The 41,720-nt window shown below is 68.4% G+C and carries 34 protein-coding genes and 7 pseudogenes; 25 read left to right on the top strand and 16 right to left on the bottom strand.

Annotated elements, in window-relative coordinates; genetic code table 11:
- The 5 genes from BN4348_RS33855 to BN4348_RS33875 all read right to left on the bottom strand — a co-directional run.
- Positions 1-1,019, bottom strand: a 1,019-nt coding sequence (locus BN4348_RS33855) for a CaiB/BaiF CoA transferase family protein (RefSeq protein WP_066909166.1), incomplete at its 3' end; no start/stop codon positions are given.
- The gene (locus tag BN4348_RS33860; RefSeq protein ID WP_066909076.1) at positions 1,016-1,792 is read right to left on the bottom strand and encodes an enoyl-CoA hydratase/isomerase family protein; all 777 of its coding nucleotides are present in this window, start codon (positions 1,790-1,792) and stop codon (positions 1,016-1,018) included. The genes BN4348_RS33855 and BN4348_RS33860, both read right to left, overlap by 4 nt.
- A 234-nt stretch (positions 1,793-2,026) precedes the next feature.
- Positions 2,027-2,854: an oxidoreductase gene (locus BN4348_RS33865; protein ID WP_066909080.1), complete on the bottom strand. Its 828-nt coding sequence runs from the start codon at positions 2,852-2,854 to the stop codon at positions 2,027-2,029.
- 26 nt (positions 2,855-2,880) lie between these two features.
- On the bottom strand, positions 2,881-4,410 hold the full coding sequence (locus BN4348_RS33870) for an Hsp70 family protein (protein WP_066909083.1): 1,530 nt from the start codon (positions 4,408-4,410) through the stop codon (positions 2,881-2,883).
- 203 nt (positions 4,411-4,613) lie between these two features.
- Positions 4,614-4,910: a hypothetical protein gene (locus BN4348_RS33875; protein ID WP_142308625.1), complete on the bottom strand. Its 297-nt coding sequence runs from the start codon at positions 4,908-4,910 to the stop codon at positions 4,614-4,616.
- 226 nt (positions 4,911-5,136) lie between these two features.
- Here BN4348_RS33875 and BN4348_RS33880 point away from each other — a divergent pair, with 226 nt between their 5' ends.
- Positions 5,137-5,526: a SpoIIAA family protein gene (locus BN4348_RS33880; protein WP_066909089.1), complete on the top strand. Its 390-nt coding sequence runs from the start codon at positions 5,137-5,139 to the stop codon at positions 5,524-5,526.
- On the opposite strand, the gene BN4348_RS33885 is transcribed toward BN4348_RS33880, so the two are convergent.
- Complete coding sequence (locus BN4348_RS33885; protein WP_066909092.1) at positions 5,523-7,766, bottom strand: carbon starvation CstA family protein; 2,244 nt, start codon at positions 7,764-7,766, stop codon at positions 5,523-5,525. The genes BN4348_RS33880 and BN4348_RS33885 overlap by 4 nt on opposite strands.
- A 50-nt stretch (positions 7,767-7,816) precedes the next feature.
- The gene (locus BN4348_RS33890; RefSeq protein WP_066909095.1) at positions 7,817-9,361 is read right to left on the bottom strand and encodes an ATP-dependent DNA ligase; all 1,545 of its coding nucleotides are present in this window, start codon (positions 9,359-9,361) and stop codon (positions 7,817-7,819) included.
- Positions 9,362-9,473: 112 nt separating this feature from the next.
- On the opposite strand from BN4348_RS33890, the gene BN4348_RS33895 reads away from it, so the two are divergent.
- A complete protein-coding gene (locus BN4348_RS33895) occupies positions 9,474-10,232 on the top strand; it encodes an SDR family NAD(P)-dependent oxidoreductase (RefSeq protein WP_066909098.1) in 759 nt (252 codons plus the stop codon).
- Between the two features lie 112 nt (positions 10,233-10,344).
- The gene (locus tag BN4348_RS33900) at positions 10,345-12,510 is read left to right on the top strand and encodes an acyl-CoA dehydrogenase (protein ID WP_066909101.1); all 2,166 of its coding nucleotides are present in this window, start codon (positions 10,345-10,347) and stop codon (positions 12,508-12,510) included.
- Positions 12,511-12,592: 82 nt separating this feature from the next.
- Here BN4348_RS33900 and BN4348_RS33905 read toward each other — a convergent pair whose 3' ends face one another.
- The gene (locus BN4348_RS33905) at positions 12,593-12,925 is read right to left on the bottom strand and encodes a Zn-ribbon domain-containing OB-fold protein (RefSeq protein WP_096866066.1); all 333 of its coding nucleotides are present in this window, start codon (positions 12,923-12,925) and stop codon (positions 12,593-12,595) included.
- 51 nt (positions 12,926-12,976) lie between these two features.
- Here BN4348_RS33905 and BN4348_RS33910 point away from each other — a divergent pair, with 51 nt between their 5' ends.
- The 3 genes and pseudogenes from BN4348_RS33910 to BN4348_RS33920 all read left to right on the top strand — a co-directional run bounded on the left by BN4348_RS33910 (position 12,977) and on the right by BN4348_RS33920 (position 16,657).
- Positions 12,977-14,170 (top strand): thiolase family protein, encoded by a 1,194-nt coding sequence (locus BN4348_RS33910; RefSeq protein WP_066909107.1) that lies wholly within the window; start codon positions 12,977-12,979, stop codon positions 14,168-14,170.
- A gap of 66 nt (positions 14,171-14,236) precedes the next feature.
- Positions 14,237-15,458, top strand: a pseudogene (locus BN4348_RS33915) (FadR/GntR family transcriptional regulator).
- A gap of 104 nt (positions 15,459-15,562) precedes the next feature.
- Positions 15,563-16,657 (top strand): anti-sigma factor RsbA family regulatory protein, encoded by a 1,095-nt coding sequence (locus BN4348_RS33920; protein ID WP_066909110.1) that lies wholly within the window; start codon positions 15,563-15,565, stop codon positions 16,655-16,657.
- A 302-nt stretch (positions 16,658-16,959) separates the two neighbouring features.
- Here BN4348_RS33920 and BN4348_RS59885 read toward each other — a convergent pair whose 3' ends face one another.
- Positions 16,960-17,115 carry a hypothetical protein gene (locus BN4348_RS59885; protein ID WP_160040290.1) on the bottom strand — a complete coding sequence of 52 codons (156 nt, stop codon included), beginning with the start codon at positions 17,113-17,115 and terminating at the stop codon, positions 16,960-16,962.
- A gap of 346 nt (positions 17,116-17,461) precedes the next feature.
- Here BN4348_RS59885 and BN4348_RS33925 point away from each other — a divergent pair, with 346 nt between their 5' ends.
- Positions 17,462-17,983, top strand: a complete 522-nt coding sequence (locus tag BN4348_RS33925; RefSeq protein ID WP_066909169.1) for a 2-isopropylmalate synthase — start codon at positions 17,462-17,464, stop codon at positions 17,981-17,983.
- Here the strand turns inward: BN4348_RS33925 and BN4348_RS33930 are convergent.
- Positions 17,980-19,461 (bottom strand): cytochrome P450, encoded by a 1,482-nt coding sequence (locus BN4348_RS33930; RefSeq protein ID WP_066909113.1) that lies wholly within the window; start codon positions 19,459-19,461, stop codon positions 17,980-17,982. The two genes, BN4348_RS33925 and BN4348_RS33930, sit on opposite strands and share 4 nt — an antisense overlap.
- Positions 19,462-19,663: 202 nt before the next feature.
- Between BN4348_RS33930 and BN4348_RS33935 the strand changes: the two genes are divergently transcribed.
- Complete coding sequence (locus BN4348_RS33935; protein ID WP_084453958.1) at positions 19,664-20,233, top strand: TetR/AcrR family transcriptional regulator; 570 nt, start codon at positions 19,664-19,666, stop codon at positions 20,231-20,233.
- A gap of 18 nt (positions 20,234-20,251) precedes the next feature.
- A complete protein-coding gene (locus BN4348_RS33940; protein WP_066909119.1) occupies positions 20,252-21,157 on the top strand; it encodes an SDR family oxidoreductase in 906 nt (301 codons plus the stop codon).
- On the opposite strand, the pseudogene BN4348_RS33945 reads toward BN4348_RS33940, so the two are convergent.
- Positions 21,119-22,060, bottom strand: a pseudogene (locus BN4348_RS33945) (DNA polymerase IV); the annotation flags it as partial. The gene BN4348_RS33940 and the pseudogene BN4348_RS33945 overlap by 39 nt on opposite strands.
- Between BN4348_RS33945 and BN4348_RS33950 the strand changes: the two are divergent.
- From BN4348_RS33950 to BN4348_RS33980, 7 genes and pseudogenes are all read left to right on the top strand, one after another.
- A pseudogene (locus tag BN4348_RS33950) lies at positions 22,056-22,208 on the top strand (FMN reductase); the annotation flags it as partial. The pseudogenes BN4348_RS33945 and BN4348_RS33950 overlap by 5 nt on opposite strands.
- A gap of 529 nt (positions 22,209-22,737) precedes the next feature.
- Positions 22,738-22,977 (top strand): redoxin NrdH, encoded by a 240-nt coding sequence (locus BN4348_RS33955; protein ID WP_066909125.1) that lies wholly within the window; start codon positions 22,738-22,740, stop codon positions 22,975-22,977.
- A gap of 26 nt (positions 22,978-23,003) precedes the next feature.
- Entirely contained in the window at positions 23,004-23,459 is a 456-nt protein-coding gene (gene nrdI, locus BN4348_RS33960; protein WP_066909128.1) for a class Ib ribonucleoside-diphosphate reductase assembly flavoprotein NrdI, read from the top strand.
- On the top strand, positions 23,429-25,594 hold the full coding sequence (gene nrdE / locus BN4348_RS33965) for a class 1b ribonucleoside-diphosphate reductase subunit alpha (RefSeq protein WP_084453956.1): 2,166 nt from the start codon (positions 23,429-23,431) through the stop codon (positions 25,592-25,594). The genes nrdI and nrdE overlap by 31 nt, the downstream gene beginning before the upstream one ends.
- A gap of 88 nt (positions 25,595-25,682) precedes the next feature.
- Positions 25,683-26,414 (top strand): TetR/AcrR family transcriptional regulator, encoded by a 732-nt coding sequence (locus tag BN4348_RS33970; RefSeq protein WP_096866100.1) that lies wholly within the window; start codon positions 25,683-25,685, stop codon positions 26,412-26,414.
- Between the two features lie 117 nt (positions 26,415-26,531).
- Positions 26,532-28,070 (top strand): flavin-containing monooxygenase, encoded by a 1,539-nt coding sequence (locus BN4348_RS33975; protein ID WP_096866068.1) that lies wholly within the window; start codon positions 26,532-26,534, stop codon positions 28,068-28,070.
- Positions 28,071-28,122: 52 nt separating this feature from the next.
- Positions 28,123-28,581 carry a universal stress protein gene (locus BN4348_RS33980; RefSeq protein WP_066909137.1) on the top strand — a complete coding sequence of 153 codons (459 nt, stop codon included), beginning with the start codon at positions 28,123-28,125 and terminating at the stop codon, positions 28,579-28,581.
- Between the two features lie 4 nt (positions 28,582-28,585).
- Here the strand turns inward: BN4348_RS33980 and BN4348_RS33985 are convergent, their stop codons facing one another.
- The 3 genes from BN4348_RS33985 to BN4348_RS33995 are packed head-to-tail and all read right to left on the bottom strand — an operon-like array spanning position 28,586 to position 31,188.
- Positions 28,586-29,143: a TetR/AcrR family transcriptional regulator gene (locus BN4348_RS33985; RefSeq protein WP_066909140.1), complete on the bottom strand. Its 558-nt coding sequence runs from the start codon at positions 29,141-29,143 to the stop codon at positions 28,586-28,588.
- Entirely contained in the window at positions 29,127-29,573 is a 447-nt protein-coding gene (locus BN4348_RS33990) for an SRPBCC family protein (RefSeq protein WP_066909143.1), read from the bottom strand. The genes BN4348_RS33985 and BN4348_RS33990 overlap by 17 nt, the downstream gene beginning before the upstream one ends.
- A gap of 40 nt (positions 29,574-29,613) precedes the next feature.
- Positions 29,614-31,188, bottom strand: a complete 1,575-nt coding sequence (locus tag BN4348_RS33995; RefSeq protein ID WP_066909146.1) for a phytoene desaturase family protein — start codon at positions 31,186-31,188, stop codon at positions 29,614-29,616.
- Positions 31,189-31,293: 105 nt separating this feature from the next.
- Here BN4348_RS33995 and BN4348_RS34000 point away from each other — a divergent pair, with 105 nt between their 5' ends.
- From BN4348_RS34000 to BN4348_RS34010, 3 genes are all read left to right on the top strand, one after another.
- Positions 31,294-31,896, top strand: a complete 603-nt coding sequence (locus BN4348_RS34000; RefSeq protein WP_160040293.1) for a TetR/AcrR family transcriptional regulator — start codon at positions 31,294-31,296, stop codon at positions 31,894-31,896.
- A 200-nt stretch (positions 31,897-32,096) separates the two neighbouring features.
- Entirely contained in the window at positions 32,097-33,071 is a 975-nt protein-coding gene (gene nrdF, locus BN4348_RS34005; protein WP_211145652.1) for a class 1b ribonucleoside-diphosphate reductase subunit beta, read from the top strand.
- Between the two features lie 74 nt (positions 33,072-33,145).
- On the top strand, positions 33,146-33,559 hold the full coding sequence (locus tag BN4348_RS34010; RefSeq protein WP_066909152.1) for a DUF3349 domain-containing protein: 414 nt from the start codon (positions 33,146-33,148) through the stop codon (positions 33,557-33,559).
- Here BN4348_RS34010 and BN4348_RS34015 read toward each other — a convergent pair.
- Positions 33,554-34,594 (bottom strand): NAD(P)-dependent alcohol dehydrogenase, encoded by a 1,041-nt coding sequence (locus BN4348_RS34015; protein WP_066909155.1) that lies wholly within the window; start codon positions 34,592-34,594, stop codon positions 33,554-33,556. The genes BN4348_RS34010 and BN4348_RS34015 overlap by 6 nt on opposite strands.
- Positions 34,595-34,676: 82 nt before the next feature.
- Positions 34,677-35,510, bottom strand: a pseudogene (locus tag BN4348_RS34020) (iron-siderophore ABC transporter substrate-binding protein); the annotation flags it as partial.
- 156 nt (positions 35,511-35,666) lie between these two features.
- Here BN4348_RS34020 and ctaD point away from each other — a divergent pair.
- The 6 genes and pseudogenes from ctaD to BN4348_RS34050 all read left to right on the top strand — a co-directional run.
- The gene (gene ctaD / locus BN4348_RS34025) at positions 35,667-37,427 is read left to right on the top strand and encodes an aa3-type cytochrome oxidase subunit I (protein WP_066909178.1); all 1,761 of its coding nucleotides are present in this window, start codon (positions 35,667-35,669) and stop codon (positions 37,425-37,427) included.
- Between the two features lie 15 nt (positions 37,428-37,442).
- Positions 37,443-38,678 (top strand): phosphoserine phosphatase SerB, encoded by a 1,236-nt coding sequence (serB, locus tag BN4348_RS34030; protein WP_066909161.1) that lies wholly within the window; start codon positions 37,443-37,445, stop codon positions 38,676-38,678.
- 59 nt (positions 38,679-38,737) lie between these two features.
- Positions 38,738-39,580 (top strand): annotated as a pseudogene (locus tag BN4348_RS34035) (ABC transporter ATP-binding protein); the annotation flags it as partial.
- Positions 39,581-39,607: 27 nt separating this feature from the next.
- Positions 39,608-40,375: pseudogene (locus tag BN4348_RS34040) on the top strand (NUDIX hydrolase); the annotation flags it as partial.
- A pseudogene (locus BN4348_RS34045) lies at positions 40,372-41,043 on the top strand (enoyl-CoA hydratase); the annotation flags it as partial. The pseudogenes BN4348_RS34040 and BN4348_RS34045, both read left to right, overlap by 4 nt.
- 22 nt (positions 41,044-41,065) lie before the next feature.
- On the top strand, positions 41,066-41,720 hold a 655-nt coding region (locus BN4348_RS34050), incomplete at its 3' end, for a class I SAM-dependent methyltransferase (RefSeq protein WP_066909164.1).

A 41,720-nucleotide genomic window follows, 5' to 3' on the forward strand; every position in this document is an offset into this window, starting at 1 on the left:
GCCGCGGGCCGGCTGCGCGAGAAGCGGGGCGCGGGTGCGGGTTGCGTGACACCGTCGACCTCGATGAAGGCCCGCCGCGCGGCGGCGTGGGGATGCCGGGGCGCCTCGTTCAGTGAAAGCACCGGCGTCGCACAGCATCCCGGCGAATCGAGGATGCGCTCCCACTCGTCGCGGGTCCTCTCGGCGAAGCGCGCGGCCAACTCGGCCCGGTGGGTGGCCCACGTCGCCGGCCGGTCGTCATCCTGGGGCACGTCGACGCCGAGGTGATCGCACAGTTCGGCGTAGAACTTTCGTTCCATCGCGCCGACGGCGACGTGGCCGCCGTCGGCCGTGGCGTAGGTGCCGTAGAAGTGGGCCGCGCCGTCGAGCAGATTGTCCTCGCGGCGGTCGCGCCAGGTGCCAGCGGCGACCATCCCGAAGTACGGCGCCATCAGCGTCGCGGCGCCGTCGACCATCGCCACGTCGAGCACCTGACCCGCCCCCGACTGGCGGGCCTCGAGGATCGCGCTGAGCAACCCCACCGCCAGCAGCATCCCGCCGCCGCCGTAGTCCCCGACCAGATTCAGTGGCGGCACCGGCGATTCGGCGGTGCCGATGCCGTGCAGGGCTCCGGCCAGGGCGATGTAGTTGATGTCGTGGCCGGCGTGCCCGGCCAGGGGTCCGTCCTGCCCGTAGCCCGTCATGCGGGCATACACCAGGCGGGGATTGCGCTCCCGCAACGCGTCCGGCCCGATGCCCAACCGTTCGGCGACGCCGGGCCGGAACACGTCGACGAACCCGTCCGCGTCCGCGGCCAACCGGTGCACCAGTTCCGTGCCGCGGGGATCCTTGACGTCGGCGGCCAGCGACCGCTGGCTGCGCCGGACCGTGTAGTCGATGGGCAGCGCGCCGTCCACACCCGCGGGGGCGTCGACGCGAACCACGTCGGCGCCCAAGTCTCCCAACAGCATTCCGCAAAACGGGGCCGGACCCAGGCCGCCCATCATCACGATGCGCACGCCGTTCAGCGGGCCGCTCACCGGGCCCACTTCGCGCGGCGTTCGGCCGCCTCCTCGGTCGCATGCGCGATCACCTGGTTGCGGTTCTCCAGCTCCAGCGCCGCCGACAGGCTCGCCGCGTCGGTGTTGACCTGCAGCGCGCGCTTGGTCAGCTGCGCGCCGAGCGGCGCGAGGCCCGCGATCAGCCCCGCCAACTCGACGGCGCGGTCGATCAACCGATCGGGGTCGACGACCTCGCTGACCAGCCCCCGCCGATCGGCTTCGCCGGCCGATACCGTGCGTCCGGTCAGCATCCAGTCGGCCGCGACGCTGGTGCCCACGATGCGGGGGAGGTGGTAACTCATGCCCATCTCGGCTCCCGACAGCCCCAGCAGGATGGCCCCGTTGCCGAACGAGGCTCCCGCCGAGCAGATTCGGATGTCGGCGGCCAGGCACAGCGCGAACCCGGCGCCGACGCACGGGCCGTTGACCGCGGCGATGACCGGCTGCGGCACCTCCCGGATGCGTTCGGCGAGCGCGGCCATGCCCTCCTGGAACCGCATCCGATCCAGCGCCGGGGCGGTCGCCTCCGGCGCGCTGGGCCCGAAGTCGCGCACGTCGATCCCGGCGCAAAAGCCGCGACCGGCGCCGGTGAGCACGACCGCACGCACCGAGGAATCGTTCGCCAAATCGTCTAGGGCGCAGCCTAATTCGGTTTGCATGGCCTCGTTGATGGCGTTGAGCCGCTCCGGTCGGCTCAGCCGCACGACGACGACGCCGTCGCGGGGCCGGTCGAGTTCCAGCGTGTGTGGCACCCACCGATCGTAAAGCGTCTCTCGGCCTAGGAGAATAACCTTCTCCAAAATGGGGAAGGGATTCTCGCTCTCGTGCGCGCTGGGCTGCGCCGACGGCGCGGCCGGCCGCACCGTCGACGCCGCGCGGAAGGTGGCGCACCGGTTGTGAGGCAACGAGGCGGTGCCGGGGCAGACCTCGCAGATCTTGCCGCGGCGTGGGAAAGCGACGTGCTGCCCGCGGTGCGCGGCTGAGGCTCAGCCGTAATTGGTGCCGCTGGTCAGCCCTTCCCATTTCGCGATCTCCGCGGCGCGGGCGTCCGCGACGTAGCGGTAGATGGCCAGGGCGTCGGGGCCGAGCAGCAGGAAACCCGGCGGCTCGCTTGACTCGACGGCCGCGATGATCGCCGTGGCCGCCTTGGCCGGGTCGCCGGCCTGGTTGCCGTGCATGGTGTCGTTCTCCTTGCGCCGCTGCCCGGCGGTGGCGGCGTAGTCGTCGATGACCGCGGCCGACTGGGCAAGCGAGCGACCGGCGAAGTCGGTGCGGAAGGCGCCGGGTTCGACGACCGTCACCGAGATGCCCAGCGGCGCGAGCTCACCGCGCAGGGCCCCGCTGACGCCTTCGATGGCGGCCTTGGCCGCCGCGTAGTAGCCGGATCCCACCGGGGTTACCGTCGCGCCGATCGAGGAGATGTTGACGATCGCGCCGCTGCGCCGCGCCCGCATGCCGGGCAGCACCGCCTTGATCATCGCGACCGCGCCGAAGAAGTGCGTCTCGAACAACTCCCGGACCTCGGCGTCGTCGCCCTCTTCGACGGCGGCGCGGTAGCCGTAGCCGGCGTTGTTGACCAGGACATCGAGGCCGCCGAACCGCTCGTGGCCCCGCCGCACGGCGGAGGTGACCTGCGCGGGCTTGGTGACGTCGAGGGCGACGGCCAGCACCCGCTCCGGCGTGGTCTCGGCCAACTCGGCGACCTTCGCGACGTCGCGCGCGGTGACGACGGCGTTGTGGCCGGCGGCGATGACCGCCTCGGCGAGCGCGCGGCCCAGTCCCGTCGAGCAGCCGGTGATCAGCCAGGTGGACATTCGGTGTCTCCCTTCAGCCGTTCGGCCTACGAGGCCGCTGCCGCGCAGCGCTCCAGCCGGAAGGTGCGCTTGAAGCCGGCCGGGTGCGTCGTCAGCGTCACTTCGACGGCGCCGCTGGGGGCGACGACGTAGCGCTCCTCGACATCGGGTCCGTCGCTGCAGCGGCCGACCGGTTGCCGCCCGAGGTCCTCCCGGTCGTACAGGGCCGGGTCGAAGGGGAACAGGACGGGATCGTAGGGCGTCACGTCGCCGTCGGGCCGCCCGTTGACCAGGCGGCTGCACTCGACGAAGCGGAAGTGTCCGATGTTGTGCGCCGCCCGGTAGGCCCGCCGCACGACCAGTGGGGTGCGGCCATCCACCGGAAGGGAGGCGTCCTTCGGCACGATCGGGTCGAACACCACGTCGGTGCCTGCTTGCGCCTCGCGAAAGACCCCGAAGTGCCGCGAAAAGCGTTCGGACAACGCGAAACCCGCCTCCTTGTCGAGGAAGACCGCCAAGCCGATGGCCGTCGCGGCGAACGGGTGCGGGGAGCGCTTCACCCGCTTCTCGCCGAATGCCGTGCGCAGCATCCGAGAAACCAGCGGGAAGCCCCCGGCCCCGCCCACCACGTAGATGCCCGCCACCTCCGACCAGGCCACGTCCCTGCCGCCGGGAGCGGGAGCGTGCAGGACGCGGTCCAGCAGTTCGGTGGTCTTGTCGACGAGCGGCGCGCAGACGGAGTAGACGTCGTCGATGCCACAGGAGAACGGGGGCCGGTCGACCGCGTCGACGCCCGTCAGGTCCACCAGGAAACGCCGCGTCTGTGGCCCGACGGCCTCCTTGCGGGCGGCGCACTCCTGCATGAGCAACTCGCGGGCGGCGGGATCCACCCCCGGCAGGTTCAGCCGGTCCAGGACGAGGTCCACGATCGCCGTGTCGAAGTCGTCGCCGCCGAGGCGTTGGATGCCCTCGCTGATGACGACCTCGTTCTCGTGCCCGGTCATCTTCAGCAGCGACGCGTCGAACGTGCCGCCGCCGAGGTCGTAGACCAGGACGTACTCGCGTCTGGCGGTGATGGTGGAGCGGTACCGATGCGCGTACTCGAGGCTGGCGGCCGACGGCTCGTTCAGCAGCGCGGCGACGTGGAAACCCGCCGCGACGAACGCGTCCAGCGTCAGCAGCCGCTGGGCGCTGGAGGCGTTGGCGGGCACGCTGATCGCGGCCTCGATGGTCTCGCCCGGCGCCAGGATGGCGTTCGAGCGACGCTGCAGGTCGCGTTTCAGCTGGGCCAGAAAGCCGGTGAGGAGGTCGGCCAGCCGGTGGTTGCGGCCGGCCAGGTTGACCTCGGTCTGCGGTCCGGCCTCGTTGAGGAGGCGTTTGAACGACCGCAGCACCGACCAGCCCGGCTCGTGGCGCACGGCGGCCGCGTCCACCCCGAATCGCAGCTCCCCGTCGGTGTTGGCGGCGATGATCGAGGGCCAGGCGTCCAGCCCGTCGAACGAGATGACCGGATAGTTACCCCGGTCGACGGCCGCAACGACGGTGTGGGTGGTGCCAAAGTCGATGCCGACCCTCATTCCGCACAATTCTAGGAGGCTGCAGGGCATTTCGGCACGAACTTTTTCCTCCGGCGTGCCGCCGCGGGCACGCCGTCCGGTGCGGGGCGGTCAATCCTCGAAATGACGGATGTAGTCGCTACGCTCGAGCCACCACTGCAGGCTGTAGATCCCCTTGGCGATCACCACCATCAGCATCGCGGACGCGAGCGTGAGGACAACGTTCATAATCTTTCCATTTCGCGTGCCATGAGGGCGTTCTCGAGGAATCCGTAGCGCTTCGGGTAGTGCCTTCGCTGCGGGGCCGATGCATCGGTCGGGGTGGTGAGGATTCGTCGGGCGATGGCGACCAGCCGGCCGCCGATGCTTTTGCGGTGCACCGCCCCCAAGGCGGTTGCGGTGCTGAAAACCACCTGCTGGGTGCTGATCAGAACCTCGGCGGAGGTCACCTCCACCGGCGGCGCAGCCGAGGGCTGTTGACCGATGGGCGGCGCGTCGAGGCCCGTTGGTGATACCAACATCGTCTACCTCTTTTCCGATGTGGCGCCTTGACCGGGCTATACGGTCCTTGGCGCCACTACCGTACGGTCGACGATCACCCCCTGGCATGCGTAGTTGACTACCTCAACCGCAATTGGCGAAAACGTGGCCAACGGTGGCGATGACGATGACTTTGGCCCCTAGGCCGCCGCGCCCGGCGCAGAGACGATGGCGTCACTGGGGGAATGCGCTTGTGCAGGAGGCGCCGTGATCGAGCTGCTCACGGATTTCCCCGACGACGTCGCCGCGTTCAGGTTCCACGGGCACGTGACCAAGGCGGATTACGACGGGGTGCTCGTGCCCGGCTTCGAAGACAAGCTGCGCCGGCACGAACGGGTGGGGATCTACCTCGAGATCGCCCCCGACTTCGCCGGTTTCGGCCCGGGCGCAATCTGGGCCGATTCCAAGTTCGGTATCGGCCACTACTTCGACTGGGATCGCTGCGCGGTCGTCAGTGACGCGGAATGGGTGAAGCAGATGGCCAGATTCAGCGAGCTCTTTGGGTTCCTCTGGCCCGGGCGCTACCGCACGTTTGACGGGGCGAAAGCCGATGATGCGCGCCACTGGATTGCGCAGCCCGACGGCAAGCGCGATTAACGGCCGGGGGCCGGGACCGCGTCCCATTGTCTTTGCAACTCCCGCTCGGCCGGCGTGGGGATCAGACCGGACGGCGCGAAGCGCTTCGACGGCACCGGCTCTTCCTCGGTCAGCGGCCGGCCGCCGCCGCGAATTGCCTTGACGGCGGCGACAACTCCGGCCACGAACACGATCACGACGACCAGGGCGAACAGGATCGACAGGGCGCCCTGGATGAAGGTGTTCCGGATGACCTCGTCGAGTTGGTGGGCGTTCTTCGCCGCACCGAATGCCGTCTTCCCCGCGCTTCGTGCCGCCAGATACCGGGAATGTTGCGTCCAGTAGCCGATGGCTGGATCCGCGGAAAAGATCTTTTGCCACGACGCCGTCAGCGTGACGGCCAGATCCCACAGCAACGGAATCCCCGGAATCCACGCCCACTTCAGCAGGCCCTTTTTGATGACCACAGCGGTGATGACGGTCAAAGACATCCCCGCGAGCAGCTGGTTGGCGATGCCGAACAGGGGGAACAGCGTGTTGATGCCGCCCAGCGGGTCGGTCACGCCCATCAGCAGGGTGCTGCCCCACGTGGCGACCACGGCCAGGCTGCACAGCCAGACGCCGGGGCGCCAGCTCGGGTTCCGCAGTTTGGCCAGCGGGCCGCCGAAGTTGCCCAGCGCGTCGGAGAGCATGAAGCGGTTGACCCGGGTGCCCGCGTCGAGGGTGGTCAAAATGAACAGCGCCTCGAACATGATCGCGAAGTGGTACCAGAAGGATTTGAGCGCGGCGCCGCCGAAAACGCGCTGCAGCACGTCGGACATGCCCAACGCCAGCGTCGGCGCCCCGCCGGTGCGCGACACGATCGATTTCTCGCCCACGTCGGCGGCGGCCTGGCTGATCTGGCCGGCGGTGGCCGGGGCGCCGGACAGGCCGAGTGAGTTGACGTAGTTCGCGGCGGTGGTCGCGGTGCCGCCGGTCTGCGCGGCCGGGGCGTTGAGGGTGAAGTACAGGTGCTGGTTGATGATCGACGCGGTGATCAGCGCCATGACGGCGACGAACGACTCGGTGATCATGCCGCCGTAGCCGATCACCCGCATCTGCCCCTCTTTTTCCAGCAGCTTCGGCGTCGTCCCCGACGAGATCAGCGCATGGAATCCGGACAGCGCCCCGCACGCGATCGTGATGAACAGGAAGGGGAACAGCGAGCCGGCGAACACGGGACCGTTGCCCTTGGTGGCGAAGTGCGACATCGCGGGCGCCTGCATGACCGGCCGGGCGATGCAGATGCCGATCGCCAGCAAGGCGACGGCGCCGACCTTCATGAAAGTCGACAGGTAGTCGCGCGGCGCGAGCAGCAACCACACCGGCAGCACCGACGCGGCGAAACCGTAGACGATGAGGCACCAGCACAGGGTGACCGGGGACAGGGTGAACCAGGCTGCGCCCCAGGATGTTTCGGCCACCCAGTTGCCGGACGCGACGGCGATCAGCAGCAGCGCGAAGCCGATCACCGAAACCTCCGTCACCCGCCCGGGCCGGATGAACCGCAGGTAGCAGCCCATGAACAGGGCGATGGGGATGGTCATGGCGATGGAGAACACTCCCCAGGGGCTCTCGGCCAGCGCCTTGACCACGATCAGCGCCAGCACCGCGATCAGGATCACCATGATGGCGAGGACCCCCACCAGGGCGGCGGCTCCGCCGGTCGCGCCCAGCTCGTCGCGGGCCATCTGGCCCAGGGAGCGGCCGCGGCGCCGGGTGGAGATCCACAAGACCAGGTAGTCCTGGACGCAGCCGCCGAACACCGCGCCGATGACGATCCAGATCGCGCCCGGCAGGTAGCCCATCTGGGTGGCCAGCACGGGACCCACCAGCGGCCCGGCCCCGGCGATGGCGGCGAAGTGATGGCCGAACAGCACGCGCCGGTCGGTCGGCACGTAGTCGGTGCCGTCGTCGAGAACCTCGGCGGGCGTGGCGTGTTCGTCGCGCGGCCGGACGATCTTCATCTCGACCAGTCGCGCGTAGAACCGGTAGCCGATGATGTAGGTGCAGCTCGCCGCGACGACGAACCAGACGGCGTTCACCGTCTCGCCGCGAACGAACGCGATGATCGCCCAGGCGACGGCGCCGACGACCGCGATCACCCCGAAGACGAGCTTGTGCCGCAGCGTGATGGGGGACCGGTCGATGATCGCGACGGGCGGCAGGTCTTGATCTGTGCGGATGAAGCTGACGTCTTTGTGATGGTCTTCGACTGTCACGGCGGAAACCCTACGCGCGCAAAACCGACAATGCCTGTTGCAGGCGTGTTTTAGTACAGCGCGCGCACGGCGTCGATGGTGTCGGCCTCGGCCGGGCCCTTGTCGTCGCGGTAGCGCACCACCCGGGCGAACCGCAGCGCCAGGCCACCCGGATACCGCGACGACTTCTGCACGCCGTCCAGGGCGATCTCGACGACCTGCTCGGGGCGCACGTTGACCACGTATCCGTCGGTGGCTTCTCCTGTTTGGGAGACCGCGAGCTCGCTGAACCGGGCGGTCTGCCAGTCCAGCATGGCGTCGGTCATTCCCTTGAAAGTCTTTCCCACCATGACGAATTCGCCGGTGGCGGGATCCCGCGCGCCCAGGTGGATGTTGGAGAGCTTGCCGCGACGGCGCCCCGACCCCCACTCCACGGCGAGCACCACCAGGTCCAGCGTGTGCACCGGCTTGACCTTGAGCCAGCCCGCCCCGCGCCGGCCCGCGAGGTACGGCGCGCCGGGCGCCTTGGCCATCACCCCCTCGTGGCCGGCGGCGAGCGTGGCGTCCAGGAAGCGGGCGGCGGCCGCGGGATCGGACGTCAGCAACCGGTCGACCCGCTGCGCGGGCGGGACCAGCGCGTCCAGGGCGGCCAGCCGGTCGGTGGTCGGCGCGTCCAGCAGGTCGGCGCCGTCGCGGTGCAGAACGTCGAAGAAGAACACCGAAAGCCGCTGCGCGGCAACCGCGGCCGCGACATCGACGGACCGGCCGAAGCGCGAGGCCGTGACCTGGAAGCGGTGCGGTGAGTTGTCGGGCCGCAGGGCGATCGCCTCGGCGTCGGCGATCAGGTCGGTGACCGGCAGCGCCAGCGTCGCCTCGACGACCTCCGGGAGCCGGGCGGTGACGTCGTCGAGGCTGCGGGTGTACACCGTGACCTCATCGCCGGCCCGGTGAATCTGCACGCGCGCGCCGTCCAGCTTCGCCTCGAAAATCGTTGTGCCGCTGTGGCGTTCGATCGCATTGGTCACACCGGTCGCGGTCTGGGCCAGCATCGGGCTGACCGGCCGGCCCACCCGCAGGGTGAATGCGTCCAGGGCCGCGGCCGAGCCGGACAGGGCGGCCGCGGCCACCGCCGGCAAATCCCCGCCCAGCATCGCGGCGCGTTGCACCGACGCGACCGGGATTCCGGCGGCCTTGGCGACGGCGTCGGCCATGATGCCGGCCAGCGCCCCCTGGCGCAGCTCGCCGCCGAGCAGCCGCACCAGGAACGCCTGCTCGGTTTGGGTCGCCGCGGCGAACAATGCGTTGAGGAGTTCGGCCCGCCGCGCCTGTGACCCCGTGCCCGACACCGCCCCGATTTCGGAGAAGGCGGCGTCGACCCCGGCGACGGTCAGCGTCGGGGGCCCGGCCCCCGGCGGCGGCCGGGAGCGCAACGACGCCCAGCCGACACCGATCTGGCGTTGGCGTAGCTCACCCGAGAGCCACGCGACGATGATCGCCACCGCCTGAGGGTCGGCGGCGGCGCGGCGCAGCAGGTCGGCGATGTGGGCGACCTTGGTCAGCCGCGATGACGTGCCGCCGACATTAAGCGATGTGCTTGCGACGTCGTGGAGGAGCACGCCGCCCAGCTTGGCATGGCTCGCCGACGGCCCTGCCGGACGGACACGCTAGCGTGCGTAGCTAACGTTACAAATTTCACGGATTCTGACAAGCCTGGAAAAGGAGGCCCGGATGGAGATCAACGGGAAGAAGGTCGTCGTCATCGGCGGCGCGTCGGGGATGGGTCGCGCCAGCGCCGAACTGCTGCACGACCGGGGCGCGGACGTCGCCATCCTCGACCGCGAGGGCTCCGACGGCAAGACCGTCGCCGAGGGCGTCGGCGGTTCGTTCTACCCGGTCGACGTCACCGACTTCGCCGGTACCGAGGAGACGCTGCAGACCGCGGTCGACAAGCTCGGCGGCCTGCACGTCGTCATCACCACCGCCGGCGGCGGCATCGCCAAGCGGACGATGACCAAGAACGGCCCGCACGACCTGGAGTCCTTCCAGTCCGTCATCGACCTCAACCTCATCGCCACCTTCAACATCAGCCGGCTGGCCGCCGCCCACATGGCCAAGAACGAACCCGAGGACGAAGAGCGCGGCGTCATCATCAACACGGCGTCGATCGCGGCGTTCGAGGGCCAGATCGGGCAGGTCGCCTACACCGCCGCGAAGGCGGGCATCGCGGGCATGTGCCTGACCATGGCGCGTGACCTGGGTTCGCTGGGGATCCGCGTGCTGGCGATCGCGCCGAGCCTGTTCGCCACGGGGCTGACCCAGGGCATTCCGGATGAATTCGCGGCGGCGCTCACCAAGGACGCGGCCTTCCCGAAACGCCTGGGCCGGCCCGAGGAGTACGCGAAGCTGGCGGCGGCCATCGTGGACAACCCCATGCTCAACGGCCAGTGCCTGCGGCTGGACGCCGGGCAGCGGTTCGCGCCGAAGTAGGCACCCCCGCCCGGGCGCTCTCGGGGAATAAGTACACTCTTTAGGCAGCCGCCCCGCTCCCCCTCGGAGCGGGGCAGGCAGTCACCCCCGGCAGCGGCGCGAGGAGGCCCTCATGGGTATCGCACTGACCGACGACCACCGCGAACTCGCCGAGGTAGCCCGCGCGTTCCTGACCGCGCAGAAGGCGCGCTGGGCGGCCCGCTCCCTGCTCGACGCGGCCGACGAATCCCGGCCCCCGTTCTGGCACAACCTGGTGGAGCTCGGCTGGCTCGGGTTGCACGTCGACGAAGAACACGGTGGGTCGGGCTATGGGTTGCCCGAGCTCGTCGTGGTCGTCGAGGAACTCGGCCGCGCGGTGGCGCCGGGGCCGTTCGTGCCGACCGTGATCGCGTCGGCGGTGCTCGCCAAAGACGGCACGCCCGAGCAGAAGTCGCGGTTGCTGCCCGGGCTGATCGACGGCACCGTCACCGCGGGGATCGGCCTGGGTGGCGAGGCCCGGGCCTCCGACGGCGTAGCCAACGGCGACGCCGGGATCGTGCTGGGTGCCGGGCTGGCCGACCTGCTGGTGATCGCCGCCGGTGACGACCTGCTGCTGCTGGAACGCGGCCGGCCCGGCGTCTCGGTGGACGTACCCGACAACCTCGATCCGACCCGGCGCTCCGGACGCGTCAGCCTGGACAACGTCAGCGTCGGCTCCGACGACATCGTGTTCGGGGCGCGGGAATCGGCGCTGGCCCGCGCGCGCACCCTGCTGGCCGCCGAGGCCGTCGGCGGGGCGTCCGACTGTGTGGAGGCCGCCGTCGACTACGCCAAGGTGCGCCAGCAATTCGGCCGCACCATCGCGACTTTCCAAGCCGTCAAGCATCATTGCGCCAACATGCTGGTGGCCTCCGAGTCGGCGACCGCCGCGGTGTGGGATGCCTCGCGCGCGGCGGCGGAGGATGAGGATCAGTTCCGCCTGGTCGCCGCCGTGGCCGCCGCGCTGGCCTTCCCGGCGTATGCGCGCAATGCCGAACTCAACATTCAGGTGCACGGCGGCATCGGCTTCACCTGGGAGCACGACGCCCACCTGCACCTGCGCCGGTCGCTGGTGACCGCGGCGCTGTTCGGCGGGGACGCCCCGGCGGCCGACGTGTTCGAACGCACCGCGGCCGGCGCCGTACGCGAGAACAGCCTGGACCTGCCGCCCGAGGCCGAAGAGCTGCGCACCCGCATCCACGCCGACGCCGCCGAACTCGCCGCCCTGGACAAGCAGGCGCAGCGCGACAAGCTGATCGAGACCGGCTACGTGATGCCGCACTGGCCCCAACCCTGGGGGCGCGGGGCCGACGCGGTGGAGCAGCTGGTGATCGAGGAAGAGTTCCGCACCGCGGGCGTCAAGCGACCCGACTACGGGATCACCGGCTGGGTGATCCTGACCCTGATCCAGCACGGAACGCCTTGGCAGATCGAAAGATTCGTGGAGAAGGCGCTGCGCAAAGACGAGATCTGGTGTCAGCTGTTCTCCGAGCCGGATGCCGGATCGGACGCGGCGTCCATCAAGACCCGCGCCACCCGCGTCGACGGTGGCTGGAAGATCAACGGGCAAAAGGTGTGGACCAGCGGGGCGCACTACTGCGCGCGGGGGCTGGCCACCGTGCGCACCGACCCGGAGGCGCCGAAGCACGCCGGCATCACCACGGTGATCGTCGACATGAAGGCGCCCGAGGTCGAGGTGCGGCCGCTGCGGCAGATCACCGGCGGCTCGGATTTCAACGAGGTGTTCTTCAACGACCTGTTCGTGCCCGACGAAGACGTCGTCGGCGAGCCCAACACCGGGTGGACGGTCGCTCGTGCCACGCTCGGCAACGAGCGCGTCAGCATCGGCGGCAGCGGGTCGTTCTACGAGGGCCTGGCGGACATGCTGATCGAGCTCGCCCGGCAGCGGCCGGATCAGTTGGCGGGGGCCAACATCCGCGTGGGAAACTACCTGGCCGATGACCACGCGCTGCGGCTGCTGAACCTGCGCCGCGTCGCCCGCAGCGTCGAAGGGGCGGGCCCGGGACCGGAAGGCAACGTCACCAAACTCAAGCTGGCCGAACACATGGTGGACGGCGCCGCGATCTCGGCGGCGTTGCTGGGGCCCGAGGTCGCGCTGGGCGACGGGCAGGGCGCGTTGGCGAGCCGCATGATCATGGGGGCGCGCGGCATGTCGATCGCCGGCGGCACCTCGGAGGTCACCCGCAACCAGATCGCCGAGCGGATCCTCGGCATGCCGCGCGACCCGCTGATCAACTAGCCCTTTTTCCGGCGAGCGTGCGTGTTTGCACAACGACACGCCGCGCGGGCCGGCATTTTGCGCACGCTCGGCGCCCGGCAGGCTAGGCCGGCGCGAATTGGGGCGCGCCGCCGCTGCCCTTGTCGGGCTGGATGTCGACGGGCATCCCGCACGTCACCGAATCGGGCTCACAGCCAACGATATTGGCCGCCACCCGCAGCCCGCTCTGTTCGGCGAGCTCGACGATGGCGATCACATAGGGGGTCGCAATGTCGGGGTTGTACGGGTGGTGATTGACCGTGTAGGTGAACACCGTGCCGCGCCCGGATACGGCTCGCGCCACCAGCGGGGCGCCGCAGTCGCGGCATTCGCCGGCCGCCGGATGAACCCAGCGCGCGCACGTGTCGCAGTGTTCGATCAGCAGCTGGCCTGACACGCCCAATACAGTACACTCTATTGATTCGACTCGGGTGGACGGGCGGTGCGTATGACCTATTTCGAAAAGGACGCGATCTTGTCCGGCGTCGGCATCTCGCGAATAGGCCGTCGCACCGGCATTCCCGGCCTGGAGCTGACCATGGAGGCGGTGCGGGCGGCCATCGAGGATGCCGGCCTGGCTCCGGCGGACATCGACGGAATCGCCACCCTGGGCGACACGCCCGCCGCGGACGTCAACGCCGAACTGCGCATCGAGGCCGCCGACTGCGGCGCCGGCTTCGGCACCGGCGGCCTGCTGAGCCCGGTGATGTCGGCGTGCCGCGCGGTCGCCGAGCGGCGCGCCCGGCATGTGGTCGTGTACCGGACGATCCAGATGCTCGGCGGCACGGTGCCCGTCAAACCGCAGGAGGACGCGCCCGCGCAGCCGCTGGCGCGCATGTTCGCCACGCCCGAAGGGGCGCCGCGCCCGGCCGTCGGCGCGATGGACGACGTCAACGATCTGGTTGCGGCGCATGCCTATTCGGCGGCGAACTGGCTGGCGCTGAACTGCCGCCGGCACATGGAGCTGTACGGGACCACCAAGGAACAGCTGGGCTGGCTGGCGCTCAACGGCAGACGCAACGCGGCGCTGAATCCGCTTGCGGTCTACCGCGAACCGATGACCATGGCCGACTACCTGGGAGCGCGCCCGGTGTCCACGCCGTTCGGGCTGCTGGATTGCGACGTTCCGATCGACGGCTCGGTCGCGGTGGTGGTGTCGAACGCGGAGTATGGCCGCGACTGCCCGCACCGCGCGGTGGCGGTCGAGGCGATCGGCGGATCCGACGGTGCCGGTGGCTGGTTCCACCGGGCCGACTACCCCAAGATGGCGATGTCGGACGCCACCGCGCAGATGTGGTCACGCACGCAGTTGACGCCGGCCGACCTCGACGTCGCCGAATTGTACGACGGTTTCACCTATCTCACCCTTGCCTGGTTGGAAGCCCTCGGGGTGTGCGGCGACGGCGAGGGCGGGCCGTTCGTCGAGGGCGGCGGGCGAATCGCCCGCGACGGCCAGCTGCCGCTGAACACCTACGGTGGCCAGCTCTCGGCCGGGCGCATGCACGGCTACTGGGCCCTGCACGAAGGGTGCCTACAGCTGCGCGGCGAGGCGGGGGACCGCCAGGTCTCGAAACGCCCCGAGGTCGGCGTGGTCTCGGTGGGCGGTGGGCCCGTCGCCGGGTGCATGCTGCTGACGTGTTGAGAGAGCCTGTGGGAGAGCGCGATTGAGCCTGTAAGCCGCGAGCCCGATGCCGGCCGGGCGAACAAGATGGCTTCGAAGGTTGCCCGCCACATCGAAGCCGACGTCGTTCGCCGCGGCTGGACCGTCGGCGAATCGCTGGGCTCCGAACAGGCCCTGCAACAGCGCTACGGCGTCAGCCGATCGGTGCTGCGGGAGGCCGTTCGCCTCGTCGAACACCATCAGGTCGCCCGAATGCGCCGCGGACCGGGCGGCGGGTTGCTGATCTGCGAGCCGGACGCCGGCCCCGCGACCCGCGCCGTCGTCATCTACCTCCAGTACGTGGGCACCACCCTCGTCGACCTGCTCAACGCGCGCCTGGTGCTGGAGCCGTTGGCGGCCTCGCTGGCCGCGGAGCGGATCGACGAAGTCGGCATCGACCGCCTGCGCTCGGTGCTGCGCGCGGAGCAGCACTGGCGGCCGGGCATGCCGGCGCCGCGCGACGAGTTCCACATCGCGCTGGCGGGGCAATCCAAGAGCCCGGTGCTGCAACTGTTCATCGACATCCTGATCAGGCTCACCACCCGGTACGCCCTTCGGTCGCGGACCGACTCGGCGACCGAGGCCATCGAGGCGGTCGACCACGTGCACAAGCACCACGCCCAGATCGTCGCCGCCGTCACCGCCGGCGACGCGGCGCGGGCCAGGTCGCTCTCCGAGCGGCACGTCGAGGCGGTGACCGCCTGGCTGCAGCGGCATCACNCGGGAAGCGGTGCGGCTGCTCGAATACCACTCCGTGGCGCAGATGCGCCGCGGGCCGGGCGGCGGGCTGATCGTCACCCGCCCGAGGGCCGAGGCGAGCATCGACACCATGGCCCTGTACCTGCAGTACCGCAAGCCCACCGGCGAGGACCTGCAAAGCGTCCGCGATGCCATCGAGATCGACAACGTCGCCAGGGTCGTCAAGCGCCGCAACGATTCCGAGGTGGCGGCCTTCTTGGATGCGCATCGGGGCGCCCCTGGGGGCGGCGTGCGCGAGGCCCCCGAGGCCATGGTCGACGAGGTCCGGTTCCACCTCGGCCTGGCGCAGCTGGCCGGCAATGCGCTGCTCGACTTGTTTCTTCGGATCATCATCGAGGTGTTTCGCCGGCACTGGTCCAGCTCCGGGCAGGCCCCTCCGACGTGGGACGACGTGGCTGCCGTCGAGCACGCCCATGTGCGGATCCTGCAGGCGATCAAGGCCGGCGATGACAGCCTCGCGCGCTACCGCATCCGTCGTCATCTGGACGCCGCGGCCTCCTGGTGGCTGTAGGAGCCGCCCCGCGCGGTTGTGATCCGCTGGTTTGCTTACCGAGGGTCCTTATCGGGTATGGGGAGGGGGAATGTAGACGGCCGGTCCAGCAGGGGGTTGGCGTAGTGATCGACAGCGGTAGCGCTGGAATGTGGGGGGGATTGAAGGGCACGGAAGCCGGCCGCTCGGCTTTCGTCCATTCCGCGCTCCTATTCCGTTCGCAGCAGGACTATCTCGAATCCGTGGTTCGCTTCGTGCTCGACGGTCTGGCCGCCGACGAGGCGGTTCTGGTGGCGGTGCCCGACGACGCGCTGGCCCTCGTGCACGACGCCTTGTCGGGCTCGGTCGGCGGATTCACGGCCGAATTGCGCATGGCCGACATCGCCGAGGTCGGCCGCAACCCGAGCCGGTTCATGGCCACGGAGGGTTGCTTCGTCGACGAACATCCCGACCGGCGGGTGCGGATCGTGAGCCAGCTGGCCTGGCCGGGGCGCAGCGACGACGAGTTCGTCGCCTGCGTAGAGCACGAGGCGCTGGTCAACGACGCGCTCGACGGCTACCCGGTGACGAAGTTGTGCCTCTACGACGCGAGCCGGCTCGATGACCAGCTGCTGGCGGACGCCGGTGCGACACACCCCTTCCTGTGGCGCCGCGGTGCGCTGCAGCGCAGCCCCGAGTACGCGCCCGATGACGCCCTGCGGCGCTGCAACCGGCCGCTAGCCGCCCACCCGGGGGCCGTCACGTATACCGTCACGAAGTCGGCGGACCTCAGTCCGGCCCGGTCGTTCGCCGTCAACTACGCGGGCTGGGTGGGCATGTCCAAGGACGGGATCGACGATCTGCAACTGATCGCGACGGAGCTGGCCACCAACAGCCTGATGTATAGCGGCGGCGCCTGCCGGCTGGCCTTCTGGCGCCAAGACGAGCATCTGGTCTGCGAGGCGCGCGACACCGGACGGTTCGACGACCCGCTGGCCGGGCGCCTGGACCCGGGCCCGAGCGGGCCCGCCAGTCGGGGCCCGTACCTGGTGAACGCGATATCGGACCTGGTGCGCACCACCACCACCGNGCGCCTGGACCCGGGCCCGAGCGGGCCCGCCAGTCGCGGCCTGTACCTGGTCAACGCGATATCGGACCTGGTGCGCACACACACCACGTCTTCCGGGACGACGATCCAGGCCTATCTTCGGTTCGACCAGTCGCCGGGGCCGAACGGCTGACCTCGCCGTGGCTATTGAGTGGTGACCGTCCCGCCGCCGCGGGGCAGCGGGACCGGGCGTAACGACGCCGCGCACCCCGTCGCCGACACGGCGAACGTGGCGATCAACGCCGCCGCCACGGCTATTCGGGCCCTGCTTTTGCTTTTCGCGCTCACGACCGTGCCTTTCATTTACCAGTAGGCGCAGTTTGGTTTGCTGAGCCCACTGCCGTCAGATGCTATCGCCGTCGCCCCGGTTTGCGCGCCGATTCGGGTAATCGGGATGGGCGGTCAATGGGCTTTCAATTGGTGTTGGCCGCGTGGTTACCGGTCCGGGGCCGGCAGGGTAGCTGGTGGCGGTATGAACGTGCCGGGGTTGTGCGTCGCGCAGCCCGCGGCCAACGCGGCGAATAGTGCGGCCAATACCGCGGCGAGCACCCGAATCGGGCGAATTTTCTCGTCAGTTTTCTTCGCGTTCATCCGTGCCGCCTTTCATTTGCTGGAAGCCCGTGATTCGCGGACACCACCGCCATCAGATGTTATCGCTGTCACAGCGGCGCCGATAGCTTTTGGCTTGGGGGTGAAACGACGGCACGAGCATCGTTGTGCTCGGCCGCGAAAGCGCATGTCCGGCACGGGCGTATTCGGCCGCGCGAAATGAATTTGCGTTGCCGGCACGCCGGCGTCTATCGTCGCGCTCGTGCGTCTTCTTCAGCGTGCCGTAGTAGCCAGCACCCGCAGCGGGGTCTGATCCCAGACCGACCCCCCGCTGTGGGTCGGAAGCTACTACCGTCGGTCACCCCTCTTGCCAGAGAAGACCGAAATCATGTCTGTGTCCCCATCCCGTACCTCATCGGCGCGCGAGTGCCCGGCGGCCGCGTGGTTCGGCCACCACTTCGGCGCCGAGTTGCCGCGCGGTCTTCGGGAGGAGGCCGGCGCCATGTCCTGGGAGGCCTTCGTCGCCACCTACGGTCACAGTGCGGGCCCGGTCCGGCTGGGCCACTTCGCCTGCACCGACGCCGAGCGGCCGGCGGGGCGGCTCGGCCCGCAAGCCCGTAACTATCGGGCGACGATCGCCGTCGGCGATCAGCTCAGAACCTCCACGGCCGCCGCCAGCGGTCCGATCGCCGCGCTCACCGCGATGCTGCACGAGCGCGCGATCACGGTGGAAACGTTGAGATTTCACCAGCTGCGCTCGGGCGGCATCACCACGACGTTCATCCACGGCAGCAACGGGATTCGCGCCGAATGGGCGATGGGCCTCTCGGAGGACCCGACGCAGGCCGCGCTGCGCGCGGTGATCGCGTGCGCCAACCGACTGGCGGCCGGGCAGGGTGCGGCCGGCTAGATCGGTCGCAGCATGATCGGCATGCCGTCCTTGGGCACCGGCATGCCGCCGTAGTCCCACTCGGCCTTGTATCCCGCGCGGGGCAACTCGAGCCGATACCTGCGCAGCAGACGGTGCAGGATCGTCTTGATTTCCAGCTGCCCGAACACCATTCCGATGCACTTGTGCGCGCCGCCGCCGAACGGTGTGAACGCGTAGCGGTGCCGCTTGTGCTCGTTGCGCGGCTCGGTGAACCGCTCCGGGTCGAATTTCAGTGGGTCCGTCCACAATTCGGGCAGCCGGTGGTTCATGCCGGGGTAGGCGATGACGTTGGTGCCCTTCGGAATGTAGTAGCCCAGCAGGTCGGTGTCGCGGACCGTCTGGCGCATGGCCCACTGCACCGGCGTCACCAGCCGGATCGACTCGTTCATCACCAGGTCGAGTGACTCCAGCTTCTCGAGCGAGTCGATGTCGAGCGGCCCGGCGCCGAGCCGGTCGGATTCCTCGCGGCAGCGCTGCTGCCACTGTGGGTGCGCGGCCAGGTTGTAGGCCATCGTGGTGACCGTCGACGTCGACGTGTCGTGCGCGGCCATCATCAAAAAGATCATGTGGTTGACGATGTCCTCGTCGGAGAACTTGTTGCCGTCCTCGTCCTCGGTCTGACACAACACGGACAACAGGTCGGTGCCGGGGTTCGCGCGCTGTTCCTTGACCCGCTCGCGGAAGTAGTTCTCCAGGAGCTCGCGCGCCTTGAGACCGCGCCACCAGGTGAACGGCGGCACGGGCGTGCGGATGATCGCGTTGCCCGCTCGCGTGGTGATCGCAAACGCCTTGTTGACCTTGGTCACCAGTTCGTGGTCGGTGCCCGGCTCGTGCCCCATGAACACCATCGACGCGATGTCGAGCGTCAGCTCCTTCATCGCCGGGTAGAGCAAAAAGCGCGCGTCATTGGCCACCCAGTCGTTGGCGATCGTCTGGGACACCACCTGGTCCATCTGCTCGACGTAGCTGACCAGGCGGGACCGGACGAACGCCTCCTGCATGATCCGCCGGTGAAACAGGTGCTCTTCGAAGTCCAGCAGCATCAGGCCGCGGTGGAAGAACGGCCCGATCACCGGCACCCAGCCCTGCTGCGAGTAGTCCTTGTTGCGGTTGGAGTAGATGACCTGGGCGGCGTCCGGGCCCAGCGCGGCGATGCCCGGAAGCACGGGCGAGTCCCCGAAGATCACGGGCCCCTTGGTCTGGTACATGTGCAGCAGATAGTCCGGTCCGCCACGCAGCATCTCGATGATATGGCCGATGACCGGCAGGCCCGCGTCGCCGACGGCCGCCTTGAGCCCGCTGCCCGGCGGCGGCTCGGCGAGTTTGCGCTCCGGGAATTGCGTGTTCAGCAACCTGCGTTCGACCAACCCCATGCCGGGAAAGTTGTTGATCGACGGTGTAAACCGGCGCCGCGCCTGGTCGAGCAGGTAGTGCGGGGTGCTGATGGTGGCGGCCATTGAGGCTCCTTTGCGCTCCTGTGCAGGCCCGGGGGACGGGTGACAGCGGTCACTGATTCCCATCCTTCGGGAAAAACTTGACGGCTGTCAAGTTTGCTTTTCCGACGGCGTGGTGCAAGGTCGGGGGGTGAGCAGTGCCGCCAATCCGGGGCCGGGCGAACCGGGCGTGCGCCGGCGGGGCGACAAGCACCGGCAGGCGATCATGCAGGCGGTGCGCGACCTGCTCGAGGAAAAGCCGTTTGCGGAGCTGTCGGTCAGCACTATCAGCGAGCGGGCCGGCGTGGCCCGATCCGGCTTCTACTTCTATTTCGACTCCAAGTACTCGGTGCTGGCCCAGATCGTGGCCGACGCGACCGAGGAGCTCGAGGAGCTCACCCAGTACTTCGCGCCCCGTCAGCCGGGCGAGTCGCCGGAGCAGTTCGCCAAGCGGATGGTCCGCAGCGCCGCCGCGGTGTACGCGCACAACGACCCGGTGATGACGGCCTGCAACGTGGCCCGCTACACCGACATCGAGATTCGCGACATTCTCGAGCGGCAGTTCGAGGTGGTGCTCCGCCAGATCGCGGCGGTCGTCGACGCCGAGATGAAGGCCGGCACCGCCAACCCGATCAGCGACGACATCCCCACCCTGGTGCGCACCCTGGCGGGCACCACCTCGCTGATGCTGACGGGCGACTCCATCCTGGTTGGTCCCGAGGACGACGTGGAGCGCCGGGTCCGCGTGCTCGAGCAGCTGTGGCTGCATTCGCTCTGGGGCGGGGCTCAGGCGTAAGGCGGTAGGGTCACGGCCATGGCGAGCAGGCCTTCGGGGGGATATTTCACGGGCAAGCGGTGTCTGGTCACGGGCGCGGCCAGCGGCATCGGGCGCGCGACGGCCCTGCGGCTGGCCGCCGACGGCGCCGAGTTGTACCTGACCGACCGCAACGCCGACGGCCTCGAGTCGACGGTGGCCGACGCCCGGGCGCTCGGCGCGGCGGTGCCCGTCCACCGCGCGCTCGACATCTCCGACTACGGCCAGGTGGCGGCGTTGGCCGCCGACGTCCACGCGGGGCATCCGAGCATGGACGTGGTGCTGAACGTCGCCGGCGTGTCGGCGTGGGGCACCGTCGACCGCCTGACCCACCAGCAGTGGAGCACGATGATCGCGATCAACCTGATGGGTCCGATCCACGTCATCGAGACGTTCGTTCCGCCGATGGTGGCGGCCGGGCGCGGCGGGCACCTGGTCAACGTGTCGTCGGCGGCCGGGCTGGTCGCGTTGCCGTGGCACGCCGCCTACAGCGCGAGCAAGTTCGGCCTGCGCGGCCTGTCCGAGGTGCTGCGGTTCGACTTGGCGCGCCACCGCATCGGGGTGTCGGTCGTGGTGCCGGGCGCGGTGAAGACGCCGTTGGTGGACACGGTCGAGATCGCCGGCGTCGACCGCGAGGACCCCGGTGTCGCGCGCTGGGTGGACCGCTTCAGCGGTCACGCGGTGTCGCCGGAACGGGCGGCCGAGAAGATCCTGGCCGGCGTCGCAAAGAACCGGTACCTCATCTACACGTCGCCGGACATCCGCGCGCTGTACGCGTTCAAGCGGCTGGCGTGGTGGCCCTACAGCGTCGCGATGCGTCAGGTCAACGTGATCTTCACGCGTGCGCTGAAGCCCAGCCCGGCTCCGCTAGCCGGGCATCGCCAGCTCGAGTCGCACCCCGAGTAGCCGAATCGGGCGGTCCAGCTCGAAGAGGTCCAGGACGCGCAGGGCGGCGTCGGTGATGGTCTGCGGGTCGGTGGTGGGCGCTTCGAGCTTGCGAATCTTGGTGCGGGTGTAGAACGTGGCGGTCCGCACGGTGACGGCGACGCGGGTGACGATCCGCCCCGCCGCGCGCACGTCGTCCAGGGCGTGGCGCGCCAATGCCGTTACCGCGGCGTCCATTTCGGTGCGATCGGTGAGGTCGCGGGGAAAGGTGACGACGTGGCTGCGGGAGCGCGGGACCCATGGCTCGGCGCTGACGTCGGTGTCGCCACCGCCCTTGGCCAGCAGCAACAGCCACAGGCCGGTGCGCGGGCCGAACGCGGCCGTCAGCGCCTCCGCGTCGGCATGCGCAAGCTCCCGCACGGTGGTGATGCCAAGGGCCGCAAGCTTTTTCGCTTTCTTCGGCCCGACGCCCCACAACGCGTCGACCGGGCGGTCCGCCATCACCGTCATCCAGTTCGCGTCGGTGAGCGCAAAGACGCCGGCCGGTTTCGCGAAGCCGGTGGCGACCTTGGCCCGCTGCTTGTTGTCGCTGATGCCGACCGAGCACGACAGCCCGGTTTCCGACGCGATGACCGTCCGGATCTGCTCGGCGACCTCGGTGGGGTCTTCGCCTGACACGCCCAGGTAGGCCTCGTCCCAGCCCCACACCTCGACCGGGTGGCCCAGGTCGCGCAGCAGGCCCATCACCTCGGCGGACGCGGCGTCGTAGGCGGCCGGATCGGACGGGAGGAAGGTGGCCCCCGAGTTTGGCGGGCAGCGGCGCGCGGCCGTGCGCAACGGCATGCCCGCGTGCACGCCGAACTCCCGGGCCTCGTACGAGGCGCAGGTGACCACCTTGCGCGGTTCGGCCGGGTCGCCGCTNTCGTTCGGGATCGCGGGCGCCCGGGTGGTCGACTCGATCAAACTCTCGGTGCCGTTCAAAACCCTCGACGGCAGGACGCCCGCCGAACACCCCGAGCTGACGGCGAACGTGCGCGACGTCGTCGGCAAGCTCGCCGCCGAAGTGGGCTGAATTTAGCGACAACGAACAAGCCGTCCGCCGGCCACCAGCAGCATTTCGGTAACCGGATAGCCAAAGCCGCCAGCTCGCGCTGGCGGCTTTGCTGGCCGCCCGGTGGCCGCGGCCGCGGGATCGCGATCGTGCCGGCGCTGTCGGTGGCCGGTGATATACCGGTGCGCGTGGAACTCCCTGATCGCATTGTGACCTGCGACACGCCGGGCGTGTCCCGGGCGGAGGCCTTACGACCAGCGAATTTCAAAATTGTTATTCCGAACATCTTGTATCTGGACAACTTGTCGGCCACTAGGTGTAGTGTTTCGAGCACCGGCAGATCCCAGGATCCCCAGGCTGGCCGGGCTTGGGGGACCTCCCCGAATCGGCTCGAAGATGTCGAAGCAAGCTGCTCCGACGCGGACCGCCGCACGACGGGAAGGTGGGGCCCTGACGGGCCGCCGAACACAGCGAAGACAGAGTTTGTTGCAGTACCCCAGTAGTTGCCAGTCCGTAACACGTCCCCACCTTCCGCAAAGGAGCGGCATCCATGAGCATCACCGTGTACACCAAGCCGGCGTGCGTGCAGTGCAGCGCGACCTTCAAGGCCCTGGACAAGCAGGGCATCGCTTATCAGAAGGTGGACATCACGCTGGACGCGGAGTCGCGGGACTACGTGATGGCGCTGGGGTACCTGCAGGCACCCGTGGTGGTGGCGGGCAACGACCACTGGTCGGGCTTCCGGCCGGATCGCATCAAGGCCCTCGCCGGGTCGGCGCTCAGCGCGTAGGCAGAACGTCAGGTAAGGAGGTTGCGGTGCAAGCGCGCAACCTGGTCTATTTCTCCTCCGTGTCGGAGAACACTCACCGCTTCGTGCAGAAGCTGGGTGTTCCCGCCACGCGGATACCGCTGCACGGGCGCATCGAGGTCGATGAGCCGTACGTCCTGATCCTGCCGACCTACGGCGGCGGCCTTCGCAACCCGGGCCTCGCTGACATGGAGCGCGGGGGCTACGTCCCCAAGCAGGTCATCGCTTTTTTGAACAACGAGCACAACCGGTCGTTGATCCGTGGCGTCATCGCGGCGGGCAACAACAACTTCGGGGCCGAATTCGCCTACGCGGGCAACGTCATCTCCCGCAAGTGCGACGTCCCCTACCTCTACCGCTTCGAACTGATGGGGACCCCGGACGACGTGGATGCCGTCCGCGCCGGTCTCGCCGAATTCTGGAAGGAACAGACGTGCCACCAACCGTCACTGCAGAGCCTGTAGCCGCCGGCACGCATGCGTCGTCCGACGAGACGGACTACCACGCTCTGAACGCGATGCTGAACCTGTACGACAAGGACGGCAGGATTCAGTTCGACAAAGACGTTCTGGCCGCACGTCAGTACTTCCTCGAGCACGTCAACCAGAACACGGTGTTCTTCCACAACCAGGACGAGAAGCTCGACTACCTGATTCGTGAGAACTATTACGAGCGTGAGGTTCTCGACCAGTACTCGCGCAACTTCGTCAAGGAGCTGCTGGACCGCGCCTACGCCAAGAAGTTCCGGTTCCCGACGTTTCTCGGCGCGTTCAAGTACTACACCTCCTACACGCTGAAGACGTTCGACGGGAAGCGCTACCTGGAGCGCTTCGAGGACCGGGTCGTCATGGTCGCGCTGACCCTGGCGTCCGGCGACACCGGCCTGGCCGAGAAGCTGGTCGACGAGATCATCGACGGGCGGTTCCAACCGGCCACCCCGACGTTTCTGAACTCCGGCAAGAAGCAGCGCGGCGAGCCGGTGAGCTGCTTTTTGCTGCGCATCGAGGACAACATGGAGTCGATCGGGCGATCGATCAACTCCGCGCTGCAGCTGTCCAAGCGCGGCGGGGGAGTCGCGTTGCTGCTGAGCAACATTCGCGAGCACGGCGCGCCGATCAAGAACATCGAGAACCAGTCCTCCGGCGTCATCCCCATCATGAAGCTGCTCGAGGATTCGTTCTCCTACGCCAATCAGCTGGGGGCGCGCCAGGGGGCGGGCGCGGTGTATCTGCACGCCCATCACCCCGACATCTACCGCTTCCTGGACACCAAGCGGGAGAACGCCGACGAGAAGATCCGGATCAAGACGCTGAGCCTGGGCGTGGTGATCCCCGACATCACCTTCGAGCTGGCCAAGCGCAACGAGGACATGTACCTGTTCTCGCCGTACGACGTCGAACGGGTCTACGGGCTGCCGTTCGCCGACATCTCGGTCACCGAGAAGTACTACGAGATGGTCGACGACGCGCGCATCCGCAAGACGAAGATCAAGGCGCGGGAATTCTTCCAGACGCTGGCGGAGCTGCAGTTCGAGTCCGGCTATCCGTACATCATGTACGAGGACACGGTGAACCGGGCCAATCCCATCGAGGGCAAGATCACGCATTCGAACCTGTGCTCGGAGATCCTGCAGGTGTCCACGCCGTCGCTGTTCAACGAGGACCTGTCCTATGCCAAGGTGGGCAAGGACATTTCGTGCAACCTCGGTTCGCTGAACATCGCCAAGGCGATGGACTCGCCGGACTTCGCCCAGACGATCGAGGTGGCCATCCGCGCGCTGACCGCGGTGAGCGACCAGACCCACATCACGTCGGTGCCGTCAATCGAGCAGGGCAACAACGATTCCCACGCGATCGGGCTGGGGCAGATGAACCTGCACGGCTACCTGGCGCGCGAGGGCATCTTCTACGGGTCCGAGGAAGGCGTCGACTTCACCAACATCTACTTCTACACGGTGCTGTATCACGCCCTGCGGGCCTCGAACCGCATCGCGATCGAACGCGGCACCCACTTCAAGGGGTTCGAGCGCTCCAAGTACGCCTCGGGGGAGTTCTTCGACAAGTACACCGAGCAGGTCTGGGAGCCCGCGACCGAGAAGGTGCGTCGGCTGTTCGCGGACGCGGACATCCGCATCCCGACGCAGGACGATTGGAAGCGGCTGAAGGAGTCGGTCCAGGCCAACGGCATCTACAACCAGAACCTGCAGGCGGTGCCGCCGACCGGGTCGATCTCCTACATCAACCACTCGACGTCGTCGATTCACCCCATCGTGTCGAAGGTCGAGATCCGCAAGGAGGGCAAGATCGGGCGGGTCTACTACCCGGCGCCCTACATGACCAACGACAACCTGGAGTACTACCAGGACGCCTACGAGATCGGTTACGAGAAGATCATCGACACCTACGCCGCGGCCACCCAGCACGTGGACCAGGGGTTGAGCCTGACGCTGTTCTTCAAGGACACCGCCACCACCCGCGACGTGAACAAGGCGCAGATCTACGCCTGGCGCAAGGGAATCAAGACGCTGTACTACATCCGCTTGCGGCAGATGGCGCTGGAGGGCACCGAGGTCGAGGGCTGCGTCTCCTGCATGCTGTAGGCGGGTCGAGCTCTCGCCGACCGTGCAGCCTGCCGTGGCGGAGCCAGTCTGCCCAGGTCAGCGGGTGCTACGCGGTATGGTGCTTGATGTGGTGAGAATTCCCCGACCGCCGCACCCCAGCGTGAAGCCCGGGGTCAAGGTCGACGCGCGCAGCGAACGGTGGCGCGAACACCGCAAGAAGGTGCGCGGCGAAATCGTCGAGGCGGCGTTTCGCGCCATCGACCGGCTGGGGCCCGACCTGAGCGTGCGGGAGATCGCCGAGGAGGCCGGCACCGCCAAGCCCAAGATCTACCGGCACTTCCACGACAAGTCCGACCTGTTCCGGGCGATCGGGGAGCGCCTGCGCGACATGTTGTGGGGGGCGATCTTCCCGTCGATCGACCTGAAGACCGACTCGGCGCGCGAGGTGATCCACCGGGCCGTCGAGGAGTACGTCGTCCTGGTCGACAAGCACCCGAATGTGCTGCGGGTCTTCATTCAGGGCCGGTCGGCGGCCAGCCCGCAGATCCTCGACGAGGGCCGCGGCATCACCCTGGCCGTGGCCGACATGTTCGACAACGAGCTGCGGGAGATGGAGCTGGACCACGCGGCGATCGAGCTGGCCGGGCACGCCGCGTTCGGCTCGGCCGCCTCGGCCACCGACTGGTGGTTGGGCCCCGACGCCGACAGCCCGCGGCGGATGCCGCGCGAGCAATTCGTCGCCCACCTGACGACGATCATGATGGGGGTCCTCGTCGGCACGGCCGAGGCGCTCGGCATCTCGCTGGACCCTGACCAGCCGATCCACAGCGTCGTGCCCAGCAACCCCGCCGCGAGCTGAGGACTTTCGGCACGTTGACATCGGTCCGGGGATCGTCGACACTCGTGCCATCCGATACCCTGGGTACTGGGTATTTGCGGGAGCTAACAGGAAGACCGATCCACCGTGACCGATGCCATGACACATGTCGAGCCGACTGCGACGCGCGAACCGGTGCATACCCGCGCCCTGATCATCGGGACCGGCTTCTCCGGTCTCGGCATGGCGATCGCACTGCAAAAGCAGGGCGTGGACTTCGTCGTTCTGGAGAAGGCCGGCGACATCGGGGGCACCTGGCGAGATAACAGCTACCCCGGCTGCGCCTGCGACATCCCGTCCCACCTGTACTCGTTTTCGTTCGAACCCAAGCCGGACTGGCGCAACCCGTTCTCCTACCAGCCCGAGATCTGGGACTACCTGCAGGGCGTCACCGACAAGTACGGGTTGCGCCGCTACATCGTGTTCAACTCCCTGGTGGATCGCGGCCACTGGGACGACGACGAGAATCGGTGGCACGTGTTCACCGCCGACGGCCGCGAATACGTCGCGCAGTTCCTGATTTCCGGCGCGGGCGCGCTGCACATCCCGGCGTTCCCCGACATCGAGGGTCGCGACGAATTCGCCGGTCCGGCTTTCCATTCCGCGGAGTGGGACCACAACGTCGACCTGACCGGCAAGCGCGTGGCGATCATCGGCACCGGCGCCAGCGCGATCCAGATCGTGCCCGAGATCGTCGGTCAGGTCGCCGAGTTGCAGCTCTACCAGCGCACCCCGCCGTGGGTGGTGCCGCGCTCCAACCCGGACCTCCCGCCGGCGCTGCGCCGGGCCATGGAGAACGTCCCCGGGCTGCGCGCCCTGACGCGTCTGGGGATCTACTGGGCCCAGGAGGCGCTGGCCTTCGGCATGACCAAGCGGCCGAACGCGCTGAAGTTCATCGAGGCCTACTGCAAATACAACATTCGCCGCTCGGTGAAGGACCGCGAGCTGCGCCGCAAGCTGACGCCGCATTACCGCATCGGGTGCAAGCGAATCCTGAACTCCTCCACCTATTACGGTGCGGTCGCGGACCCCAAGACCCAACTGATCACCGATCCCATCAGCCGCATCACGCCCGACGGGATCGTGACCGCCGACGGCCGGGAGCGTAAGGCGGACGTGATCGTCTACGCCACCGGCTTCCACGTCACCGACTCCTACACCTACGTCCAGATCAAGGGCCGGCACGGGGAGGACCTGGTCGACCGCTGGAACCGCGAGGGCATCGGCGCGCATCGCGGCATCACCGTGGCCGACGTGCCCAACCTGTTCTTCCTGCTGGGACCCAACACCGGGCTGGGGCACAACTCGGTGGTGTTCATGATCGAATCGCAGATCCACTACGTCGCCGACGCGATCAAGACCTGCGACAAGATGGGCGCGCAGGCGCTCGCGCCCACCCGCGAGGCGCAGGACCGCTTCAACGACGAACTGCAAGAGAAGCTTTCGCACTCGGTGTGGAACAGCGGCGGCTGCAGCAGCTGGTATTTGGACGAGCACGGCAAGAACACCGTGCTGTGGGGCGGCTACACGTGGCAGTACTGGCGGGCGACGCGAGGGGTCAAGCCCGAGGAGTACCGGTTCTTCGGGGTGGGCAGCGCGCGCGGTCGCAAGGATCTAAGCGCCGCCGGGCAGGCATAAACCGAGTTCAGGCTCCCTAAGCCGGCGCGCCGGGATTTACACTGGGAGGGAAATGAGCGCCTATCAGACCGTCGTGGTCGGCACCGATGGCTCGGATTCGTCGCTGCGAGCGGTGGATCGCGCGGCCGCGATCGCCGCGGAGCACGGCGCGACATTGATCATTGCGACCGCGCATCCTCCCGTCCCCGTGGAAAAGGGCCGCTACGCCATCCCGCCGGGCAGCGACCACGGTAAGGACTACCGGACCGTGGGCGAGGCGCCTTTCTACGCGATCCTGCAGAACGCCAGGGAGCGGGCGCACCAAGCCGGGGCCAGGAACGTCGAGGAGAAGCCGATCGTCGGTGCCCCCATCAACGCGCTCGTGCAGCTCGCCGAGGAGATCTGTGCCGACCTGCTCGTCGTCGGCAACGTCGGGCTCAGCAGCGTCGCCGGGCGGCTGCTGGGATCGGTCCCCTCCGAAGTCTCCCGCAGGGCCCGCACCGACGTGCTGATCGTCTACACCACCGGCTGAGCCCCTACGACGTCGGGCCGTGCCCGCGTAGCAGCCGGATGAAAGCGCCTGCGGCGGCGTCCACGCCGGCGTCGTCATCGGTGGCCACCAGGTCCAGTAGCAGGCCGCGGGTGACGGCCAGCCCGAGCCTGGCCATCGCGCCGTCGTAGGCAACATCGGCGGCGGCCGACTCGACCTCGCGAAGCCAGCCATCGACGGCGCCGGGAACCATTCGCGTGAACGGCTTTTCGCCCTGGGCCGCGCGCGAATAACACTCGAAGAAGAGGCGTTCGAGCTGGCGCAGTTCGGGCCGGCGCAGGTCGGCCCACATCGCGGCGAATCCGTCGGCCGGATCCTCCGGCAAGCCGGGGACGAGGGCCATCTGGCGGCGCTCGGCCTCCTCGACGATCGCGATCAGCAGGTCTTCTCGAGAACCGAAGTGGTGCAACAGCATCCGATGGCTGGTGCCGACCGCGGCGGCGACGTCGCGGAGCGACCGGTTGCCGATGCCGTTCGCGGCGAACTCATCGAACAGCGCATCCAGTAGTTCGCGGCGCCGCTCGGTGTCAGGCGTGCGGGCCATCGGCGCGGCTGAGTTGCTCAGACCGGGCCTTGAGGCCTTGGGCCTCCATCGCGAGGAAGCGCTTGGTCCGCTTGACCGTCAATTTCCCGACGAGCCCGCCGAGGACGCCCCGTTGATCGAGTTCCTGGCGCACGAGGGTGCGTCCGCCGGGCAGGGCGGTGACGTAGTGGCGGGCGGTCACCAGCACGCCGGGCGAGCGGCACGCCCACGTCCAGGAGGTGCCGGGATCAATGTCGGCGACCGTCCAGATCAGCTTCTGCAGGCCGGGTTGCTTGATTGCGAATCGCCTGCCGACGGCCAGCGTGGATCCGTCCTGCCCGGTCAGCGACGTCACCGACGCGGTCCACTCGGGCCAGCGCTCGACGTCGCTGAAAACGTCCCACACGAGCTGCGGCGGCGCGTCAATCTCGATGCTGTCCTGATTAAACATGTACCAAATGGTACATAAAACGGCCGGTTCTGCCTAGGCCCTAGGCGACACGGGCGTTGAGGTGCGTGAGGGCAGCCTCGGCGCCGTTCCAGCCGGGGATGCCGGTCACCCCCGGGCCGGGGTGGGTGCACTGGCCGCACAGGAAGAGCCCGTCGACCGGCGTGGCGAATTTGTCGGCGCCCTCGACAACGCGGCCCGTCCACAGCTGGTTGGGCTGCAGCAGGCCGTGGGAGTAGTCGCCGGCGTGTGCGCTGAAGGTGCTGCCGAAGTAGCGGTTGGAGAACACGACGCGGTTGGTGACGGAATCGGCGAACCCGGGCGCGAACGTGTCGAAGATGCGCACGCAGGTGTCGGCGTATTGCTCCTTCCAGCTGCGGTTTTCGTCGGCGTCCAGGCCGGTGGGGAAGTAGGGCGTGAAAATCGTTGCGCTGTGCTTGCCTTCGGGCGCCAGCGACGAGTCGACCATGCTGGGAATGTACAGATAGGTGGGCGGGGCGTCGGGAAGCTGGCCCTTGCGGTATTGCTCCCACGCGTCGCTGATGTACTCCGGCGACGGCGCGTAGGCGACGGTGGGACACCATTTCCCGTTGTCGTGCATGTAGGGCTGCAGCCGCTCGATCCATTGCGGCGCTTGGTCAATGGTCAGGTGGGCCTGGATGTACCCGAGGTTGAAGTTGATTTCCTTGATCTTGCGGATGTAGTCGGGCGGAAAGTTCTGCGCGCCGGCCAGATTCACAAAGGTGGTGTAGGGGTCGAGCGACGAGAGCACGGCGTCGGCCGAAATCGTTGTGCCGTCGCGAAGTTGGACGCCGGTGGCGCGCCCGTCGGTGACCAGGACCTGCTTCACGTGCTGCTTCAGCTGCACCTCGGCGCCCAACGCTTGGGCGCGGCGGCACAGCGCGGCGCTCAGGGCGCCGATGCCGCCGCGGGGCATGATGTATTCGACGTTGCCGCCGCCGATCAGGTAGTGATACAGCGTCGAGGCATTCGAGCCCGGGGTCCAGGGTCCGCCGTCGAAGGCGTCGATGGACATCGCCGCCAGCGAACCCTGGATGCAGCGGGCCTGGTCGGGCGCCAGGAAGCGCCGGACGGTGTCCATCGTGCTGCCGTACCACATCTGGGCGAAATCGTGGCGGTCTTCGGGTGTGGGCTGGGAGGCGATCACCTCGATGATGTCCAGCGGGGGCCCGAACGCCGAGTCGACGAAATACGGTGCGAATCGGCCGATGTGGGCGAAGAGGCCGCCGAGGGCCGCCGCGGTGTCGGCGCCGTGGTCGTCGAGCAGATGCCGCGCCATGCGTTCCAGGTCGTTGTACATCACGAACGGGGTGTCGGCGGCGTCGCCGAACGTGCACGTGGATGTCCACTGATCCATCAGCTCGAAGCCCCACTTGGTGAGCTCCAGGCGTTCGGTCATCTCCTGGCGCCAGATCAGCACCGCCCACGCGCCGACGCTGTGCTTGTATCCGTCGAAGAGTTCGCGGGTGGCGGCCATCCCGCCGAGGAAGTTGGCCCTTTCCAGGACAAGAACTTTCGCGCCGCCCTTGGCCAGTACGTTCGCGGCGACCAGGCCGTTGTGACCCGCTCCGATGATGATCGCGTCGTAGTCCGCCATGCCGATCCGCCTCCGATCCTCGGGGAGTCAATCCCCGCTCGACCGGCACAATGTCATAACTGACATTGTTGCGTCAATAGTGACATTTCGGGCATGCTGAGGATCGTGGAAACCCGTGGAGCGCGCACGCGCCGGGCGCTGCACCGGGCGGCGATGCGCCGCTTCGTCGCCAACGGCGTGCACCAGACCAGCGTCGCCGACATCGCCGCCGACGTCGGGGTCACCGAGCGGACCTTCTACCGGCACTTCCTGTCCAAGCACGCGGTGCTCTTCGCCGACTACGACATCGGGTTCGAATGGTTCGCCCGCGCCCTGGCGCTGCGCCCGCACGGCGAACCCATCACCCAGTCGGTGCGAAAGGCCGTGGACGCCTTCCCCTTTGATTTCGCGATGGTCCGCGACGCCGCTACGATCCGGTCGCGCGACTTCGACCAGGACATCATCACCGGCCACATTCGGCGGCTTCGCGATCAGCTCGCCGCCGAGATCCAGCGCTTCATCAGGCGGCGGTCGTCACCCACCGCCGACGGCGAAATGATCGCCGACATCGCGGCGCACAGCCTGGCCACCGCGGTGTTCGTCGCGCTGGAAACGTGGATGGCCAAGGGCGTGCAGGACACCGACGAGCTGAGTCGGCTGACCGACATGGCGCTGAGAGCGCTGGAAGACGGCCTCACCGACACGTTGCGTAAGGCCGGGCTGGATTGAGGCGGCGCTGTCGGACGCGCCGAGCGTGTTCTGAGGGCGGAATATTCGCCGGATTTTCGCCGTGAGTGCACGCTCGGGGAAGGGCACCGGCCGCGACACGGCAAACACAACTTGTTGTGTTCCGCCGCCATGTCGTACCCCAGGGGTAGTGTCTGAAGTCTGAATACCGCAGGCAAAACGGCGTGTGAAGTGGGGTTCTGGTGACCGAGAACATGAAGCTGATTGACCGCGTTTCGGCGATCAACTGGAACCGGCTGCAAGACGACAAGGACGCCGAGGTCTGGGACCGGCTGACGGGCAATTTCTGGCTGCCCGAAAAGGTGCCGGTGTCCAACGACCTCCCGTCGTGGGGAACGCTGACCGCCGGCGAGAAGCAGCTGACGATGCGGGTGTTCACCGGGCTGACGCTGCTGGACACCATCCAGGGCACGGTCGGGGCGGTCAGCCTGATTCCCGACGCGCTGACCCCGCACGAAGAGGCCGTCTACACCAACATCGCGTTCATGGAGTCGGTGCACGCCAAGAGCTACAGCTCGATCTTTTCCACGCTGTGCTCGACGGCCGAGATCGACGACGCCTTCCGCTGGTCGGAGGAAAACCCCAACCTGCAGCGCAAGGCCGAGATCGTCATGCAGTACTACCGCGGCGACGAACCGCTGAAGCGCAAGGTGGCCTCCACGCTGCTGGAGAGCTTCCTGTTCTACTCCGGGTTCTATCTGCCGATGTACTGGTCGAGCCGGGCCAAGCTCACCAACACCGCCGACATGATCCGGCTCATCATCCGCGACGAGGCCGTGCACGGCTACTACATCGGCTACAAGTTCCAGCGGGGCCTGGCGCTGGTCGACGACGCCAAGCGCGCCGAGCTCAAGGACTACACCTACGAGCTGCTCTTCGAGCTCTACGACAACGAGGTGGAATACACCCAGGATCTCTACGACGAGGTCGGGCTGACCGAGGACGTCAAGAAGTTCCTGCGCTACAACGCCAACAAGGCGCTGATGAACCTGGGCTACGAGGCGCTGTTCCCGCGCGACGAGACCGACGTCAACCCGGCGATCCTGTCGGCGCTGTCACCCAACGCCGACGAGAACCACGACTTCTTCTCCGGCTCCGGCTCGTCGTACGTGATCGGCAAGGCCGTCGTCACCGAGGACGAGGACTGGGACTTCTAAGCCCTCGATGAACGGCGCATGAATTGTGGGTCCGCCGCGACGCCGCGCGAGTGCGCCGACGTGAGACTTATGACGTGACTTCAACCCACGCTTCGCACAAGCACGCCAAGTTTCTCAAGTCGGTGATCCGTTGGCTGGACGTCGGGTACCCCCAGGGCGTCCCCGGGCCGGACCAGGTGGCGTTGTTCGCCCTGCTCAAGAGCACACCGCTGACCCAGGATCAGCTCGAAGAAGTGGTGCACAACATCATCAGCAAGCACAAGGCCGAGGGCGACGGCACCGTCGGCCGCGACGAGATCGAAGAGTTCATCGCACAGACCACCCACCGCGACCCCGGCCGGGAGGACATCATCCGGGTGGCGGCCACCCTGGCCGCCGCCGGCTGGCCGTTGGCCGGCATCGACGTCAGCGAAGTCTGTCCGGGCGACGACCATGCCGAGGCCGCCGAAGAGGTTGCGTGCCAAGGCGTCTCGAAAGCCCCGTCATAGCTTGGAGATGTCGATCACGAAGCGGTAGCGCACGTCGCTGGCAAGGACCCGCTCGTAGGCCTCGTTGATGTAGTCGGGCTCGATGACCTCGATCTCCGGTGTCACGCCGTGCTCGGCGCAGAAGTCCAGCATCTCCTGCGTCTCGGCGATCCCGCCGATGTTGGACCCGGACAGGCTGCGCCGCGCCAGGGCCAGCGGGAAAGCGTGCACCTGCATGGGGTGCTCGGGGATGCCCAGCTCGACGAGCGTGCCGTCGACGTCGAGCAGGCCCACATAGTCGTCGAGCTTCAGGTTCGCCGAGACGGTGTTGAGGATCAGGTCGAAGCTGCCGCGCAGCTTCTTGAAGGTGTCCGGGTCGGCCGTCGCATAGTAGTTGCTGGCGCCCAGCCGCAGCCCGTCCTCCATCTTCTTCAGCGACTGCGACAGCACCGTCACCGGCGCGCCCATCGCGGCGCCCAGCTTCACGCCCATGTGCCCCAGGCCGCCCAGGCCGATGATCGCCAGCCGCGTGTCGGGCCCGGCCTTCCAGTGCCGCAGCGGGGAAAACAGCGTGATGCCGGCGCACAGCAGCGGCGCCGCCTTGTCCAGCGGCAGCGAGTCCGGGATGCGCAGAACGAAGTTTTCGTCGACGACGATCGCCTGGCTGTAGCCGCCCTGCGTCGGCGTGCCGTCCTTGTCGGTGGAGTTGTAGGTGAAGGTCGCACCCGGCTTGCAGTACTGCTCGAGCCCGGCCTTACAGCTGCTGCATTCGCCGCAGGAGTTGACCATGCAGCCCACGCCGACGTGGTCGCCCAGCTTGTACTTGGTGACCTGGGGGCCGACCGCGGACACGACGCCGGCGATCTCGTGGCCCACCACCACGGGGTAATTCGGCGTGCCCCATTCGCCTTTGGCGGTGTGGATGTCGGAGTGGCAGATCCCGGCGAACTTGATGTCGATCGCGACGTCGCGCGGGCCGGGCTCGCGGCGGGTGATGGTGGTCTTCGTCAGCGGTTCGGTCGCCGAGGTGGCGGCGTACGCCGAAACTGTGCTCATGGAATATCCCTCTTTGATCTCGATGCGTCCTAGAGAAGTTTAGCTAAGGTAATATTCTCGGGCCACTTGCCCCCTCGGGCGGCTAGTTTATCGGCGCGTTGACCAGGCGCAGGTCGTCGACGACGCCGCGGGCCGCGATCAGGCCCTCGCCGGTTTGCCACACCTCGTCGTTGACGACGTACACCCGATTGTCGCGATTGGCGGACAGCCTGCGCCACGGGTTGCTGTCCAGCACGGCGGCGGCGCGGTCGGCGGCGGCCGGGGTGGCGCACGACACGTAGACCACGTCGGCGTCGGCGGCCGACAGGTCCGGGTTTTTGGCGAGATCGGCGTCGGTGGCGGGAATCTCGATGTAGGCCTTGTCGGTGAACCGCTGGGCGGCCGGGCGATCCACCCCGACCGCGCCGAGCACGCTCGCCGGGAAGTTGCTGGCCCCGTAGACCCGGATGGCGCCGGTGGTCAGCTGCACGATCGACGCCTGGAAATGGGACGCGTCGTGGCTGCTGCCGATCTGGGTGGCCCGCTGGATAAAGCCCTTGATCAGCGCGTCGGTCGCGGCGGTGCGTGCGGTGGCCGCCCCCACGCCGCGCACGTTGTCCTGCCAGGCCGCGCCGGGCGCCGCCGTGAACACCGTGGGCGCGATCGCGGCGAGCTGCGGGTACAGCTTGGGGGTCAACCCCTCCGAGCCCAGGATCAGGTCGGGGTGGGCCGCGGCGATGCCAGCCAGGTCGGGGTTGCTGCGGGTCCCGACGCCGGGCAGGCCGTGCACCGCGCTGCCCAGGTAGGCGGGCTGCCCCGACGCGCCGTCCGGCAGCGCGGCGGCGACCACCCGCGATTGCAGGCCGAGCGCGCACAGGGCGTCGAGCTGGTCCCCGGAGAGCACCACGATGCGCCGCGGCTCGGCGGGGACCGCGACCNGCCTCCCCAGCACGCGTTTCACGCTAACATTCGGCGACTTCGGCGCCATTTACGACAGTTTGTAGGACTGCCCCTGACGGGGAGTTCCAAGGGGGCTAAGATTCGGAGTCAATACTGGGTTCGGGCCCTGTCCGACGATGTTTTGGAGGAGCTGTTGACAGCCGAAGCCCCCCCGCTGGGAGAACTCGAGGCCGTCCGTCCGTACCCGGCCCGGACCGGTCCCAAAGGGAACCTTGTCTACAAGCTGATCACCACGACCGATCACAAGATGATCGGCATCATGTACTGCGTCGCCTGCTTCATCTTCTTCTTCCTGGGTGGGCTGCTGGCGCTGCTGATGCGCACCGAGCTGGCGGCGCCGGGACTGCAGTTCCTGTCGAATGAACAGTTCAACCAGCTGTTCACCATGCACGGCACGATCATGCTGCTGTTCTATGCCACCCCGATCGTGTTCGGCTTCGCCAACCTGGTGCTGCCGCTGCAGATCGGCGCGCCCGACGTCGCCTTCCCGCGGCTCAACGCCTTCTCGTTCTGGCTGTTCTTGTTCGGCGCCACCATGGGGGCCGCCGGCTTCATCACGCCGGGCGGGGCCGCCGACTTCGGCTGGACCGCCTACACGCCGCTGAGCGACGCCGTCCACTCGCCCGGCCCCGGGGGGGACTTGTGGATCATGGGGCTGATCGTCGCGGGTCTGGGCACCATCCTGGGCGCGGTCAACATGATCACCACCGTGGTCTGCATGCGCGCGCCCGGCATGACGATGTTCCGGATGCCGATCTTCACCTGGAACATCCTGGTGACGTCGATCCTGGTGCTGATCGCGTTCCCCTTGCTGACCGCGGCGCTGTTCGGCCTGGCCGCCGACCGGCACCTGGGGGCGCACGTCTACGACCCGGCCAACGGCGGGGTCCTGTTGTGGCAGCACCTGTTCTGGTTCTTCGGTCACCCCGAGGTGTACATCATCGCGCTGCCGTTCTTCGGGATCGTCTCGGAGATCTTCCCGGTGTTCTCCCGCAAGCCGATCTTCGGTTACACCACCCTGGTCTACGCGACGCTGTCGATCGCCGCGCTGTCGGTCGCGGTGTGGGCACACCACATGTTCGCCACCGGAGCCGTTCTGCTGCCGTTCTTTTCGTTCATGACGTATTTGATCGCGGTGCCCACCGGGATCAAGTTCTTCAACTGGATCGGCACGATGTGGAAGGGCCAGTTGACCTTTGAGACGCCGATGCTGTTCTCGGTGGGCTTCGCGGTCACCTTCCTGCTGGGCGGCCTGACCGGCGTGCTGCTGGCCAGCCCGCCGCTGGACTTCCACGTCACCGACACCTACTTCGTGGTCGCGCACTTCCACTACGTGCTGTTCGGCACGATCGTGTTCTCCACCTTCGCCGGGATCTATTTCTGGTTCCCAAAGATGACCGGCCGGCTGCTGGACGAGCGGCTGGGCAAGTTGCACTTCTGGCTGACGTTTATCGGCTTCCACACCACGTTCCTGGTGCAGCACTGGTTGGGCGACATGGGCATGCCGCGTCGGTACGCCGACTACCTGGCCACCGACGGGTTCCAGCCGCTCAACATCGTCTCGACGGTCGGCGCCTTCATCCTGGGCGCCTCGATGTTCCCGTTCGTCTGGAACGTCTTCAAGAGCTGGCGCTACGGCGAGGTCGTGACCGTCGACGACCCGTGGGGCTACGGCAACTCCTTGGAGTGGGCGACCAGCTGCCCGCCGCCGCGCCACAACTTCACCGAGCTGCCCCGGATCCGTTCGGAGCGACCGGCGTTCGAGTTGCATTACCCGCACATGGTGGAACGGCTGCGTTCCGAGGCACACGTGGGGCGCCACGCCACGGCGCTCGAGTCGCCGAAGGGATTCGGGCCGCGGACCGAAGCGGATCGCTCCACTGCCGAGCAGTAGCGGCGGCAGCAGGGAGTGAACTCTCCAGCCAAGGTGTCGGTGTTGATCACCGTCACCGGCGTGGATCAGCCGGGCGTCACCTCAGCGCTCTTCGAGGTGCTGTCGCGACACGGGGTCGAGCTGCTCAATGTCGAACAGGTGGTGATCCGTGGCCGCCTGACGCTGGGGGTGCTGCTGTGCTGTCCGCCGGGGGTCGCCGACGGCGGCGTCTTGCGCGGTGACGTCGAATCCGCCGTCCGCGGGATGGGCCTGGACGTCAGCATCGAGCGCAGCGACGACGTGCCGGTCATCCGGGATCCGTCGACCCACACCGTGTTCGTGCTCGGGCGGCCGATCACGGCGCGGGCGTTCGGCGCGGTGGCCCGGGAACTCGCGGCGCTCGGCGTCAACATCGACCTCATCCGCGGCGTCTCCGACTATCCCGTCACCGGCCTGGAGCTGCGGGTGTCCGCGCCGCCGCTGGCCGACGGCGCGCTGCGCAACGCGCTGACCCGGGTGGCCGCCGACGAGGGCGTCGATGTCGCGGTCGAGGAGTACAGCCTGGAACGGCGCGCCAAAAGGCTCGTCGTGTTCGACGTCGATTCCACGCTGGTGCAGGGCGAGGTCATCGAGATGCTGGCGGCCCGGGCGGGGGCCCAGGGTGCGGTCGCCGCGATCACCGAGGCCGCGATGCGCGGCGAGCTGGATTTCGCGCAGTCGCTGCAGCAGCGGGTGGCGACGCTGGAGGGCCTGCCGGCCACCGTGATCGACGAGGTCGCCGAGCAGCTGGAACTGATGCCCGGCGCGCGGACCACCATACGAACGTTGCGGCGCTTGGGTTTTCACTGCGGCGTGGTCTCCGGAGGGTTCCGGCGGATCATCGACCCGCTGGCCAAGGAGCTGATGCTGGACTACGTCGCCGCCAACGAGCTGGAGATCGTCGACGGGAAACTGACCGGCCGGGTCGTCGGGCCGATCGTCGATCGGGCCGGCAAGGCGGCGGCGCTGCGGGAATTCGCGGAGCAGGCCGGGGTGCCGATGGCGCAGACCGTCGCGGTCGGCGACGGCGCCAACGACATCGACATGCTGGCCGCCGCGGGGCTGGGCGTGGCGTTCAACGCCAAGCCGGCGTTGCGGGAGGTCGCCGACGCGTCGTTGAGCCATCCCTACCTGGACACCGTCCTGTTCCTGCTGGGCGTGACGCGCGGGGAGATCGAGGCCGCCGACGCGGTCGACGGCCAGGTGCGCCGGGTGGAGATCCCGCCGGATTAACCCGCGAGGGTCGGTGACCCCCCACGTCTTCGGGGGGCGCGGTACGGCACGATGGTCGGGTGCTCGACAACGGAAGCCAAACCAGCGAGGCAGCCGACCCCGACCTGCTGATCGACTTCAGGAACGTGTCGCTGCAGCGCGGCGGACGCGTCCTGGTCGGGCCGCTGGATTGGGCGGTGGAACTCGACGAACGCTGGGTGATCATCGGGCCCAACGGCGCCGGCAAGACGTCGTTGCTGCGCATCGCCGCGGCCAGCGAGCACCCGTCGTCGGGCGTGGCGTTCGTCCTCGGCGAGCGGCTGGGGCGGGTCGACGTTTCCGAGTTGCGTTCGCGGATCGGGCTGAGTTCGTCGGCCCTGGCGCAGCGGATCCCCACCGACGAACTGGTGCGCGACCTCGTCGTCTCGGCGGGCTACGCGGTGCTGGGTCGATGGCGGGAGCGCTACGAGGACGTCGACTATCAACGGGCCATCGACATGCTGGAAAGCCTTGGCGCCGAGCACCTCGCGGACCGCACCTACGGCACGCTGTCGGAGGGCGAGCGCAAGCGCGTGCTGATCGCCCGCGCCTTGATGACCGACCCCGAACTGCTGCTGCTCGACGAGCCCGCGGCCGGCCTGGACCTGGGCGGCCGGGAGGAGTTGGTGGCCCGGCTGGCCGATTTGGCGGCCGACCCCGATGCGCCCGCGCTGGTACTGGTCACGCATCACGTGGAGGAGGTTCCGCCCGGCTTCAGCCACTGCATGCTGCTGTCGGAGGCCAAGGTGGTCGCCGCCGGCCTGCTGCCCGACGTGCTGACCGCCGAGAACCTGTCCGCCGCGTTCGGCCAGTCCATCGCCCTCGACGTCGCCGACGGGCGGTACTTCGCCCGCCGCGTCCGCACCCGCGCAGCCCACCGGAGGCCCTGTCTCTTATACCCATNCCCGGGCGGCATAGCGGTCTTCCTGATGCGCCGGCACGCCCGGATGGAGTTCGCCGCGGGGACGATGGTGTTTCCCGGCGGCGGCGTCGACGACCGGGACCGCAACGCCGACCTGGAACGACGGGGGGCCTGGGCCGGGCCGTCGCCCCAGTGGTGGGCGCAGCGGTTCGGCGTCGAAGCCGACCTGGCCGAGGCCCTGGTCTGTGCCGCCGCCCGGGAGACGTTCGAGGAGTCGGGGGTGCTCTTCGCGGGCCCGGCCGGCCAGGCCGAATCGGCACCGAACAGTATCGTCGGCGATGCCTCGGTGTACGCCGATGCCCGCCGCGCGCTGGCCGACGGGACGCTGTCGTTCGCCGATTTCCTGCGCCGTGAAAACCTGGAACTGCGTTCCGACCTGCTGCGGCCCTGGGCCAACTGGGTCACCCCGGAGGCCGAGCGCACCCGCCGCTATGACACGTATTTCTTCGTCGGGGCCCTGCCGGCGGGGCAGCGGGCCGACGGGCGAAACACCGAGTCCGACCACGCCGGCTGGACCACGCCGCAGGCCGCGATCGACGACTTCGCCGCCGGCCGGTGCTTCCTGCTGCCGCCGACCTGGACCCAGCTGGACTCGCTGGCCGGTCGCAGTGTCGCCGACGTGCTGGCCGTCGAGCGCCAGATCGTCACGGTGCAGCCGCACCTCGAAATCCAGGGTGACAACTGGGTTTTCGAGTTCTTCGATTCCGACCGCTACCACCGGGCCCGCGAGGCGGGCGGGATGGGGTGGCGGCATTGAGGGAGTTCGTCAGCGTCGTGGTCAGCGACGGGACGCGGGACGCCGGCCTGGCCATGCTGCTCGTCTCGCGGCCACCCACGAACGCGATGACCCGGCAGGTCTACCGCGAGATCGTCTCCGCGGCCGACGAGCTGGGTCGCCGTGACGATGTCGCCGCCGTGATCCTCTTCGGCGGCCACGAAATCTTCTCCGCGGGCGACGACATGCCGGAGCTACAGACGCTGACCGCGCCGGAGGCCGAGGCCGCGGACCGGGTGCGCCGGCAGGCCGTCGACGCCGTGGCGGCGATCCCGAAGCCGACGGTGGCCGCGATCACCGGGTACGCGCTGGGCGCCGGCCTCACGCTGGCGCTGGCCGCCGACTGGCGGGTCAGCGGCGACAACGTGAAGTTCGGCGCGACCGAGATCCTGGCCCGCCGTGCCCCGGGCGGCGGGGGAATGGCGCGGCTGGCCCGGGTGGCCGGGGCGAGCAGGGCCAAGGAGCTGGTGTTCAGCGGGCGGTTCTTCGACGCCGGGGAGGCCCTGGCACTGGGGCTGATCGACGAGATGGTGGCCCCCGATGACGTCTACGACGCCGCCGCGGCGTGGGCGCGCCGCTTCCTGGAGGGGCCGCGGCACGCGCTGGCCGCCGCCAAGGCGGGAATCAATGCCGTTTTCGGTCCGCCGCCCCCAGCCGATTAGGCTGCCCTGCATGACGACGAGTTCGACCGACGCCGTTCCCAACCCGCACGCCACCGCTGAGCAGGTGGAGGCCGCCCGGCACGACAGCAAGCTCGCCCAGGTGCTCTACCACGACTGGGAGGCCGAGACCTACGACGAAAAGTGGTCGATCTCCTACGATCAGCGCTGCATCGACTACGCGCGGGACTGCTTCGATTCAATCCTGCCCGAAGACGCCATTTCTGAGCTGCCCTACGACCGCGCCCTCGAATTGGGCTGTGGGACCGGCTTTTTCCTGCTCAACCTGATCCAGTCGGGGGTCGCCCGGCGCGGGTCGGTCACCGACCTGTCGCCCGGCATGGTCAAGGTCGCCACCCGCAACGGCCAGGCGCTCGGCCTGGACATCGACGGGCGCGTCGCCGACGCCGAGGGCATCCCGTACGACGACAACACCTTCGATCTGGTGGTGGGCCACGCCGTGCTGCACCACATCCCCGACGTCGAGCTGTCGCTGCGCGAGGTGGTCCGTGTACTGCGCCCCGGCGGCCGGTTCGTCTTCGCCGGCGAGCCGAGCAACGCCGGCGAGGTCTACGCGCGCGCGCTGTCCACGCTGACCTGGCGGGTCGTCACGAACGCCACCAAGCTGCCGGGCCTGGGCGGCTGGCGGCTGTCTCTTATTCCCATCT

The organism is Mycobacterium interjectum, assembly GCF_900078675.2.
In the GTDB taxonomy this organism is placed as follows: domain Bacteria; phylum Actinomycetota; class Actinomycetes; order Mycobacteriales; family Mycobacteriaceae; genus Mycobacterium; species Mycobacterium interjectum.

Excerpts from the sequence above, each read along its gene's own strand:
- BN4348_RS33865 (WP_066909080.1), bottom strand. The coding sequence starts at position 2,854 with ATGTCCACCTGGCTGATCACCGGCTGCTCGACGGGACTGGGCCGCGCG.
- BN4348_RS33870 (WP_066909083.1), bottom strand. The coding sequence starts at position 4,410 with ATGAGGGTCGGCATCGACTTTGGCACCACCCACACCGTCGTTGCGGCC.
- BN4348_RS33875 (WP_142308625.1), bottom strand. The coding sequence starts at position 4,910 with ATGTTGGTATCACCAACGGGCCTCGACGCGCCGCCCATCGGTCAACAG.
- BN4348_RS33895 (WP_066909098.1), top strand. The coding sequence starts at position 9,474 with ATGGAGATCAACGGGAAGAAGGTCGTCGTCATCGGCGGCGCGTCGGGG.
- BN4348_RS33900 (WP_066909101.1), top strand. The coding sequence starts at position 10,345 with ATGGGTATCGCACTGACCGACGACCACCGCGAACTCGCCGAGGTAGCC.
- BN4348_RS33910 (WP_066909107.1), top strand. The coding sequence starts at position 12,977 with ATGACCTATTTCGAAAAGGACGCGATCTTGTCCGGCGTCGGCATCTCG.
- BN4348_RS59885 (WP_160040290.1), bottom strand. The coding sequence starts at position 17,115 with ATGAACGCGAAGAAAACTGACGAGAAAATTCGCCCGATTCGGGTGCTC.
- BN4348_RS33925 (WP_066909169.1), top strand. The coding sequence starts at position 17,462 with ATGTCTGTGTCCCCATCCCGTACCTCATCGGCGCGCGAGTGCCCGGCG.
- BN4348_RS33930 (WP_066909113.1), bottom strand. The coding sequence starts at position 19,461 with ATGGCCGCCACCATCAGCACCCCGCACTACCTGCTCGACCAGGCGCGG.
- BN4348_RS33935 (WP_084453958.1), top strand. The coding sequence starts at position 19,664 with ATGCAGGCGGTGCGCGACCTGCTCGAGGAAAAGCCGTTTGCGGAGCTG.
- BN4348_RS33940 (WP_066909119.1), top strand. The coding sequence starts at position 20,252 with ATGGCGAGCAGGCCTTCGGGGGGATATTTCACGGGCAAGCGGTGTCTG.
- BN4348_RS33955 (WP_066909125.1), top strand. The coding sequence starts at position 22,738 with ATGAGCATCACCGTGTACACCAAGCCGGCGTGCGTGCAGTGCAGCGCG.
- BN4348_RS33975 (WP_096866068.1), top strand. The coding sequence starts at position 26,532 with ATGACACATGTCGAGCCGACTGCGACGCGCGAACCGGTGCATACCCGC.
- BN4348_RS33980 (WP_066909137.1), top strand. The coding sequence starts at position 28,123 with ATGAGCGCCTATCAGACCGTCGTGGTCGGCACCGATGGCTCGGATTCG.
- BN4348_RS33985 (WP_066909140.1), bottom strand. The coding sequence starts at position 29,143 with ATGGCCCGCACGCCTGACACCGAGCGGCGCCGCGAACTACTGGATGCG.
- BN4348_RS33990 (WP_066909143.1), bottom strand. The coding sequence starts at position 29,573 with ATGTTTAATCAGGACAGCATCGAGATTGACGCGCCGCCGCAGCTCGTG.
- BN4348_RS33995 (WP_066909146.1), bottom strand. The coding sequence starts at position 31,188 with ATGGCGGACTACGACGCGATCATCATCGGAGCGGGTCACAACGGCCTG.
- BN4348_RS34015 (WP_066909155.1), bottom strand. The coding sequence starts at position 34,594 with ATGAGCACAGTTTCGGCGTACGCCGCCACCTCGGCGACCGAACCGCTG.